This is a genomic window from Pseudomonas sp. 10-1B, assembly GCF_000935045.1.
Lineage (GTDB): Bacteria > Pseudomonadota > Gammaproteobacteria > Pseudomonadales > Pseudomonadaceae > Aquipseudomonas.
The window spans coordinates 1-56,199 of record NZ_JYKS01000035.1; the positions used below are offsets into that span (position 1 = coordinate 1).

The following is a 56,199-nucleotide window of genomic DNA, read 5'->3' on the forward strand; positions in this document are numbered from 1 at the left end:
TTGGATGGGTATCAGGGCTGACAGGTGCATGCCTTGGGTTTTCCAGCGCCTGTGAGATCGAGCGCCGCCCGCGCGGCGCATCGCCGGCAAGCCGGCTCCCACATCTGTTTCGGGCCAGTCTCTCCTGTGAATTCACCTCTGCACGCCTTGTTTGTTCCCTTCGATATTGAAGGTGTCGCCTCTGCCTTTCATCAATATCCAGCCATGCACCAAGGGTGCGCGCGCCTAAGGTGCAGGAGTAACTGGCCCGAAACAGATGTAGGAGCCGGCTTGCCGGCGATGCGCCGCGCGGGCGGCGCTCGATCTCACAGGCGCTGGAAAACCCAAGGCATGCACCTGTCAGCCCTGATACCCATCCAAGGCATGCACCTGTCAGCCCTGATACCCATCCAAGGCATGCACCTGTCAGCCCTGATACCCATCCAAGGCATGCACCTGTCAGCCCTGATACCCATCCAAAGCATGCACCTGTCAGCCCTGATACCAACCCAAGGCATGCACCTGCCGCCTCTGATGCGAACCCAAGGCATACCCACCAGCCCCCACCAACTCCCTGACCTCCGGCAGATGAGCCCCCGGCGCTCCTATGGTAGAGTGGCGGCCTTTTTCCGAAGGGGCGTTTACTGTGTGGGAATTGGTCAAGTCCGGTGGTTGGATGATGCTGCCGATCATTCTGAGCTCCATCGCTGCCATGGCTATCGTCGTCGAGCGCCTGTGGACCCTGCGTGCCAGCCGCGTCACCCCGCCGCACCTGCTGGGCCAGGTGTGGATGTGGATCAAGGACAAACAACTCACCAGTGACAAGCTCAAGGCCCTGCGCGCCGATTCGCCACTGGGCGAAATTCTCGCTGCGGGCCTGGCCAACTCGCGCCATGGCCGCGAAATCATGAAAGAGTGCATCGAGGAGGCCGCTTCGCGCGTCATCCACGAGCTGGAGCGCTACATCAGCACCCTCGGCACCATCGCCGCCATGGCCCCGCTGCTGGGCCTGCTGGGCACCGTGCTGGGCATGATCGACATCTTCAGCGCTTTCATGGGCTCGCAGATGACCGCCAATGCCGCGGTGCTGGCCGGTGGTATCTCCAAGGCCCTGGTTACCACGGCGGCCGGTCTGATGGTCGGTATCCCGGCGGTGTTCTTCCACCGTTTCCTGCAGCGCCGCATCGATGAGCTGGTGGTGGGCATGGAACAGGAGGCGATCAAACTGGTGGAAGTGATCCAGGGCGACCGTGAAGTGGAAGTGGCCGGAGGCAAGGCGTGAAGTTCCGGCGCAATCGCCAGCGGGAGAACGTCGACATCAACCTGGCGTCACTGATAGACGTGGTGTTCGTCCTGCTGCTGTTCTTCGTGGTCACCACCACCTTCACCCGCGAGACCCAGCTGCGTGTCGAGCTGCCCGAGGCCGTCAGCGCCGAGCATGCGCCGGCCGACCAGGGCAAACTGGTGGAAATCACCATCAGCGCCGAAGGCGTGTACTCGGTGAACAACCACCTACTGCCCAAGAGCGACCTGGCCACCTTGAGCGAAGCGATCGAGCGTGAATCGGGTGGCGACAACAAGCTGCCGCTGGCCATCAGCGCCGACGGCAAGACCCCGCACCAGGCTGTGGTCACCGCGATGGATGCCGCCGGCAAGCTCGGTTTCAGCCAATTGCGCATGACCACCGTCGAGGCGGCTCAGGGAACGCCTTGATGGCCTTTGCCGACCGCCTGCTCGCTGCCTGGTACGCCGGGCACCCGGCGCTGGCGCTGCTGCGTCCGCTGGAGGCCTTGTACCGCTGCGTGGTCACGCGCAAGCGGGCCCGTTTTCTCAGTGGCGAAAGTGCCAGCTACCGGGCGCCGGTGCCGGTCATCGTGGTGGGCAACATCACCGTGGGCGGCACCGGCAAGACGCCGATGATTCTCTGGCTGATCGAGCACTGCCGTCAGCAGGGGCTGAAAGTAGGCGTGGTCAGCCGTGGTTATGGTGCCAAGCCGCCGCAGTTGCCCTGGCGCGTGCAGCCCGACCAGCGCGCCGAACAGGCCGGTGACGAGCCGCTGTTGATCGTGCAGCGCACCGGCGTGCCGCTGATGATCGACCCCGACCGCTCCCGCGCGGTACAGGCGCTGCTGGCCAGTGAGCCACTCGACCTGATCCTGTGTGACGACGGCATGCAGCACTACCGCCTGGCCCGTGACCTGGAGCTGGTGCTGATCGACGCCGCCCGTGGCCTGGGTAACGGGCGCTGCCTGCCCGCCGGCCCCTTGCGAGAGCCCACCGAGCGCCTGCAAGAAGCTGATGCCGTTCTGTTCAATGGTGCTGATGGCGACCGCGCGGACGGGTTTGGCTTTCGCCTGCAACCGTCTGCGCTGGTCAACCTGCGCAGCGGCGAGCGCCGCGCACTCGACCATTTCCCCGCCGGCCAGCATCTGCACGCGGTAGCCGGCATCGGCAACCCGCAACGTTTCTTCAATACCCTGCTGGGGCTAAACTGGCAGCCGCTGCCGCACCCCTTTGCCGACCATGCACAATTCAGCGCCCAGAGCCTGGCCTTCAGCCCGCCACTGCCGCTGGTCATGACCGAGAAGGACGCAGTGAAATGCCGGTCGTTCGCCGCCGATGACTGGTGGTACCTGGCCGTGGAAGCACAGCCCACGCCGGCATTCAGCGCCTGGTTCGACAGCCAGCTGCAACGCTTGCTGTGCAAGCCCTGAGCCCGTTTTCATTTCTGGCCATCTGGCCTAAAGGAAGCCTTCAATGGACACCAAACTGCTCGATATCCTGGCCTGCCCGATCACCAAGGGCCCGCTCAAGCTTAGTGCCGACAAGACCGAGCTGATCAGCAAGGGCGCCGGCCTGGCCTACCCGATTCGCGACGGTATCCCGGTCATGCTGGAAAGCGAGGCGCGCACCCTGACCGATGACGAGCGCCTGGACAAATGAGCCTGAACTTCACCGTGGTGATCCCTGCCCGCCTGCGCTCCACGCGCTTGCCTGGCAAGCCGCTGCTGGCCATTGCCGGCAAGCCGATGGTGCAGCATGTGTGGGAACAGGCGCGCAAGAGCGCTGCCAGCCGCGTGGTCATCGCCACTGACGACGCCAGCATCTTCGAGGCTTGCCAGGCATTTGGCGCCGAAGTGCTGATGACCCGTGTCGACCATGAGTCGGGCACCGACCGCCTGGCCGAAGTAGCCGCGCAACTGGGCCTGGCTGCCGATGCCATCGTGGTCAACGTGCAAGGTGACGAGCCGCTGATCCCGCCGGTGATCATCGACCAGGTGGCGGCCAACCTGGCTGCGCATCCCGAAGCCGGTATCGCCACCCTGGCCGAGCCGATCCACGAGCCGGAAACCGTGTTCAACCCCAACGCGGTCAAGGTGGTCAGCGACAAGAACGGCCTGGCCCTGACCTTCAGCCGAGCGCCGTTGCCCTGGGCCCGCGATGCTTTTGCCAAGGACCGCAACGTGCTGCCGGAGGGCGTGCCGTATCGCCGCCACATCGGCATGTACGCCTACCGCGTCGGCTTCCTCCAGGACTTTGTCAGCTGGGGCCCTTGCTGGCTCGAACAGAGCGAAGCGCTGGAGCAGTTGCGTGCCCTGTGGCACGGCGTGCGCATTCACGTCGAGGACGCCATCGAGGCGCCTGCCGTAGGTGTGGATACCCCTGAAGATCTGGAGCGCGTACGGCGCTTGCTGGAGGCCTGATGCGCGTCCTGTTCGTGTGCCTGGGCAACATCTGCCGCTCGCCCACTGCCGAAGGCGTGCTGCGCCATCAATTGCAGGCCGCCGGGCTTGCCGACAGGGTGCAGGTGGCCTCTGCTGGCACCGGCGACTGGCACGTCGGCAAGGCACCTGACAGCCGTACCTGCAAGGCCGCACTGGCGCGCGGTTACGACCTGTCGCAGCAGCGCGCGCAACAGGTCACGGCGGCGCATTTTGCCGAGTACGACCTGATTCTGGCCATGGACGAGAGCAACCTCAGCCACCTGCGTGCCCTGCGCCCGCACACGGCAATGGGCGAGCTCGACCTATTCCTGCGCCGTTACGGAGCGGCGCTGGACGAAGTGCCAGACCCGTACTACGGCGGCGCCGACGGCTTCGAGCAAGTGCTCGACCTGGTCGAGGCGGCGTGCCAGGCGCTGGTGCTGGAAATCAAGGGGCGGTCATGACAGGGCAGTGGCAGGAGCAGGTATCGCTCAAGCCTTACAACACCTTCGGCATCGACGTGAAGGCGCGGTATTTCAGCCAGGCGCATGATGACGAGCAGGTACGCCAGGCACTGACGCAGGCGCACCAGCGCGGCCTGCCGGTGCTGGTGATCGGTGGCGGCAGCAACCTGCTGTTGACCGGCGATATCGACGCGCTGGTGCTGCACATGGCCAGCCGTGGCCGTCGCGTGCTAAGCGACGATGGCGAGCGCATCGTGGTCGAGGCCGAGGCCGGTGAGCCTTGGCACCCGTTCGTGCAGTGGACGCTGGCGCAGGGCTATTGCGGGCTGGAGAACCTCAGCCTGATCCCCGGCACCGTGGGCGCCGCGCCAATGCAGAACGTGGGGGCCTATGGGGTCGAGATCAAGGACGTGTTCGTTGGCCTGACCGCGCTGGATCGCGAAACTGGCGAGCTGCAGGACTTCGATCTGGCGGAATGTGCCTTCGGTTATCGCGACAGCCTGTTCAAGCGTAACCCTGGGCGCTGGTTGATCCTGCGCGTTCGGTTCGCCTTGAGTCGTACTTTGCAGGCCCACCTGGACTACGGCCCGGTGCGCCAACGCCTGGCGCAGCAGGGTGTGGCTACGCCGACTGCGCAGGCGATCAGTGATGCGATCTGCAGCATTCGGCGCGAGAAGCTGCCGGACCCGGCAGAGCTGGGTAATGCTGGGAGCTTCTTCAAGAACCCGGTGGTATCGGCGCAACTGGTTGAGCGTATTCGTGCGCAGTACCCAGGCGTGGTGGCTTATCCCCAGGCTGATGGCCAGGTGAAGCTGGCGGCGGGCTGGTTGATCGAGCAGGCGGGCTGGAAGGGTTATCGCGAAGGTGATGCCGGGGTGCATCGTTTGCAGTCGCTGGTGCTGGTCAACTATGGCCAGGCGAGCGGGGGGCAGATGCATGCGCTGGCGCGACGGATCCAGGCCGATATCCTTGAGCGGTTCGGGGTTGAGCTGGAGATGGAGCCTAACCTGTATTGACTCGTTGCCTGTGCCGGCCTTTTCGCGGCTAAAGCCGCTCCCACAGGTATAGCGTGAGCCCGAAACCTGCACAGTACTGTGGGAGCGGCGGTGCGGCGATCCGATTCACCCGCGAAGAATCCAGCGCGGTGGATGGCACCGGCTTTGCCGGTGTTCGCGGGCATGCCCGCTCCCACAGGTATAGCGTTAGCCCGAAACCTGCACAGTACCTGTGGGAGCGGGCGCGCCCGCGAAGAATCCAACGGGGTGGATGGCACCGGCTCTGCCGGTGTTCGCGGCGCGGTGAGTGGAACTTTGCGTCGCGAGAGTGGGCTCCTACAGGAGGCGCGCCGCCGCTGACATGAAGTGATAGGCCAAGAAAAAGCCCCGCCAGTGCGAACTGGCGGGGCTTTTCATTCAGCCTTGGTTATCAACCGTGATGAGGCTTTTGCTCATCGGCGGTTTCCAGGGCTGGCTCTCCGGCGGCTGCAGCAGCTTCCTGCGCGGCTTTGGCAGCAGCCTCGGCCTCACGTTTGCGGCGGCGAACTTCACGCGGGTCATTCGGCGCACGGCCGTTGGCCAGCATGACCGTGGCAGGCTCTACCACGGCTGGGGCCGCGACCGGCGCAGGCTCGACAACCACAGGTGCAGGCTCGGCCACTACTTCTGGCTGGGCTTCGGCAACCGGGGCAGGCTGTTCGGCAGCCGGCGCGGCCTCGACCACAGTCGGGGCCTGCTCGATTTCACCGGCTTCGACAGCCGGCGCTTCTACCGGAGCTTCGGCAGCCACGGTCGGCTCGACAACAGGCGCTTCTTCGACGATCGGTTGTGGCGCGACTTCGACCACTGGCTCGGCAGTTGCCTCGACCACGGCCACAGGCTCGCTGACCAGCTGCTCGACCACTGGGGCCACGGCCACTTCTTCAACCTTGGCGACAGCTTCGACTTGCTCGACCTTTTCAGCCTGCTCAACCGGCTGGGCGGCTTCGCTGTTGTCGGTTGCTGCAGCGGCAACGACTTCAGCGGTGGCGCGCTCGGCCTGTTGGTTGGCCTGGGCCTCGGCATCGCTGCTGATGTTGCTGGTCGCGACAGCGGCAGTCACGGCCAGGCCGGCGGCCAGTTCGGCACCCAGCTCGGTGGCCTGGTGCTGTTGTGGCTGCTCTTCGCTGCCTTCTTCTTCGCCACCGTCGATCAGCTCGCCATTGGCATTGCGCTGACGTTCACGACGGTTGCTGCGACGACGCTGGCCACGGGAACGGCGGCGCGGGCGCTCGCCATCGGTGCCTTCCTGCTCGTCCTGCAGCAGTTCTTCGTTCGGCAGTTGCTCTTCGGCCAGCTCGGCAGCCTGCTCGGCCGCTTCTTCGGCGGCGCGTGGCTGGCGCTCTTCGCGTGGTGGGCGAGGGGCGCGTTCCTCACGTGGGGCACGCTCTTCGCGAGGGGCGCGTTCTTCACGCGGTGCACGCTCTTCGCGAGGGGCGCGTTCTTCGCGTGGTGCACGCTCTTCACGAGGGGCGCGTTCTTCGCGTGGTGCACGCTCTTCACGAGGGGCGCGCTCTTCACGCGGTGCACGCTCTTCACGTGGCGCGCGTTCTTCGCGGGCTACACGTTCTTCACGTGGCTGGCGCTCTTCGCGTTCGGCCGGTGGGGTAGCGTCCAGCGGTTCGCGCAGTTCGCGTACGCGCTCTTCGCCACGGTTGCCGCGGCGGTCTTCGCGTGGCTGGCGTGGTGCACGTTCTTCCCGCGGTGCCCGCTCTTCGCGTGGGGCGCGTTCTTCACGTGGTGCACGTTCTTCGCGTGGCTGGCGCTCTTCGCGTGGCGCGCGCTCGGCACGCTCTTCACGCGGCTTGCGCTCTTCGTCGCGGCGGCCGTTGCGGTTGCGGCTTTGCTGGCGGCCGTTGCGGCGTTCTTCGTTGCGCGGGCTGCGCTCGGCGGCTGGCTTCTCGGCGGCGGTGACGACCGGCGCGGCGACAGGCTCTTCCTTGCCGGCGAACAGGCTGACCAGCGATTTCACCAGGCCCTTGAACAGGCTTGGTTCCGGAGCGCTCGGGGCAGGGGCGACCGGGGCGGCAGGCTCTTCAGTGGCGGCAGGTACCGGTGCGTTGGCGCGGGCCGGGGCAGTCTTGACCGCGGCTTCCTGGCGCACCAGGGTGCGAGTGGCGGTCGGCTGCGGCGCCTCTTCGGTTTCGGCGGCGGCGATCTCGTAGCTGGACTGGTTGCTCAGCACTTCCGGGTTGTCGTCGCGCAGGCGCTGGACTTCGAAGTGCGGGGTTTCCAGGTGATCGTTCGGCAGGATGATGATGCGGGCACGGGTACGCAGTTCGATTTTGGTGATCGAGTTGCGCTTCTCGTTGAGCAGGAACGCGGCCACCGGGATCGGCACCTGGGCACGCACTTCGGCGGTGCGGTCCTTCAGGGCTTCTTCTTCGATCAGGCGCAGGATGGCCAGCGACAGCGACTCGACGTCACGGATGATGCCGGTGCCGGAGCAGCGTGGGCAGACGATGCCGCTGCTTTCGCCCAGCGACGGGCGCAGGCGCTGACGGGACATTTCCAGCAGGCCGAAGCGCGAGATGCGGCCAACCTGCACGCGGGCGCGGTCGGCTTCCAGGCATTCACGCACGCGTTCTTCCACGGCGCGCTGGTTCTTCGCCGGGGTCATGTCGATGAAGTCGATGACGATCAGGCCGCCGATGTCACGCAGGCGCAGCTGGCGGGCGATTTCCTCGGCCGCTTCCAGGTTGGTCTGCAGGGCGGTTTCTTCGATGTCGCTGCCTTTGGTGGCGCGCGCCGAGTTGATGTCGATGGACACCAGGGCCTCGGTCGGGTCGATCACGATCGAGCCGCCGGACGGCAGGTCGACCACGCGCTGGAAGGCGGTCTCGATCTGGCTTTCGATCTGGAAGCGGTTGAACAGCGGTACGCTGTCTTCGTACAGCTTGACCTTGCTGGCGTACTGCGGCATCACCTGGCGGATGAAGGTCAGGGCTTCTTCCTGGGCGTCGATGCTGTCGATCAGCACTTCGCCGATGTCCTGGCGCAGATAATCGCGAATAGCGCGGATGATGACGTTGCTTTCCTGGTAGATCAGGAAGGGCGCGGTGCGGTCCAGGGACGCTTCCTTGATGGCGGTCCACAGCTGCAGCAGGTAGTCGAGGTCCCACTGCATTTCTTCGCTGCTGCGGCCAAGGCCCGCAGTGCGCACGATCAGGCCCATGTCGCCCGGTACGGTCAGGCCGTTCAGGGCTTCGCGCAGTTCGTTGCGCTCTTCGCCTTCGATGCGGCGGGAGATGCCACCGGCACGCGGGTTGTTGGGCATCAGCACCAGGTAGCGGCCGGCCAGGCTGATGAAGGTGGTGAGGGCGGCGCCTTTGTTGCCGCGCTCTTCCTTCTCGACCTGGACGATGACTTCCTGGCCTTCGCTGAGCACTTCCTTGATGTTGACCCGCCCTTCGGGGGTTTTCTTGAAGTATTCGCGGGAGATTTCTTTCAGCGGCAGAAAGCCGTGACGTTCGGAACCGAAGTCGACGAAGGCGGCTTCGAGGCTGGGTTCGATGCGGGTGATCTTGCCTTTGTAGATGTTGGCCTTTTTCTGCTCGCGCGCACCGGACTCGATGTCCAAGTCGTAGAGACGTTGGCCGTCCACCAGGGCTACACGCAACTCTTCAGGTTGAGTCGCGTTAATCAGCATTCTTTTCATGTTGTACCGTCGGTTTCCGGGCTGCCGGAAACGGCGTTCGGCACACACGACGTCTCATGGTCGGTGCCAAGGTGCGCAAAGGGTGGCCGGGCCACCCCCGTGTCGAGCGACGTTCGGCACCAGCCGGTTGCCCAGCCTGCCGTTGTCGCGACGACGCGTCCTGTTTGCTGCGGTGCCAACAAGGCCCCGGTGGCTTCGAATTGGAATCCGAATCAACCAAGCGGGCCTTGTGCACTCAGTCAGGAGGAGGAATCAACCGTCAGCCGTGGACACCCAGGGGGCATCTGTTCAGGACCTTATCCGCTCGCCAGCCGTTCAGTGGGCTGGTGGCCGGACGCGGTGCTACACGGTCCGAGGGCTGTGCATCTCCACCCTGCACGTATCCCTGATAATTCGGGTGCTGCCGCGCGCTGAATCCGCAACGGGTTGCATTTTTCGCCAGCGCAGGTTCTGCGCTGGCGCCATTCATGTCCAAGGCAGGTATTTCCGAAGCATTCGCCGGGCGTTGCGTGGAAGCGACGGGCGGGCAGAGGTGCTGCGAAAAGAATCGGGTAAGCAGGTGAAACACCGCACTTGTCGTTTTTTTCGGTCTTCTCTACACAGCGCTGGTGGCGATTCCAGGCAATTCGGTAAACTGGCGAAAACCCCGTAGGACGGCCTCGCGTCCTGGAGAATTGCGTTGGTCAGGGGCCGGCTCGAAGCCTGGTGCCGCTGGCCTGCCGCTTTTGGCGGCGTTCGCGACTATAGCAGCAATGATTAAGTGCTTCAATTCCATAAAAAATTGTTATGATTCCCGCCATGACGACCAATACCCCTCCGACTTCCGGCGTTCAGCTGATCGAAGTCGCGCCGGAGCTTGCCGGCCAACGCATCGACAATTTCCTTATCACGGCCCTCAAGGGCGTGCCCAAGACCCTGGTCTACCGCATCCTGCGCAAGGGTGAGGTGCGGGTGAACAAGGGCCGGGTCAAGCCGGAATACAAGATCCAGGCCGGCGACATCGTGCGGGTACCGCCTGTGCGCCTGCCGGAACGTGACGAGCCAGCACCGGTGGCCCAGGGCCTGCTGCAACGCCTGGAAGCGGCCATTGTCTACGAAGACAAGGCGCTGATCGTGATGAACAAGCCGGCTGGCATCGCCGTGCATGGTGGCAGTGGCCTGAGCTTTGGCGTGATCGAGGCGTTGCGCCAGTTGCGCCCGGACGCCAAGGAGCTGGAGCTGGTGCACCGCCTGGACCGCGACACTTCCGGCCTGTTGATGATCGCCAAGAAGCGCAGCATGCTGCGCCACCTGCATGCCGCCCTGCGCGGTGATGGTGTCGACAAGCGCTACATGGCGCTGGTGCGTGGCCACTGGCCAACCTCGAAGAAGCAGGTCAACGCGCCGTTGCTCAAGAGCAATCTGCGCTCTGGTGAGCGCATGGTCGAAGTGAACGACGAGGGCAAGGAGGCGCTGACCCTGTTCCGCGTGCTGCGCCGTTTCGGCGAGTTCGCCACCATTGTCGAGGCGCGCCCGATCACCGGCCGTACCCACCAGATCCGCGTGCACGCCCTGCATGCCGGGCACATGATCGCCGGCGACAGCAAGTACGGTGACGAGGACTTCAGTCGCGAAATTCGTGAGCTGGGCGGCAAGCGCCTGTTCCTGCATGCCTACGCGCTGAGCGTGCCGCTGCCGGATGGTGGCGAACTGAAGCTCGAAGCGCCTGTGGATGAGGTTTGGGCGAAAACCGTTGAGCGTTTGAGTGCGTCGTGATCTATGAAAAAAGGCTATGAGCTACTGATCTTCGACTGGGACGGTACCCTGGCCGATTCCATCGGACGCATCGTCGAGGCCATGAATGCCGCTGCCGAGCGTGCTGGTGAGGCGCAAAGCAGCAATGATGCGGTCAAGGGCATCATTGGCCTGGCCTTGGGCGAAGCGATTCATACCTTGTATCCGCACTTGGCGCCTGCGCAGGTCGAAAGCTTCCGCCAGCACTATGCCGATATCTACATGGCGCTGGATCAGCAGCCCTCGCCATTGTTCGATGGCGTGGTCGAGTCGTTGGATGCTTTCCGTGCCGAGGGTTACCGCCTGGCGGTGGCCACTGGCAAGGCACGTCGCGGGCTGGACCGGGTGCTCAAGGCCAATGGCTGGGAGCAGTTCTTTGACATCACCCGCGCGGCCGACGAGACCCGTGGCAAGCCGCACCCGCTGATGCTCGAGGAAATCCTCGGTCATTGTGGCGTCGAACCGGGGCGTGCGCTGATGGTCGGAGATTCGGCATTCGACCTGCAGATGGCCAGCAATGCTGGCATGCATTCGGTGGCCGTGGGCTATGGTGCCATGTCGCTGCAGGCGCTGGCCGAGTTTGGCCCGCAGGTATGCATCGATCACTTTTCCCAGCTGCGCAAGTGGCTGGGTGGTTGCGCAATTTCACTTCCAAGGTAGGTAAGCATGGCAGACGAATGGAAAGCCCCCGAGGCTGAGGAGCGCGAAGAGCACGAGGAGCGCAAGAGCTGGAAGCTGCTGGAGAAGACCCTGCTGGCGGGCGTCCAGGAGCAGAGGCGGGCGCGGCGCTGGGGGATTTTCTTCAAGCTGCTGACCTTCGTCTACCTGTTCGGCATCCTGGCGCTGTTCACTCCGCTGATGGACATGGACAAGGCGGCGTCCCGCAGTGCCAGCCATACCGCGCTGGTCGAAGTGCGCGGGGTGATTGCCGACCAGGAGAGCGCCAGTGCCGACAATATCGTCAAGAGCCTGCGCGAGGCGTTCAAGGACAGCAAGACCAAGGCCGTGGTGATGCGCATCAACAGCCCGGGTGGCAGCCCGGTGCAGGCCGGCTATGTGTATGACGAAATCCGCCGTCTGCGCGCCGAGTACCCGACCATCAAGCTGTATGCGGTAATCGCTGATCTTGGTGCTTCCGGTGCCTATTACATTGCCAGTGCGGCGGACGAGATCTATGCCGACAAGGCCAGCCTGGTGGGCTCCATTGGTGTGACGGCGGCCGGTTATGGCTTTGTCGGCACCATGGAGAAACTGGGCGTGGAGCGCCGCTCGTACACCTCGGGCGAGCACAAGGCTTTCCTCGACCCGTTCTCGCCAGAAAAGCCGGAAGAGACGCGGTTCTGGCAGGGCGTGCTGGACACCACCCACAACCAGTTCATCGCCATGGTCAAGCAGGGGCGCGGCGAGCGCCTGAAGGACAAGGAGCATCCGGAGTTGTTCAGCGGGCTGGTCTGGTCGGGCGAGCAGGCCAAGGAGCTGGGGTTGGTGGATGGGCTGGGCAGTGCCAGCTACGTGGCGCGTGAGATCGTTGGCGAACAGGCGCTGGTGGATTTCACTGTGCAGGAATCACCGCTCGATCGCTTCTCCAAGCGTGTGGGCGCTAGCGTGGCTGAGCACCTGGCGATGTGGATGGGGTTCCAGGGGCTGCAGTTGCGCTGATTGCCTGATCTGGCCCTATCGCCGGCAAGCCAGCTCCCACAAGTACTGCGCAGATCTCAAGCTTTGCGCAGTCTCTGTGGGAGCAACTGTCTTGTATTGCCTGGACTGGCCTCATCGCCGGCAAGCCGGCTCCCACAGGGTCCGCACAGGGCCTGAGGCGAATGCGGTCGAGGTGGGGGCTCCCACAAGTACTGCGCAGATCTCAAGCTTTGCGCAGTCTCTGTGGGAGCAACTGTCTTGTATTGCCTGGACTGGCCTCATCGCCGGCAAGCCGGCTCCCACAGGGTCCGCACAGGGCCTGAGGCGAATGCGGTCGAGGTGGGAGCTCCCACAAGTACTGCGCAGATCTCAAGCTTTGCGCAGCCTCTGTGGGAGCAACTGTCTTGTATTGCCTGGGCTGGCCTCATCGCCGGCAAGCCGGCTCCCACAGGGTCCGCACAGGGCCTGAGCGAATGCGGTCGAGGTGGGAGCTGGCTTGCCGGCGATGGGCCGCAAGGCGGCCCCAAAATCTCAAGGGATGACCACGCCTTCCTTGGTCAGCATATCTACCAGCCGAATCAACGGCAGCCCGATCAGGCTGGTCGCATCGCACCCATGCGTGCTCTGGAACAAGCTCACCCCCAGCCCCTCCGCCTTGAAGCTGCCGGCGCAGTCCAGCGGCTGTTCCGCTGTTACATAGCGCTCCACCCGCTCCCGGTCCAGTTCGCGCAACGTCACGGTAAACGGCACGCAATCCACCTGGCACTGCCCGGTCGCGCTGTTCAGTAATGCCAGCCCGGTCAGAAAGCTCACCTGCTGCCCGCTGCACTCCAGCAGTTGCTCGCAGGCCCGTTCGAACGTATGCGGCTTGCCCAGCACCTGCTCGCCCAGTACGGCAACCTGGTCCGAGCCGATGATCAAGTGCCCGGGGTGGCTGCCTGCCAGTGCCTCGGCCTTTTGCCTGGCCAGCCGCCGCACCAGCTCCACGGCCGGCTCATCAGCCAGGCGCTGCTCGTCTATGTCGGGGCTTGCCCAGGTGAAGGGCAGGCGCAGGCGGGCGAGCAGTTCGCGGCGATAGGTAGAGCTGGAAGCCAGTAACAGAGGAAGCATGGTAGACTCCTGAATCAGTTGAACAAATTCTATCACGCACGATGCCGCCGAATTTCCTTTGACAGGGGCGGGGGGCATCCCTAGAATGCTGCGCCTATGTTGAATGACCCGATTCCACCTCACGTTGACCCGCGCAAATTAGCCGATCGTGGCGTAACCCTTAACGGTTCGCTGCAACTCGCTGATTTGGAAAGACTCTGCGACCCGCTTTCCGACAATGTCGGTACGGTGCAGGCGAAGTTCGATTTTGAACGAGATGAACAGCACGTGGTGGTTATCCACAGCGAGCTGGACGTCGAGGTCAAGATGGTTTGCCAGCGTTGTCTTGAGCTGGTCACCCTGCCGATCCACAGCGAATGTACTTACGCGGTGGTGAAGGAGGGTGCGAATACCCAGTCGTTGCCGAAAGGCTATGACGTGCTGGAACTGGGCGAAGATCCTTTGGATCTGCAGGCATTGGTCGAGGAAGAGCTTCTGCTCGCCTTGCCAATCGTGCCTGCTCACCATCCGGAAGAATGCCAGCAGCCGGCGGGCGCAGACGAGCCCGAATCGAGCAAGGACGAGGTATCGCGGTCCAACCCGTTCAGTGTTTTGGCGCAGTTAAAGCGTGACCCAAACGTTTAGGAGTTAATCAATTATGGCTGTTCAGCAGAACAAAAAATCCCGCTCTGCCCGTGACATGCGCCGTTCGCACGACGCTCTGTCGGAAAACGCGCTGTCGGTAGAGAAAACCACCGGTGAAGTTCACCTGCGCCACCACGTTTCGCCAGAGGGCGTATACCGTGGTCGCAAAGTGGTCGACAAGGGCGCTGACGAGTAATCCTTGTCCGCTCAGATCATCGCGATCGACGCAATGGGCGGGGACTTCGGTCCCCGCAGCATTGTCCAGGCTAGCATTGCCTGCCTATCGGCTACCCCCTCGCTGCACCTGACCCTCGTCGGTCAACCCTCCCTCCTTGAAGATCTCGTCAGTGGCCTTGCGGCTGCGGATCGTGCGCGTCTGCAGATTGTCGCCGCCAGTGAAGTGATCGACATGGACGAGCGGCCATCCCAGGCGTTGCGCGGCAAGCCAGACTCGTCGATGCGCATCGCCCTCGAACTGGTGCGCGACGGCAAGGCCCAGGCCTGTGTCAGTGCCGGCAATACCGGGGCGCTGATGGCACTGTCGCGTTTCGTGCTCAAGACCCTGCCGGGTATCGACCGGCCCGCCATGGTGGCGGCGATCCCGACCCAGGCTGGCTACTGTCAGTTGCTCGACCTGGGGGCCAATGTCGACTGCAGTGCCGAGAACCTCTACCAGTTCGCCGTGATGGGTTCGGTGGCCGCCCAGGCGCTGGGCGTGCATCGGCCGCGCGTGGCGCTGCTGAACATCGGTACCGAGGACATCAAGGGCAATCAGCAGGTCAAGCTGGCGGCCAGCCTGTTGCAGAACGCTCGTGGGCTCAATTACGTGGGCTTCGTCGAAGGTGACGGGCTGTACCGTGGTGAGGCCGACGTGGTTGTGTGCGACGGTTTCGTCGGCAATATCCTGCTCAAGTCCAGCGAAGGGCTGGCGACGATGATCGGTGCGCGCATCGAGCAGTTGTTCAAGGGTGGCTTGTTGTCGCGGGCGGTCGGGGCCTTGGCCATGCCGTTGCTCAAGCGCCTGCAGGCCGACCTGGCGCCGGCGCGGCACAATGGGGCGAGTTTCCTGGGTTTGCAGGGTATCGTCATCAAGAGCCATGGCTCGGCGGGGGTGCAGGGGTTCCAGAGTGCCATCCAGCGGGCGTTGATCGAGATTCAGGAAAACCTGCCGCAGCGCTTGCATGGGCGCCTGGAGGACCTGCTGCTATAGCCTGTGCCGGCCTCTTCGCGGGTAAACCCGCTCCTACAAGGGTTGCGGAAGGTTCCAGGCCAAGGTTGGTACGGTCGTTGTAGGAGCGGGTTTACCCGCGAAAGGGCCGCTACCGAAGAAACAAAGACCTTAGGCATATCGCTGATGAAGTGCTTAAATGTGACCGCTTAGGTTCCGTCTTCATCCAAGCTTTCAGATTCCGCGCCAGGCCCAAGGCCTGGCGCACCCCATTCGACGACAAGATCATAAGGGCTTGTTCAATGTCTGCATCTCTCGCATTCGTCTTTCCCGGTCAAGGTTCCCAGTCGCTGGGCATGCTCGCCGAGCTCGGCGCCGAGAAGCCAGTGATCATCGAAACCTTCAAGGAAGCTTCCGCAGCCCTGGGTTACGACCTGTGGAAGCTGGTCCAGGAAGGCCCGGAAGAACAACTCAACCAGACCGACAAGACCCAGCCGGCCATCCTCACCGCGTCCATCGCGCTGTGGCGTCTGTGGCTGGAAGAGGGCGGCGCGCAGCCGGCCTTCGTTTCCGGTCACAGCCTGGGTGAATACAGCGCCTTGGTCGCTGCTGGCAGCCTGTCGCTGAAAGACGCCGTTCGCCTGGTCGAGCGTCGCGGTCAGTTGATGCAGGAGGCCGTGCCTGCCGGTCACGGCGGCATGGCCGCCATTCTCGGCCTGGATGACGCTGTAGTCGTGGAAATTTGCGCCGAAGCGGCCGAAGACCAAGTGGTCAGCGCCGTGAACTTCAACTCGCCAGGCCAAGTGGTCATCGCCGGTAACAAGGCTGCGGTAGACCGCGCCATCGAGCTTTGCAAGGCCAAAGGTGCCAAGCGTGCGCTGCCGCTGGCGGTCAGCGTGCCGTCGCACTGTGCCCTGATGAAGCCGGCTGCCGAGCGTTTCGCTGATGATATCAATGCCATCGATTGGAAGGCCCCGCAGATTCCGGTAGTGCAGAACGTCACTGCCGCTATCGCCGCCGACCTCGATGCGCTGAAAAAAGACCTGCTGGCCCAGTTGTACCAGCCGGTGCGCTGGGTAGAGTGCGTACAGACCCTGGCGGCCAATGGCGCGGTCAACCTGGTCGAGTGCGGCCCGGGCAAGGTCCTGGCCGGCTTGAACAAGCGTTGCGCCGACGGCGTGACCACCTACAACCTCAATACCCCTGACGCCGTTGCCGCCACTCGTGCGGCACTGGCCTGATTTGGAGAAGCTTGCATGAGCCTGCAAGGTAAAGTTGCACTGGTCACTGGTGCCAGCCGTGGCATTGGCCAGGCCATCGCCCTCGAGCTGGGCCGCCAGGGCGCGACCGTGATCGGCACCGCCACTTCGGCTTCCGGTGCCGAGCGCATCGCCGCCACCCTGAAAGAGCACGGCATCGCCGGTACCGGCATGGAACTGAACGTGACCAGCGCCGAGTCCGTTGAAACTGTGCTGGCCGCCATCGGCGAGCAGTTCGGTGCACCGGCCATCCTGGTCAACAACGCCGGTATCACCCGCGACAACCTCATGCTGCGCATGAAGGATGACGAGTGGTTCGACGTGATCGATACCAACCTGAACAGCCTCTACCGTCTGTCCAAGGGCGTGCTGCGTGGCATGACCAAGGCGCGTTGGGGTCGTATCATCAGCATCGGCTCGGTCGTCGGTGCCATGGGTAACGCCGGCCAGGCCAACTATGCGGCCGCCAAGGCTGGCCTGGAAGGTTTCAGCCGCGCCTTGGCGCGTGAAGTGGGCTCGCGCGGCATCACCGTCAACTCGGTGACCCCGGGCTTCATCGACACCGACATGACCCGCGAGCTGCCAGAAGCGCAGCGTGAAGCCCTGCAGACCCAGATTCCGCTGGGCCGCCTGGGCCAGGCCGACGAGATCGCCAAGGTGGTTTCGTTCCTGGCATCCGACGGCGCAGGCTACGTAACCGGCGCTACCGTGCCGGTCAACGGCGGGATGTACATGTAATACCGCAACTCAATGTGACGGATTTCGTAAAAAAAGAGTCATACTGCGAGCCTAAAATCCGTTATAAAGCTGCAACCAGATTCCAGGCAGCGGGTAGGGTGACTAGCCTGAAGGTGCGTTTAGCTTGAAAAGCGAACGTCTTTCTATAAAATTAGCCACCGGCCAGCTGCCTGACATATGTCCATTAGGAGTGAAAACTAGGTATGAGCACCATCGAAGAACGCGTCAAGAAAATCGTCGCCGAGCAACTGGGCGTCAAGGAAGAGGAAGTGACTGTCGAGAAGTCCTTCGTCGATGACCTGGGTGCCGATTCGCTTGACACCGTTGAGCTGGTGATGGCTCTGGAAGAGGAATTCGAGACCGAAATCCCTGACGAAGAAGCCGAGAAGATCACTACCGTTCAAGCTGCTATCGACTACGTCAAAGCCCACCAGGCCTAAGACGCTGTAGTCGACGCTTCTTGTCGGGAAAAACCGCACTGCCTTTGCCGGCGTGCGGTTTTTTCTTTGCAAGTGTCCAGCTTGGTTTGTCGGGGTGTCGATTCCCGGGCATCGAGAGCTTGTTGCCATTTCATTCCGTTGCGTTGAATGCAATGGCAAGAAACTCTGTCATTAGAAAAGGAGAGTACTGTGTCGCGTAGACGCGTCGTGGTCACCGGTATGGGTATGCTGTCGCCACTGGGTACCGATGTACCAAGCACCTGGCAGGGCATTCTGGCTGGCCGCAGTGGCATTGGTTCGATCGAACACACGGACCTGTCTGCCTACTCCACCCGTTTTGGCGGCTCGGTGAAAGGCTTCGAGGTCGAGCAATACCTGTCGGCCAAAGAGGCCCGCAAGCTTGACCTGTTCATCCAGTACGGCCTGGCGGCCGGTTTCCAGGCGGTGCGTAATGCCGGCCTGGAGGTCACCGACGCCAACCGCGAGCGTATTGGCGTGGCCATGGGCTCGGGTATCGGCGGCCTGACCAACATCGAGGAAACCAGCCGCACGCTGCACGATTCGGGGCCGCGTCGCATTTCGCCGTTCTTCGTGCCGGGCTCGATCATCAACATGATCTCCGGGTTCCTGTCGATTCACCTGGGCCTGCAGGGGCCGAACTACGCCATCGCCACCGCCTGCACCACCGGCACCCACTGCATCGGCATGGCCGCGCGCAACATCGCCTACGGTGAAGCCGACGTGATGATCGCCGGTGGCGCCGAAATGGCTGCCTGCGGCCTGGGCATGGGCGGCTTCGGTGCCTCGCGCGCGCTGTCCACCCGCAATGACGAGCCAAGCCGGGCCAGCCGCCCGTGGGACAAAGGCCGTGATGGCTTCGTGCTGTCCGACGGTGCCGGTGCCCTGGTGCTCGAAGAGCTGGAGCACGCCAAGGCCCGTGGCGCGACCATCTATGCCGAGCTGGTCGGCTTCGGCATGAGTGGCGACGCCTACCACATGACCTCGCCACCCGACACCGGCGAAGGTGCTGCCCGCTGCATGACCAACGCCCTGCGTGATGCTGGCATTCAGCCAGAAGAGGTCAGCTACATCAACGCCCATGGCACCTCGACCCCGGCGGGCGACGTGGCCGAAGTGGCCGCGATCAAGCGCGTGTTCGGCGACCATGCCTACAAGCTGGCAGTCAGTTCGACCAAGTCGATGACCGGCCACCTGCTGGGCGCTGCCGGTGCCGTGGAAGCGATCTTCAGCGTGCTGGCGATCAACAGCCAGATGGCACCGCCTACCATCAACCTGGACGAGCCGGACGAAGGCTGCGACCTTGACTTCGTGCCGCATCAGGCGCGCAGCATGCCGATCGACGTGGTGCTGTCCAACTCGTTCGGCTTCGGCGGCACCAACGGCTCGCTGGTGTTCCGCCGGTTCGCCGGTTGATGCACAGCTGGATCGATGGCCAGCCGGCGGCTGCAGTCAATCTGCAGAACCGCGGCCTGGCCTACGGCGATGGCCTGTTCGAAACCATCGCCGTGCGCGGCGGCCGCCCCAGCTTGCTGGACGGCCACCTCGCCCGTCTGGCGCTGGGCTGCCAGCGCCTGGCGATCAGCGCCGACCTGGCGCTGGTGCGCGACGAGCTTCAGCGCTATGCCAGCCAGCTCGGTGATGGCGTCGCCAAACTCATCCTTACCCGTGGCGACAGCCAGCGCGGCTATGCGCCGGTTGCCGGTGCCGCGCCGCGGCGTATCCTGCAGGGCAGCCCGTTACCCAGCTATCCTGTCGAGCATGCCGAGCAGGGCGTGCGCTTGTTCCCGTGCCAGACCCGGCTTGGGGAGCAACCCTTGCTGGCCGGGCTCAAGCACCTCAACCGCCTGGAGCAGGTGCTGGCCCGTGCCGAATGGCAGGACAGCGAACATGCCGAAGGCCTGATGCGTGACGGGCAGGGCAGGGTGATCGAAGGGGTGTACAGCAATCTGTTCCTGGTGCGCGACGGCGTGCTGCTCACTGCCGATCTCAGCCGCTGCGGCGTTGCCGGGGTGATGCGTGGTGCGCTGCTGGACCAGGTACAGCTGCTGGGTATCCCGGTGCAAGTCCGCGACCTGTCGTTCGCCGAGCTGGAGCAGGCAGATGAAGTATTTGTTTGCAATAGCGTCTACGGTGTCTGGCCCGTGCGTGGCATTGCCGCGCTAAACTGGTCGCCTGGCCCGCTCACCCGTAGACTGCAGGCCGTTGCCCGTACGTTACTGGAAACCTGAATTCGTGAGACGTAAATTCCTGCTGCTGCTGGAAATGGGTTTGATCCTCGCCGGCCTGGCCTTGGGCTGGTCGGCATGGAAGATCAACTCGGTTCTGGAGCAGCCTTTGCACGTGACGCAGGAACGCCTGCTCGACGTGCCCAATGGTACCAACCCCAACCGCATGTTCTACCGCATGCAAAACGAAGGGTTGCTCGACGATGCTGTCTGGTTGCGTTTGTACTGGCGCTTCAACATGGCCGGTACCCCCCTGCATACCGGCGAGTACCGCCTCACCCCTGGCATGACCGTCGAGCAGCTGTTCGATGCCTGGCGCCGTGCCGATGTGGTGCAGTACAACCTGACCCTGGTCGAAGGCTGGACCTTCCGCCAGGTGCGCTCGGCCGTGGCCAAGCATGAAAAGATCAAGCACACCTTGGACGGCTTGTCGGATTCCGAAGTGATGGACAAGCTCGGCCATACCGGCGTGTTCCCCGAAGGGCGTTTCTTCCCGGACACCTACCGCTTCGTGCGCGGCATGAGCGACGTCGAGTTGCTGCAGCAGGCCTACATGCGCCTGGACGAAGTGCTGGCCAAGGAATGGGCGCAGCGTACTACCGACCTGCCGTACCGCGACCCGTACCAGGCGCTGATCATGGCGTCGCTGGTGGAGAAGGAAACCGGTATCCCCCAGGAGCGCGGGCAAATTGCCGGCGTCTTCGTGCGGCGCCTGCGCCTGGGCATGATGCTGCAGACCGACCCGACCGTGATCTATGGCATGGGGGAGCGCTACAACGGCAAGATCACCCGGGCCGACCTGCGCGAACCGACACCCTACAACACCTACACCATGACCGGCCTGCCGCCGACGCCGATCGCCATGGTCGGTCGCGAGGCGATTCACGCGGCGCTCAACCCGTCCAATGGCACCAGCCTGTACTTCGTCGCCCGTGGCGATGGCAGCCATGTGTTCTCCGATGATCTTGACGATCACAACTCGGCGGTGCGCGAGTTTCAGCTCAAGCGCCGTGCGGACTACCGCTCCAGCCCCGCGCCACAGCCTGAGTCGCAACCGGGTGTCGATGAGGCTACGCCGCCCGAAGCGCCCGTAGAGGACGCGCCGGCTGTGCCGCAAGCGCCCGAGGAGCCGCCCGTGCAGGACGACCCTGCCGACGGTGCGCAAGCGGCCGAACGGCCGACGCCTGACGATCAATATTAAGGACTGCCTGTGAGCGGCTTGTTTATTACTTTGGAAGGCCCTGAAGGGGCCGGCAAGAGCACCAACCGCGACTATCTGGCCGCACGTCTGCGCGAGCAGGGCCTGGATGTGGTGCTGACCCGTGAGCCCGGCGGTACGCCGCTGGCGGAAAAGGTCCGCGAGCTGCTGCTGGCCCCCAGCGACGAAGCCATGGCGGCCGACACCGAGCTGCTGCTGGTGTTCGCTGCCCGTGCCCAGCACCTGGCGCAGGTGATCTGCCCGGCACTGGCCCGTGGGGTCGTGGTGTTGTGCGATCGCTTCACCGATGCCACCTATGCCTATCAGGGCGGAGGGCGTGGTTTGCCTGTAGAGCGTATCGCCAGCCTGGAGCAATTCGTTCAGGGCGACTTGCGCCCGGACCTGACCCTGGTCTTCGACCTGCCGGTCGAAGTGGGCCTGGCCCGCGCTGCCGCCCGTGGCCGCCTGGACCGTTTCGAGCAGGAAGGCCAGGCGTTCTTCGAAGCGGTGCGCCAGGCTTACCTGCAGCGCGCCCAGCGCGAGCCGCAGCGCTACCGCCTGCTCGATGCCGCACAACCCCTGGAGGCCGTGCAGCGGGCCATCGATGCGCTGCTGCCGGGGATCCTGGAGCGTTGCCGTGGCTGAGGCCTACCCCTGGCAGCAGGCCCTTTGGCAGCAACTGGCCGGCCGCAACCAGCATGCCCACGCCTACCTGCTGCACGGGCCACAGGGTATCGGCAAGCGAGCCCTGGCCGAGCGCCTGATGGCCCGCCTGCTGTGTCAGCAGCCCCAGGGCCTGGAGGCCTGTGGTGGGTGCAAATCCTGCCTGTTGCTCAAGGCCGGCAGCCACCCAGACAACTTCGTGCTCGAGCCCGAGGAGGCCGACAAGCCGATCAAGGTCGACCAGGTGCGCGAGTTGGTGGCCTTCGTGGTGCAGACGGCACAGCTGGGCGGGCGCAAGGTGGTGCTGATCGAGCCGGTGGAGGCGATGAACGTCAACGCGTCCAACGCGCTGCTCAAGAGCCTTGAAGAGCCCTCTGGCGATACCGTGTTGCTGTTGGTCACGCATCAGCCCAGCCGCCTGTTGCCGACCATCAAGAGCCGTTGCCAGCAGGTCGCCTGCCCGCAGCCCAGCCTGGCCCAGAGCCAGGCCTGGCTGGCCGGCGCGCTGCCTGACAGCGACGAGGGCGAGCGCGACGAGCTGCTGAGCCTGGCCGCCGGTTCGCCGTTGATGGCGGTCAGCCTGCAGGCACAAGGCGTGCGCGAACAGCGCGCGCTGGTCACCGACGGGGTGAAGAAGCTGCTCAAGCAGCAGCAATCGCCCAGCCAGCTGGCCGATGCCTGGAACGGTGTGCCATTGTTGCTGCTGTTCGACTGGTTCTGCGATTGGGCGCACCTGATCTTGCGCTATCAATTGACCCAGGACGAGGAGGGGCTAGGCTTGGCCGATATGCGCAAGGTGGTGCAGTACCTGGCGCAGAAGAGCCGCCAGGCCAAGGTGCTGGAGGTTCAGGCATGGATCCTGGAGCAGCGCCAGAAGGTATTGGGCAAGGCCAACCTCAACCGCACCCTGCTGCTTGAATCGCTGCTGGCCCACTGGCTGCAATTGCCGGGTGCCCGCTGATTTTAAATTTTTCATGTGTGTCGTTATCCCATGCTCGTAGATTCCCATTGCCACCTCGACCGTCTTGACCTGAGCGCCCACCAGGGCTCCCTCGATGCTGCCCTGCAGGTGGCGCGTGAGCGCGGGGTCGGGCATTTTCTGTGCATTGGCGTCAGTGCCGAGAACGCCGGCGCGGTGAAGGCGCTGAGCGAGCGATACGCCGATGTCGATTGCTCGGTGGGCGTGCATCCGCTGGACCTGGCACCGGGCGAAACCCCGGCGCTGGAATGGTTGCTGCGCGAACTGGCCCACCCGCATGTGGTGGCGATTGGCGAAACCGGGCTGGATTACCACTACGAGCCGGAAGCTGCCGAGCTGCAGCAGGCCTCGTTCCGCCTGCACCTGGAGGCCTCGCGGCAGACTGGCAAGCCGGTGATCGTGCACACCCGGGCGGCGCGCGCCGATACCCTGGCGCTGTTGCGCGAAGCGAATCTGCCGCAGGCTGGCGTGTTGCACTGCTTCACCGAGGATTGGGATATGGCCAAGGCGGCGCTGGACCTGGGGTATTACATTTCGCTGTCCGGCATCGTTACCTTCCGCAATGCCGATGCGCTGCGCGACGTGGCGCGGCAAGTGCCGGTCGACCGGTTGCTGGTGGAGACGGATTCGCCGTATCTGGCGCCGATACCGCACCGGGGCAAGCCGAACTTGCCGCAGTATGTGCGTGAGGTGGCGGAGTATGTGGCTTCGTTGCGGGGGGCCAGTTATGAGCAGTTGGCGGAGCAGACTACTGCCAACTTCAAGCGGTTGTTCCCGTTGGCGCGGGTGGCCTGATTCGTAGGGGTTGGGTCTGTGTGAGGGCTGCCAGGGGCATGTCACAACATTTTCAGCGCCTGTGAGATCGAGCGCCGCCCGCGCGGCGCATCGCGACGCAAGGCCGCTCCCACATTTGTTTCGGGCCAGTCACTCCTGTGAGGCCACCGCTGCCCACCTTGTTTGTTCTCTTTGATATCCAGGTGAGCTGGTCTGTTTCTCACCCATCTCCAGCCATGCACCTAAGGGCGCGCGCGCCTATGGCACAGGAGTAATTGGCCCGAAACAAATGTGGGAGCGGCCTTGCGTCGCGATGCGCCGCGCGGGCGGCGCTCGATCTCACAGGCACTGCAATACCTGAGGCATGCACCTGGCACCCCCATGCAATACCCTCGAAACCCCCATCGCCGCCGCCAATAGCGCCCCCCCTTGAAGCAAGCAAAAAAAACCCGGGTTCTGGGGGGGGGAATCCGGGTTAAGACCATTAGGAGTAAAACAAAGGTACGCGGTCCCTGAGCACCTTTATCGGCGCGCCACTTGGGGGGGATGCGCCGCGCCAACACTTCAAGTATTGGTCAGGTTTGGCGCAGTGCCAGTGCCTGCTGGTCGTTTTTTAAACAGATTTGGAATACGTCGACGTTTCATTCCTCCCGCAACGCATGGCCGTAGGCATCGTGAAACACAGACATGCTGGATGATCCGTGCAATTTCCCGCAAGTTAGGCATAATAAACCGCTTCGATTGTCATCCAGTCCTTCCCATGCAGAAAGAACCTCGTAAGGTCCGTGAGTTTCGCCGCCGCGAACAGGAAATCCTCGACACTGCGCTCAAACTGTTTCTCGAACAGGGTGAAGACAGCGTCACCGTCGAGATGATCGCCGACGCCGTGGGCATCGGCAAAGGCACGATCTACAAGCACTTCAAGTCCAAGGCGGAGATCTACCTGCGCCTGATGCTCGATTACGAGCGTGACCTGAACGCGCTGTTGCACTCGGCCGATGTCGACCGTGACAAGGAAGCCCTGTCGCGCGCCTACTTCGAGTTCCGCATGCGCGACCCGCAGCGTTACCGGCTGTTCGACCGCCTGGAAGAAAAGGTGGTCAAGGGCAACCAGGTGCCGGAAATGGTCGAGCAACTGCACAGCATCCGTGCGTCCAACTTCGATCGTCTGACCCAGCTGATCAAGGGGCGTATCAGCGAAGGCAAGCTCGAAGACGTGCCACCGTATTTCCACTACTGCGCTGCCTGGGCATTGGTGCACGGCGCCGTGGCGCTGTACCACTCGCCGTTCTGGAGCAATGTGCTGGAGGACCAGGAGGGCTTCTTCCAGTTCCTGATGGACATTGGCGTGCGCATGGGCAACAAGCGCAAGCGCGATCCGGAACCCTCGAACTGAGATAGCACAGGCTTTTCCTGCAGCCTGCCAGTCAGCGTAATTGGGGCCGCTTCGCGGCCCATCGCCGGCAAGCCAGCTCCCACATGTACAGCGCAAAGCTTGAGATCTGCGCGGTACCTGTAGGAGCTGGCTTGCCTGCGATGGGCTGCACAGCAGCCCCATGACTGATAAGCCTGTTCCTCACAAAAGCAATGCGCTACAGGCATCGGCAATGTGTATAGGGCTTGCAAAAACCTGATTTATGAGTCAGGTTTTGCCAGTCCTCATCATCCATGCCGGAGTCATTCATGATCGTCGATCGTCAAGGCAGGCGTTTTCGCAACCTGCGCGTCAGCCTGACGGCTGCCTGCAATTACGCCTGCACCTACTGCGTACCCGACGGCAAGCGCCTGGTGGCAGCGCAGGACGAACTGTCGGCGGATGCCCTGGCGCGTGGCGTGGCCTACCTGATCGACGCCGCTGGCATCGAGCGTTTGCGCATCACCGGGGGGGAACCGCTGATCAGCCCGCGTCTGGATGCTTTCCTTGCCGCCGTTGCCAAGCTCGAACTCGACGATATCTCGCTGACCACCAATGGCCAGTTGCTGTCGCGCAAGTTGCCGCAACTGCAAGCTGCCGGCATTCGCCGTCTGAATGTTTCCCTCGACACCCTCGAACCCATGGCCTTTCGCCGTATCGCCCGGGGTGGCGACCTGGCCAGCGTGCTGGCGGGTATGGAGCAGGCCAGCGCGCTGGGCATGCGGGTAAAGGTGAACATGGTGCCGATGCGCGGGCAGAACCTCGACCAGGTGCTGCCGATGCTGGATTACTGCCTTGCGCGTGGCTTCGAGCTGCGCTTTATCGAACTCATGCGCATGGGCCACCTGGCCCGCGACCACAACGCCTTCCTGCAGCAGTTCGTCGGCCTCGATCAACTGCTCGCGCTGATTGGCGGCAAGCACGCCTATATCCAGGTCGATGCACCGCTGGATGCCACCGCCTTGCGTTATCACATTCCCGGCAAGGGCCATTTCGGCGTTATCGCCAACGAGAGCGTCCCGTTTTGCCGCACCTGCTCGCGGCTGCGCCTGTCTTCCACTGGCTGGCTGCATGGCTGCCTGTCGTCGGGCAATCGCCACTTCGTCGGCGATCTGCTGGAAAAGCCGCGCCATCTAGCGCTCCCGGCCTTGCAACGGTTACTGGTCAAGGCCTTGGCCGACAAGCAGGATCTGGCGTTTTCCGGCGGCGTGACAGTGATGAAGGTGATCGGTGGCTGAAGCTGGCGCAAAAGCTGCATCCGCCGGCTATTCGCCGGTTTTTCGTCGCCGGCCACTGGAGGAAAAATGCGTAGCCTGGTCTTGCTGCTGGCGCTGATGGCGCTGGGCGGCTGCATGAATGTCAGCGATATGGGCGAGGGTGTCCGCTATCACATGAGCGATGCTGGTCTGTTGGACCACAGCGATACCCGTCGCACCCTGTCGATCCGCTTGCAGCCCGACTCGTTCATCTTCATCGGCCAGGGCGCGTTCGTGCCACCGGGCAAGGGGCCAGTGCCACGGCAGAACGTGGTGGCTGAGCAGGCCTTCAAGAGCTTTGTCGAGTATTTCCCGTTGGTGCGCCGTGCCCAAGGCCCGCTTGGCCTGGAAGAGGCCATCGCGCAAGCGCGTTCGGTAGGTGCCGACTATGTGCTGTACACCCGCTTTGCCCGTACCGACGACCGTATCGGCAATGGCGACGAGTGGTATGACGAGCAGGCGGTCGATCGCCTGGGCTGGGACAGCGGCGTGGTGCAGATGATGCTGATCGAAACCAACACTCGCTACCTGATCGATACCGTGCGCATCAAGAGCCGTGGCGGTTTGTTGACGTTCCACGACAACACGCCGGGAGATTTGCTTGCTGCGCCGATGCGCGAGTACGCTCGTAGCCTTCTGGGCATGAGCAGATGAGGCAAGCGTGATGAGCGATTCCGGCAAGGCCAATGACCTTCTGGCACAGATCCCCAAGGCCAAGGGCCTGCCGCCGGTGCATCTGTGGAACCCGGATTTCTGTGGTGACATCGACATGCGCATCGCCCGCGATGGCACTTGGTACTACCTGGGCACGCCGATCGGGCGCAAGCCGATGGTGCGGCTGTTCTCCACGATCATTCGGCGTGATGGTGATGACTACTTCCTGGTTACCCCGGTCGAGAAGGTCGGGATCCGGGTCGACGATGCGCCGTTCGTGGCCGTGACACTGGAGGTGCTGGACGAGGGCGAGCAACAGCTGCTGCGCTTTACCAGCAATGTCGAGGACCAGGTCGATGCCGGGCCGGCCAACCCGCTGCGGGTGGTGATCGACCCGGTGACTCAGGAGCCATCGCCGTATGTGCTGATGCGCAGCAATCTCGAGGCGCTGATTCATCGCAATGTGTTTTACCAATTGGTAGAGCTGGCCGTGCCGCGTGAGATCGAGGGGGAGGAATGGCTTGGGGTGTGGAGCCAGGGTGAGTTTTACCCGATTGGGCGTAGTAGCTGATTGCTTTGCTGTCAGTGCCGGCCTCTTCGCGGGCTTGCCCGCTCCCACAGGACTGCCACAGGGCTGAACATTGTGGGTTACCTGTGGGAGCGGGCAAGCCCGCGAAGAGGCGGGCACAGGCAAAATCGGCCCCCTGTTTTTACCTCGAATTGGCCATTTGTCTTCGACCAATCAGGGCCTAACCTGCTGGCAATTGCCATCCAGGAGAAGCCCGCATGAAACCCCTATCCATCATCCTCTTCGCCCTGCTCGCCGCCCAAACTCCGGCCTGGGCCCACGGCGATGTCGCTGACCAGGTCAAGGTGCTGCAGCAGCAACAACCTTCGAACGCCCCCGGCAAAACCGCCGTCATGCTCACCGTCAGCTACGCCCCCGGCGAAGCATCGCCCGCGCACCAGCACCCAGGCGCGGTCATGGCCTACGTACTGGAAGGGGCAGTGGTATCGAAGCTGAACGACGAGCCGGAGAAAACCTACAAGGCCGGTGAATACTGGTACGAAGCGCCAGGTACCGTGCATGGCGTGTCGCGAAATGCCAGCAAGACCCAGCCAGCCAAGCTGCTGGTCTGGAGCCTGGTGGACGAGGGCAGGCCGGTGACCGAGCCGCTGGGCCAATAAACTGTGCCAATAAACCCACTGCAACGAAAAAGCCCCCGGTTGCTTGCGCACCCGGGGGCTTTCTCAGTGTTTGGCTCCGCGACCTGGACTCGAACCAGGGACCCAATGATTAACAGTCATTTGCTCTACCGACTGAGCTATCGCGGAATCTGCGCGTATCTTACCGCTTGCCAGGGGGAAGTCAAGCCACCCCCTGACAAATCAAGCAGTTACAGCACTGCGACAATAGCCTTGGTGACCACGTGGATGTTGCTTTGGTTCAGCGCGGCAACGGCGATGCGGCCGGTGTCCAGGGCGTAGATGCCGAAGTCGTTCTTCAGGCGGGCAACCTGCTCAGCGGTCAGGCCCGAGTAGGAGAACATGCCGACCTGGCGGCCAACGAAGCTGAAGTCACGGTTGGCGCCGTACTGGGCCAGCAGCTCGACCATTTGCTTGCGCATGCCGTGGATGCGCTCGCGCATTTCGGCCAGCTCGGTTTCCCACATCTGGCGCAGTTCGGTGCTGTTCAGCACGGTGGCAACGATGGTTGCGCCGTGGGTTGGCGGGTTGGAGTAGGTGGTGCGGATCACACGCTTTACCTGCGACAGCACGCGGGTGCTCTCGTCCTTGGAAGCGGTGACGATCGACAGCGCGCCAACGCGCTCGCCGTACAGCGAGAATGACTTGGAGAACGAGCTGGAAACGAAGAACTCCAGGCCCGACTCAGCGAACAGGCGCACGGCGAAGGCGTCTTCGGCGATGCCGTCGCCAAAGCCTTGGTAGGCCATGTCGAGGAACGGTACATGGCCCTTGGCCTTGACCACTTCCAGGACGTTTTTCCAGTCGTCCAGGCTCAGGTCGACGCCGGTCGGGTTGTGGCAGCAGGCGTGCAGTACCACGATCGAGCCGGATGGCAGGTTGTTCAGGTCTTCGAGCATGCCGGCGCGGTTGACGTCGTTGCTCGGCGCGTCGTAGTAGCGGTAGTTCTGCACCGGGAAACCGGCCGATTCGAACAGCGCGCGGTGGTTTTCCCAGCTTGGGTCGCTGATGGCAACCACGGCGTTCGGCGACACACGCTTGAGGAAGTCGGCACCGATCTTCAGTGCGCCAGTACCGCCGACGGCCTGCACGGTGACCACGCGGCCAGCGGCCAGCAGTGGCGACTCGGCGCCGAACAGCAGCTTTTGCACGGCCTGGTCGTAGGTGGCGATGCCGTCGATCGGCAGGTAGCCGCGCGAGGCGTGCTGGGCGGCACGCTGGGTCTCGGCTTCGATCACGGCACGCAGCAGCGGAATGCGGCCTTCCTCATTGCAGTACACACCTACGCCCAGGTTGACCTTGTCGGTACGTGGGTCGGCGTTGAATGCTTCGTTGAGGCCCAGAATAGGGTCGCGGGGTGCCAGCTCGACAGCGGAAAACAGGCTCATTGTTACCTTGGCTCTGATTGGAGTGTGATAGGACGTACACGCTCCAGCCGAATGCACTGAAGCGGTGCACAAACGGGGAGTCAGTATAGTGATACCGATCGGTCACCGCGACAGCCTGGCGCCGCTTTTCCGGCTATTTGCGCAAATATTTTTCGACCATTGGTCTAATTACCGGGTCCACCGTTACACGCGTTCACAGCTACGCCTTGAAAGCGCCCCCGGGCGGGCGCATTTGGGTATAGACTACTGGCTAAATTTACAGTTGCTGCAACACCGCGAGGTCCGACATGTCCGAGTTCCAGCTCGTCACCCGTTTCCAGCCGGCCGGCGACCAGCCCGAGGCCATTCGCCAGATGGTCGAAGGTATCGAGGCGGGGCTGTCGCACCAGACGCTGCTCGGCGTGACTGGCTCGGGCAAGACCTTCAGCATCGCCAACGTCATCCAGCAGGTGCAGCGCCCGACACTGGTGCTGGCGCCGAACAAGACCCTGGCCGCGCAGCTGTACGGCGAATTCAAGGCGTTCTTCCCCAACAACGCGGTGGAGTACTTCGTTTCCTACTACGACTACTACCAGCCTGAAGCCTACGTGCCGTCGTCGGATACCTTCATCGAGAAGGACGCCTCGATCAACGATCACATCGAGCAGATGCGCCTGTCGGCGACCAAGGCACTGCTGGAGCGGCGCGACGCGATCATCGTCACCACCGTGTCGTGCATCTACGGCCTGGGCAGCCCCGAGACCTACCTGAAGATGGTCCTGCACGTCGACCGTGGCGACAAGCTCGACCAACGTGCGCTGCTGCGCCGCCTGGCCGACCTGCAGTACACCCGTAACGAGATGGACTTTGCCCGCGCCACCTTCCGTGTGCGCGGCGACGTGATCGACATTTTCCCGGCCGAATCGGACCTCGAGGCCATCCGCATCGAACTGTTCGATGACGAGGTGGAGAACATCGCCGCGTTCGACCCGCTCACCGGTGAGGTCTTTCGCAAGCTGCCGCGCTTCACCTTCTACCCCAAGAGCCACTACGTCACCCCGCGGGAAACCCTTCTGGAGGCGGTGGAGGGCATCAAGGAAGAGCTCAAGGAGCGCCTGGAGTACCTGCACAAGGCCAACAAGCTGGTGGAGGCACAGCGCCTGGAGCAGCGCACCCGCTTCGACCTGGAGATGATCCTGGAGCTGGGCTACTGCAATGGCATCGAGAACTACTCGCGCTACCTGTCCGGGCGCCCGGCCGGGGCGCCGCCGCCCACCCTGTACGACTACCTGCCACCCGATGCACTGCTGGTGATCGACGAATCCCACGTCAGCGTTCCGCAGGTCGGGGCCATGTACAAGGGCGACCGCTCGCGCAAGGAAACCCTGGTCGAGTATGGCTTCCGCTTGCCCTCGGCGCTGGACAACCGGCCCATGCGCTTCGACGAATGGGAGGATGTCAGCCCGCAGACCATCTTCGTTTCCGCCACCCCGGGGCCTTACGAGGCCGAGCACGCTGGGCGCGTGGTGGAGCAGGTGGTGCGCCCGACCGGCCTGGTCGACCCGCAGGTCGAGGTACGCCCGGCACTGACCCAGGTCGACGACCTGCTGTCGGAAATCGGCAAGCGCGTGGCGCAGGGCGAGCGAGTGCTGGCCACCACGCTGACCAAACGCATGGCCGAGGACCTTACCGACTACCTGGCCGACCACGACGTGCGAGTGCGTTACCTGCACTCGGACATCGACACCGTGGAGCGGGTGGAGATCATTCGCGACCTGCGCCTGGGTACCTTCGACGTGCTGGTGGGTATCAACTTGTTGCGTGAAGGCCTGGACATGCCCGAGGTATCGCTGGTGGCGATCCTCGATGCCGACAAGGAAGGCTTCCTGCGTTCCGAGCGTTCATTGATCCAGACCATTGGCCGTGCCGCGCGTAACCTCAATGGTCGGGCGATTCTGTACGCCGACAATGTCACCGGCTCCATGCAGCGGGCCATCGACGAAACCGAGCGCCGTCGCGAGAAGCAGATCGCTTTCAACCAGGCACACGGCATCGTGCCCAAGGGCGTGGTCAAGGACATTACCGACATCCTCGAAGGCGCCACCGTGCCCGGTGCGCGCAGCAAGAAGCGCAAGGGCATGGCCAAGGCGGCGGAGGAGAGCGCCCGCTACGAGGCCGAGCTGCGCACGCCAGGCGAAATCACCAAGCGCATCAAGCAGTTGGAAGAGAAGATGATGCAGTTCGCCCGTGACCTGGAGTTCGAGGCGGCGGCGCAGTTGCGCGACGAGATTGCCCAGTTGCGCGAGCGGTTGATTACCAGCTGAAGTCTGACGCCGGTCCTGTGGGAGCGGGCGCGCCCGCGAACACCGGCAAAGCCGGTGCCATTCACCGCGTCGCCTGTTTCGCGGGCGCGCCCGCTCCCACACAGGCCGCGTCGCGCTTACGAATTGAGTTCTCTGCGCGACAGCGCAGCCCCTAGGGCAGTGTGATCTCCCACAGGGCCCGCGCAGCCTCTGAATAAGCTCAATGGGCCTCCCCAGCCTTCAACCCCTCCGGCAGCTTGCGGGTCAACAACACTGCCACCATGCTCACCGCTAAACCAATCCCGACAAAGTGGAAGGCATCGTTGTACGCCATGATCAGCGCCTGCTGGTGGGTGATCTCGCTCAACTTGCCCAGCGCCGCATTGTCATTCCCCAGCCGCTCCGCCAGTTGTGCCAGCCGCTCCGCCACCTGCGGGTTGCTCGGCACCACCGACTCCCTCAGGTAATCGAAATACACCTTGGTCCGTGCATCCAGCAGGGTGGCCAGCAACGCGATACCGATGGCCCCACCCAGATTACGCAGGATATTGAACAGGCTCGACGCCGACCCCGCATCCTGCGGTTGGATGAACGCCGTGGCAATCAGCGAAATGGTCACCATGATCATCGGCTGGCCGAGGGCACGGATGATCTGGATATGGTTGAACTGCGGCCCGGCAAAGTCCGGGTTGAGCACCCCCGAGCCGAAACTGGCGGCACCGAACAGGCAGAAACCTAGTGCGCACAGCACCTTGGGCGACACTACCTTCATCAGCTGTGGCACCAGCGGAATCAGGAACAACTGTGGAACGCCCATCCACATGATCACCTCGCCGATCTGCAAGGCGTTGTAGCCCTGCACCTGCGCCAGGTACAGCGGCAACAGGTAGATCGACCCGTACAGCCCCACCCCCATGCCCAGGCTGGCGATGCTCGACAGGCCGAAGTTGCGGTTACCGAGGATGCGCAGGTTGATCAGTGGGTGTGGCTTGGAAAACTGCAGGATGACGAAGGTGATCAGGCTGACCAGGGCAATGCTGCCCAGGCCGACGATCAGGTGCGATTCCAGCCAGTCCTTGCGGTGGCCTTCTTCAAGAAACACCTGCAGGCAGCCCAGCCCCAGGCCGAGGGTGACAATCCCCGCGTAATCGGTGCTTTTCAGCAGCTCCCAATGCGCTTCTTTCTTCTCCAGGCCGTACAGCAGGCCGGCGATCATCACCAGGCCGGGCGGGATGTTGATGTAGAAGATGTACTCCCAGCCCCAGTTCTCGGTCAGCCAGCCACCCAGGGTCGGTCCGATGGACGGCGCGAAGGTGGCGGTCATGGCGAACATGGCCATGCCCTTGGCGCGGTGGTGCTCGGGCAGCTTGATCAGGGTCAGGGTGAAGGCCAGCGGGATCAGTGCACCGCCGGTAAAGCCCTGCAGGGCGCGGAACAGGATCATGCTTTCCAGGTTCCAGGCCATCGAGCACAGCAGCGACGACAGCAGGAAACCGCCGGATACCCACACCGCCAGGCGCCGCGCCGAAAGCAACTGCACCAGCCAGGCGGTCAGCGGAATCATGATGATTTCCGCCACCAGGTACGAGGTGGAAATCCATGAACCTTCTTCCAGGGTGGCCGACAGCGCGCCCTGGATGTCCTTCAGTGACGAGTTGGTGATCTGGATGTCCAGCACCGCCATGAAGGCGCCGAGCATCACGCTCATCACCGCGATCCAGTCACGCCGGGTCGGCTCCGCGGTGGGCCGCAGCAGTTGGTCACCGGCCATTGTCGCCTTCGTCTTCGCTGCGCAGGTCGACGGTGGCGGTGACCGACATGCCGGGGCGGATACGCCCGTGCAGCGGGTTGTCGGCACGGAAGGTGAGTTTTACCGGGATGCGTTGCACCACCTTGGTGAAGTTGCCGGTGGCGTTGTCGGGCGGCAGCAGGCTGAACTGCGCACCCGAGGCGGCGAACAGGCTGTCGACCCGGCCTTCGATGGGGGTGTCCGGGTAGCTGTCGAACAACAGCTCGGCGCGCTGGCCGGGCTGCATGCGGCCGATCTGGGTTTCCTTGAAGTTGGCCTGCACCCAGATGTCTTCGTCCGGCACGATCGACAGCAGGTAGGCGCCGGCCTGCACCACTTGGCCATTACGCGCGTTGCGCTGGCCGATGGTGCCGCTGATGGGGGCGCGAATCTCGCAGCGGGTCAGGTTCAGTTCGGCCTGGGCCAGGTCGGCCCGGGCATTGGCGATTTGCGCATCGAGGCGCTTGAGGTCGGCGTTCAGGGCGTTGACCTGCTGGCGCTGGCTTTGCAGGTCGGCGCGAGCCTTGTCGACCTGGGAACCGGCGACATGGCTGTCCGCCGATAGGGTGGTGACCCGTTCTTCCGAGACGAAGCCTGGCTTGCGCAGCTTTTCGGCGCGGCTCAGGTCCAGGCGCGAGCGCTCGAAGGTGGCCTGGCTGGCCGCCACCTGGGCCTGGCCGGCGGCGATCAGGCTGCCTTGCTGGGTCAGACGGCTTTGTGCCTGTGCGTATTCGGCTTCGCGAGTGGCCAAGGCCGCGCGGGCGCGCTCGGCCGCCAGCTCGAAGTCGGCGACTTCCAGGCGCACCAGCAGGTCGCCTTGGTTGACGTGCTGGTTGTCTTCGACCGGCACCGTGTCGATGCGTGCGCCGAGCTGGCTGGAGATACGGGTGATCTCGCCCTGTACGTAGGCGTTGTCGGTGCTTTCGTAGAAGCGGCCCTTGAAGTACCAGTGGGCCAGGAAGGCGAGGGCGATGATGGCCACCAGAGTGAAGAAGATCGCCAGGCGGCGTTTGAGTTGGGCAGGCATGAGGACTATCGTTCCAGAAATGTAAGCAAATTTAACAGTGACAGACGGCTCCTTCACAAGTGACGTTCGCGCCATTGCTGGAGCCCAGTGCCTGCTCCCTGCTAACATCCCGCCTTTGTTTCATCTTTCGTTCGAGACCCTCCATGACCACCGTACGCACGCGTATCGCGCCATCGCCTACCGGCGACCCCCATGTCGGCACTGCCTACATCGCTCTGTTCAACTACTGCTTTGCCAAGCAGCACGGCGGTGAGTTCATCCTGCGCATCGAAGACACCGACCAGTTGCGCTCCACGCGCGAGTCGGAGCAGCAGATCTTCGACGCCCTGCGTTGGCTCGGCATCGAGTGGAACGAAGGCCCGGACGTCGGCGGCCCGCACGGCCCGTACCGGCAAAGCGAGCGTGGCGAGATCTACGCCAGGTACGCCAAGCAACTGGTTGACGCCGGCCATGCCTTCTACTGCTTCTGCACCGCCGAAGAGCTGGAGCAGATGCGCGCCGAGCAGCAGGCCCGTGGCGAAACCCCGCGCTACGACGGCCGCGCACTGCTGCTGAGTGCCGAGGAAGTGCAGCGCCGCCTGGACGCCGGCGAGCCACACGTGATCCGCATGAAAGTGCCGAGCGAAGGCGTGTGCGTGGTGCCGGACATGCTGCGTGGCGATGTCGAGATCCCGTGGGACCGCATGGACATGCAAGTGCTGATGAAGAACGACGGCCTGCCGACGTACTTCCTGGCCAACGTGGTCGATGACCACCTGATGGGCATCACCCACGTCCTGCGTGGCGAAGAGTGGCTGCCGTCGGCGCCCAAGCTGATCAAGCTGTACGAATACTTCGGCTGGGAGCAGCCCAAGCTGTGCTACATGCCGCTGCTGCGTAACCCGGACAAGTCCAAGCTGTCCAAGCGCAAGAACCCGACCTCGGTGACCTTCTACGAGCGCATGGGCTTCATGCCCGAGGCGATGCTCAACTACCTGGGCCGCATGGGCTGGTCGATGCCGGACGAGCGCGAGAAGTTCTCCCTGGCCGAGATGGTCGAGCACTTCGACCTGTCGCGTATCTCGCTGGGTGGGCCGATCTTCGACATCGAGAAGCTGTCCTGGCTCAACGGCCAGTGGCTGCGCGAGCTGCCGGTCGAGGAGTTCGCCGCGCGCCTGCAGAAGTGGGCGTTCAACAGCGACTACATGATGAAGATCGCCCCGCACGTCCAGGGCCGGGTCGAAACCTTCAGCCAGGTTGCCCCGCTGGGCGGGTTCTTCTTCGAAGGCGCGCTGAAGCTGGACGCCAAGCTGTTCGAAAGCAAGAAGCTGTCGGCCGACCAGGTGCGCCAGGTGATTCAGTTGATCCTGTGGAAGCTCGAAAGCCTGCGCCAGTGGGAAAAAGAGCGCATCACCGCTTGCATCCAGGCTGTGGTCGAGGCGCTGGAGTTGAAGCTGCGTGACGCCATGCCGCTGATGTTCGCTGCCATCACTGGCCAGGCCAGCTCGGTGTCGGTGCTCGATGCCATGGAAATCCTCGGCCCCGACCTGACCCGCTACCGCTTGCGCCAGGCCTTGGACCTGCTGGGTGGTGTGTCGAAGAAAGAAAACAAAGAGTGGGAAAAGCTGCTGGCCACTATCGCCTGACGGCGTTCTGAAGGCCGCTGCGGAATCCTGTGGGAGCACTGTCTAAAAAGCCTGCGCAATCTTTGTGGGAGCGGGCACGCCCGCGAACACCGGCAAAGCCGGTGCCATCCACCGCGTCGTCTGTTTCGCGGGCACGCCCGCTCCTACAGGCCCACAGACCATTCCCACAGGGCGAAGTGGCTTGATTCTGCGGGGCAGGGCGGTAAGTGATTGTTATCTGTGAAAAAATTTTTGAATATTTTCAAAATTTCGTTTGACAGCCCTGCAATCCGATCTTAATATGCGCCCCGTCCACAGCGATGAACGAAAACGAAACGCCAGGCACCCAGCCAGCGCTTCGGTTCAAAGCGACATTGTGGGGCTATAGCTCAGCTGGGAGAGCGCCTGCATGGCATGCAGGAGGTCAGCGGTTCGATCCCGCTTAGCTCCACCAAATTCCGCTTAGCAGCCAAGGCTGATAAGCAAGACCGGGTCCAGCAACCGGGTCTTGAAGGTAAGAAGGTTCGTCCCCTTCGTCTAGTGGCCTAGGACACCGCCCTTTCACGGCGGTAACAGGGGTTCGAGTCCCCTAGGGGACGCCAGTTTCACACAAGCGATGTTTCAGTGTCGCTGGGCCGCGAGGCTAGAAATCCGGGGCTATAGCTCAGCTGGGAGAGCGCCTGCATGGCATGCAGGAGGTCAGCGGTTCGATCCCGCTTAGCTCCACCAATTTTGCCGCGGTTCGCGCAAGCGGATCGGCACGAAGGTTACGTCCCCTTCGTCTAGTGGCCTAGGACACCGCCCTTTCACGGCGGTAACAGGGGTTCGAGTCCCCTAGGGGACGCCACTTTTTCCTGCGTTTTGCAGGGCTTAAAGAGGCTCGTCGATTACTGATGAGCCTTTTGTTTTCGGGGCTATAGCTCAGCTGGGAGAGCGCCTGCATGGCATGCAGGAGGTCAGCGGTTCGATCCCGCTTAGCTCCACCATTTCTGCCAGGGTTCACACAAGTGAATCTTCGCGAAGGTTACGTCCCCTTCGTCTAGTGGCCTAGGACACCGCCCTTTCACGGCGGTAACAGGGGTTCGAGTCCCCTAGGGGACGCCACGTTTACCCGCGTTTTGCGGGACTTTAAAGGCTCATTCGCTTATTGAATGGGCCTTTTGTTTTTCTCCCCTCCAAAAAAATTCGCGACCGACGAGCGGCTGCAGATTCTGCTTGCTTAAAAATATTATGAGAATAATATTTCGATCATAATATTTGCCCGGTGAGTGATCTAATGAGCGACAGGAAGAGCAGAACCCGCGAACGCATCCTGGAAGCTGCACGAAGTGCGTTGATCCAGCACGGCCCGGCTGAGCCGAGCGTCAGCCAGGTCATGGGGGCGGCAGGCCTGACCGTCGGCGGCTTCTATGCCCACTTCGACAGCAAGGATGAGTTGATGCTCGAAGCGTTCCGCCAACTGCTGGGTGAGCGCCGCGCCTTGTTCGCGCAGATCGACCCCAACCTCGACGGTGCCGGGCGGCGGGCATTGGCCAGTGCCTTTTACCTTTCGCGCAAGCACCGTGATGCCGAAGTACATGCCTGCCCGCTGCCCAACTCGCTGGGCGAGATGCAGCGCCTGCCGGAGGCCTTCCGCGAGGTGCTGGCCGAGCACATCGAGTTGATGACCGCTGCCATGGTCGACCGCCCCGAGGACGCCGACAAGGCCCTGGCTGACCTGGCCCTGATGGTCGGTGGCCTGGCCCTGGCTCGTGCCCTGGGCACCAGCGAACTGTCTGACCGCATTCTGCGTGCCGCCAAATCGGCGGTGCTTTGACCCTGGAGCATGGCGATGACTACCCTGAGCTGGATTCGTGGTGTCAATGGCACCCTGGGCCGCCTGGCCCCCGAGCACGTCGCGGGCAGGATGCGCCGTGCCTTCATGACCCCACGCAACTTGCCGCCCCGGGATTGGGAACTGCCCGCCCTGGCCAGCGCCGAGCGCATTACCCTGCGCTTCGGCTTGTCGGCCTTGCGCTGGGGCCAGGGGCCGACCGTGCTGCTGATGCACGGCTGGGAAGGGCGGCCGACCCAGTTTGCCGCCTTGATCGACAGCTTGGTCCAGGCCGGGCACACGGTCGTGTCGCTGGAAGGACCGGGGCATGGCCGTTCGCCTGGCGAACAGGCGAATGTGGTGCTGTTTGCCCGGGCGCTGCTGGAGGCCGCCGCTGAACTGCCACCGCTACGCGCGGTAATTGGCCATTCCATGGGCGGTGCCAGTGTGCTGCTGGCCTTGCAGATGGGCTTGCGCACGGAGGCGGCGGTGAGCATTGCTGCCCCGGCGCGGTTGCTTGGCGTGCTGCGTGGCTTCGCCCATCGCCTGGGGCTGCCGGCGCGGGCGCGGGCGGCGTTCATTCGCCAGGTGGAGCGGGATGTGGGCATGCAGATCGCGCGGCTGGATGTGACCGGTTACCAGTTGGAGGTGCCGGGGTTGGTGGTGCATGCAGCCGATGATGCCCTGGTGGCCGCCGACGAAGCCCAGGTCATCCACAAGGCCTGGTTCGACAGCCGGCTGTTGCTGCTGGAGGAGGGCGGACACCAGCGGGTGCTGGCTGACCCGTGCGTGAGTGAAGCGGTGCTCGAATTGCTGGCCCGGGCTGCTGCGCCAGAGCGGCAAAGCGCCTGAATGACAGGCCCGACGCGGTCGTTGTGGGAGCGGCCTTGTGTCGCGATGGGCTGCGCAGCAGCCCCGGCCATCCATGCTGGGGCTCAGATCCTGGGGCCGCTACGCGCCCCATCGCGACACAAGGCCGCTCCCACAACGACCGCGTCAGGCCATCAACGATAATCGTGTCAACCACAGAAGGGCTGGACATTCCCCCGCAGGTCGCTGCTAAATCCACTTTTGCGCCAAGGAAGCGAACATGAGCTGGGACCTGGCAACACCCTTCGTCATCGACCTGCGCGTCGGCAGCGAGGACATCGATGGCCTCGGCCATGCCAACAACGCGGTCTACGTCACTTGGCTGGAGCGCTGCGCCTGGCGCCATTCCCAGCGCCTGGGCCTGGACCTGGCCGAATACCGCCGGCTGGACCGCGCCATGGCCGTGGTGCGCCACGAAATCGACTACCTGGCCGCCGCCTACGAGGACGATGAACTGCAACTGGCCACCTGGATCATCGACTGGGACCAGCGCCTGCGCATGACCCGGCGCTTCCAGCTCAAGCGCCCGCGTGACGGCGTGACCCTGCTGCGTGCCCAGACCACCTTTGCCTGCATCGAGCTGTCCAGCGGCAAACCCCGGCGCATGCCGGCCGAATTCCTCGATGGTTACGGCCCGGCGCTGATCGGCGCCTGAAACACCGGCAATCTTTGTTAGACTGCCGGCTTTTTCCGCCGAGACCCCGACATGCAAATTGCCCTGGCCCCCATGGAGGGGCTGGTCGACAACATTCTGCGCGACGTGCTGACCCGCGTGGGCGGTATCGACTGGTGCGTCACCGAGTTCATTCGCGTGTGCGACCGCCTGCTACCGCCTTCTTCGTTCGACAAGCTGGCGCCCGAGCTGCGCCAGGGGGCGCGTACGGCTGCCGGGGTGCCCATGCGCGTGCAACTGCTGGGCTCGGACCCGGTGTGCCTAGCGGAAAACGCCGCGCTGGCCTGCGAGCTGGGGGCGCCGGTGATCGACCTGAACTTCGGTTGCCCGGCCAAGACCGTGAACAAGTCGCGCGGTGGTGCGGTGCTGCTCAAGGAGCCGGAATTGTTGCACGCCATTGTGCGTGAAGTACGCCGCGCGGTGCCGGCGGATATCCCGGTAACGGCGAAGATGCGCCTGGGCTTCGACAGCCCCGATGGCGCGCTGGAGTGCGCTACGGCGTTGGCCGAAGGCGGTTCGGCGCATTTGGTGGTGCATGCGCGGACCAAGGTCGAGGGCTACAAGCCGCCGGCGCACTGGGAGTGGGTGGCGCGGGTGCAGGATGTGGTCAAGGTGCCGGTGTTCGCCAATGGCGAGATCTGGACCGTGGACGACTGGCGGCGTTGCCGTGAGGTCAGTGGTGCTGAAGACATCATGCTGGGGCGCGGCTTGGTTTCGCGCCCTGACCTGGGCCTGCAGATTGCCGCGGCGCGTGACGGGCGCGAGTACCAGCCAATGAGCTGGGATGATCTGCTGCCATTGCTGCGCGAGTTCTGGCGCCAGGCCCAGGCCAAGCTGTCGCCGCGCTATGCGCCGGGGCGGATGAAGCAGTGGCTGGCGATGCTGACCCGCAGTTACCCCGAGGCGGTGGTGCTGTTCGCCGAGTTGCGCCGGGAGGATGATTGCGCGCGCATCAGCCGGTTGCTTGGGGTTGAGGTGGCTGCCTTCGAGGCTTGTGTTGCCTGATCTGGCCCTTTCGCGGGCAAGCCCGCTCCTACACCGGTTGCGCAACCGGCACAACTCTTTGTAGGAGCGGGCTTGCCCGCGAAGAGGCCATCAAACCCAATGCAAGAATCCAGATTTTTCTGCTTGCCCCCTTGAAAGCATTTCCCTCGGCCATATCTCTTGAGTACGCGATGCCGAAGTCGGGTCGCGTAATGACTTACTTGCTGAATTTCAGGAGTTCATGACCATGACCACTGCTTTCTCTCTCGCTCCACTGTTCCGCCATTCCGTTGGTTTCGACCGTTTCAACGACCTGTTCGAGTCCGCGGCGCGTAACGAGGCCGGTAGCAGCTACCCGCCCTACAACGTGGAAAAACATGGCGATGACCACTACCGCATCGTGGTTGCCGCAGCCGGTTTCCAGGAGCAGGACCTCGACCTGCAAGTCGAAAAAGGCGTCCTGACCGTGACCGGTGGCAAGCGCGACAATGGCGCCGCTGAAGTGACTTACCTGCACCAGGGGATCGCGCAACGCGCCTTCAAGCTGTCGTTCCGCCTGGCCGACCATATCGAAGTCAAGGCCGCCGGCCTGGCCAATGGCCTGCTCAGCATCGACCTGCTGCGCATCGTGCCTGAAGAAGCCAAGGCCAAGCGCATCCCGATCAATGGCGACAAGCCAGCGCTGAACTGATCGCGCAGATGTGAATAAGGGCACCTTCGGGTGCCCTTTTTTGCGGCCGCTTGCACAGTCAGGTGCTGCACAGGGCTTGGGGCCTATGCGGTCGAGGTGGGAGCGGCCTTGTGTCGCGAAAGGGCTGCGCAGCAGCCCCGGCGATTTGAGCTGGAGCAGAGATCCTGGGGCCGCTGCGCGACCCTTTCGCGACACAAGGCCGCTCCCACAACCGCGTCAAGTTTGCGGTTAATAATCCGCCGGCGCCTCCAGCAACATCTGCCGAAACTCCGGCAACGGTAACGGCCGGCTGTGCAGATACCCTTGGTACAGGTGGCAGCCCAACCGTTCGAGGAATTCCAGCTGCTCGCTCAGTTCCACCCCTTCGGCGATCACCGCCAGGTCCAGGCTGCGGGCCATGGCGACGATGGCACGGACGATTTCCGCGTCGTTGGGGTCTACCGGTGCATCGCGCACGAAGGTCTGGTCGATCTTCAGTGCATCCACCGGCAGGCGCTTGAGATAGGTTAGCGAGGAGTAGCCGGTGCCGAAGTCATCCATGGCAAAACTCACCCCGTAGCGCTTCAGCTCGCGCATCTTGCTGATGGTGTCTTCCAGGTTCTGGATGACGATGCCTTCAGTGATCTCCAGTTTCAGCATCTGCCGCGGCAGGCGGTAGTCATCCAGGCTGCGCAGCACCCGCCCGACAAAGTCGTTCTGGCGGAACTGCCGGGGGCTGATGTTCACGCACAGGCTGAAATCATCGGCGTCGATCAACCCGTCGGTCAGCATGCGTGCGCACGCATCGCAGGCTTCGTCGAGGATCCAGCTGCCAACTTCAAGGATCAGGCCGCTTTCTTCCAGCACCTGAATGAACTGCCCAGGCGGCTGCTGACCCAGTTGCGGGTGGTGCCAGCGCAGCAGCACTTCGGCGCCGACGATGCGGTTGTCACGGGCATCCACCTGGGGCTGGAAGTGCAGTGCCAGTTCGCCGCGGGCCAGGGCCAGGCGCAGGTCGTTTTCCATGCGCAGGCGCTCGCTGGCGGCCTTTTGCATGGTGGTGTGGAACAGCTGGGTGGTGTTGCGCCCGGAGTCCTTGGCCCGGTACAGGGCGATATCGGCACGCTTGAGCAAATCGGCCGGAGTCGCACCATGGTCAGGGATCAGCGCCACGCCGATGCTGGGCGTCACTTGCAGGCGCTGGCCATCCAGCGACATCGGCTCGGCCAGCAGTTCGCGCAGGGTATCGGCCAGCTCGCGGACCTTTTCTTCGACCTGCTCGCGGCTGCCCTCCAGGCCGCTGAGCAGGACCACGAATTCGTCACCCCCCAGGCGCGCCACGGTGTCTTCCAGGCGCACGCTGGCTTCCAGGCGCGCAGTGATGATCTTCAGCACCGTGTCGCCCACCGGGTGGCCCAGCGAGTCGTTGATGTGCTTGAAGTGGTCGAGGTCGAGGAACAGCAGGGCGCCGCGCAGGTTGTGGCGCTTGAGCAGGGCAATCTGCTGGCTCAGGCGGTCCATCAGCAGGGCGCGGTTGGGCAGGTTGGTCAGCGGGTCGTGATAGGCCAGGTGGCGAATCTGCGCCTGGGCGTTCTTCAGTTGGCTGACATCACGGGCAGTCAGCAGCAGGCACTCCACTTCGTTGAGGGTGATCGGCTCCACCGACACTTCCACGGTAAGGATATCGCCACGCTTGTTGCGCCCGAGCATCTCCCGGTGGTGCACCCGGCCGCGTTCGCGCAGCTCGGCCAGCAGCGCAGCGCGCTGCTTGTCGTCGGCCCAGATGCCGATCTCGTAGACCGTGTGGCCGAGTACTTCGACGGCGCTGTAGCCGGTCAGGCGGCAGAAGCCGTCGTTGATTTCCAGATAGCGGCCGCTGTGGCGTTCGGTGATGGTGATGGCGTCGGGGCTGGAGTGGAAGGCCTTGGCGAACTTTTCCTCGCTGGACTTGAGCGCCGCCTCGGCCCGCTGCTGCTGGGTGATGTCGCGCAGGGTGGTGACACTGCACGGCTGGTCGTCGACAGTGATCAGGCGGCTGGAAATCACGCAGGTCAAGGGCGCGCCGTTGCGGTGGTTGACCACTACCGCGACGTTGCTCAGGGCCTGTTCGCGGATCACCCGCTCGATGCGTTGCGCACGCTCGATGGACTCGGCCCACAGGCCGATTTCCTCGGCGGTGCGGCCGATCACCTGGTCGGTGTTCCAGCCGAAGGTCTGGGTGAACGCCGGGTTGATCTCGATGAACTGGCCGCTGTCCTGGCGGGTGACACAGATCGGGTCGGGGCTGACCTGGAACAGGCTGGCGAACTTCTCTTCCGAGGCGCTCAGGCGCTGTTCGCGCTCCACCTGGTCGGTGATGTCGAGCAAGGTGCCGGCCATGCGCAGCGGGTTGCCCTGCTCGTCGCGGTACAGCCGTGCGCGGCTTTCGATGTAGCGGGAGATGCCGTTTTCCAGCTGCACCCGGTAGGTGATCTGGTAGTTGCCGGCGGGCCCTTCGCGCAGGCTGCGATAGGCCTGGCGCATCACATTGCGCTCTTGCTCCGGTACCCCCTCGAAAAACGCGTCGAACGATTCGTGAAAAGGGATGGGCGGCAGGCCGTGCAACTGCGCGGCGCGGGCCGAGCCGTAGAGCATGCCGCTGGGAATATGCCAGTCCCAGGTACCCAGCTGCGCCGAGTCCAGGGCCAGGTCCAGGCGCTCCTGGCTGTCCTTCAGGGCCAGCTCGGCGCGCTTGCGTTCGGTGGTGTCGACGAAGGTACTGATGAGGAAGGTCACGCCCTCCAGCTCGATGCCCTGGGTGCAGAGAATGCCGTCATGCACTTTGCCGCTGGTGGCGCGGAACTGCACCTCCATGATCAGCGGGCCGCTGTTGGCACGGGTCGATTCGAGCACTTGGTGGCGCTGTTCGGGATTTACCCACAGGCCCAGCTCCAGGCTGGTCTTGCCGATCACCTGGCTGCCGGGCCAGCCGAACGTGTCTTCGAAATGCTGGTTGACCTCGAAGATCATGCCGTCGTGGCGACGGGTCAGCAAAATGGCGTTGGGGCTGAGGTGGAACAGGGTGGCGAAGCGCTTTTCCGAGTTGATCAGCGCCGTTTCCCGCTCGCGCTGGCGGGTGATCTCGCGGATCACCCCGATCATCTGCGGCCGGCCATGCAGGTCGTGGGTCAGGCTGCCGTTGATCTCCAGCCAGTGCAGGCTGCCATCCGGCCAGCGGATACGGTGGCGCATGGCCTGTTCCACCGGCTCGCCGTTGAACACCGCCTGGAACACCTGGCGCGTGCGTGCGCGGTCTTCCTCGGGCAGCAGGTCGAGGTAGTCGATATCGGCGGGTAGCGGGCGCTGCGGGTCGAAGCCGAACAAGGCCTGGGTACCCCGTGACCAACTGACCCGGCCGCTTTCGATATCCCAGAGCCAGGCACCCAGGCGCGCGCCGTTGAGCGCGGCCAGCAGTTGCGGGGCGTTTTGCCAGGCCTGTTCCGATTCCTGGGGATCGGCCGCAGGTATGCGCGGCAGGCGCAAAAAGCGGTTTGCTGATTTGGGCATCGGTACCAGACCTTTGGCGTATGACGCGTCCATGGGGTGGAAGTGCCGGGCTGACGGCCGGTCAGGCGGGCCCTGCGTGGCTGTCGAGCAGGGCCATGAATGCCCTGGCCGCGTTCGATAGCGTACGCTCCGTGTGCAGAATGTAGCCTAGCTGGCGCGACAGCTGTATGCCGGGCAAGGCGATGGGTGCAACCTGTTCGTCGAGCATGGTGCGCGGCAGCACGCTCCAGGCCAGGCCGATGGACACCATCATCTTGATGGTTTCCATGTAGTTGGTGCTCATGGCGATGTTCGGCGTCAGGCCCTGGCTTTCGAACAGGCGCTGGACAATGTGGTGGGTAAAGGTGTTGCCGCCGGGGAACACCGCCGGGTGGCGGGCGACGTCGGCCAGGCTGACCGCATGGTCGTTGGCCAGTGGGTGCTCGGGGGCGGCCACGAAGTCCAGGGCGTCGTCCCACACCGGCACGGCCTTGACTAGGTGGTGTGGCTCGGGCGCCAGGGTGATCACGGCGATCTCGGCGCGACCATGCAGAATCTCGTCGTAGGCTTGTTCTGAATCCAGAAACTGAATATCCAGCGCCACGGCCGGGTACTGCCGGGTAAAGGCCCGCAAAAGCGGGGGCAGGCGGTGCAGGCCGATGTGATGGCTGGTGGCCAGGGTCAGGCGACCGCTCACTTCCCCGGACAAATTGGTCAGCGCGCGCCGGGTATCATCGAGGACGTTGAGTATCTGATATGCCCGTGGCAGCAGGGCGCGCCCGGCTTCGGTCAGGGTCACCTCGCGGCCCAGGCGGTCGAACAGGCGCACATCCAGTTGCTGCTCCAACCCGGCGATGCGTTTGCTGATGGCCGGCTGAGTCAGGAACAGGCGTTCGGCAGCCCCGGAAAAACTGCCGGATTCGGCGATGGCGATGAAGGCGCTAAGGTTGGCCAGATCCACAGGGTAGAATTCCTTTTGGTTATCCAAAGGATAAAAATTATGAATTTGAGTTATTCAATCTAACCCCATAGCATCGTCCGTACAAGCCAAGGGGTCTTTGGCATAGAAAGACGCTGATGAGGAACAGTCTGATGGCTGGCAAAACGCTCTACGACAAACTCTGGGAAGCCCATGAGGTCAAGCGCCGCGATGACGGCTCTTCCTTGATCTACATCGATCGCCACATCATCCATGAAGTGACGTCGCCCCAGGCCTTCGAAGGCCTGCGCCTGGCCAACCGCAAGCCTTGGCGCATCGACGCCAACATCGCCACGCCGGACCACAACGTGCCGACCACGCCAGAACGCAAGGGCGGTATCGAGGCCATCGTCGACCAGGTGTCGCGCTTGCAGGTGCAGACCCTCGACGAGAACTGTGACGAATATGGCATCGTCGAATTCAAGATGAATGACGAGCGCCAGGGCATCGTCCACGTCATCAGCCCGGAGCAGGGTGCCACCTTGCCCGGCATGACCGTGGTCTGCGGCGACTCGCACACCTCCACCCACGGCGCCTTCGGTGCCTTGGCCCATGGCATCGGCACCTCCGAGGTCGAGCACGTGCTCGCCACCCAGTGCCTGGTCGCCAAGAAGATGAAGAACATGCTGGTGCGCGTGGAAGGCCAACTGCCGGCCGGCGTTACCGCCAAGGACATCGTCCTGGCCGTGATCGGCAAGATCGGCACCGCCGGTGGCAATGGCCATGCCATGGAATTCGCCGGCAGTGCCATCCGCGAGTTGTCGATGGAAGGCCGCATGACCATCTGCAACATGTCCATCGAAGCCGGTGCCCGCGTGGGCCTGGTGGCCACCGACGCCACCACCATTGCCTACGTCGAAGGCCGCCCCTACGCGCCGAAAGGCGAACAATGGGAGCGTGCTGTCGAAGCGTGGAAAGACCTGGTTTCCGATGACGATGCCGTCTTCGACACCGTGGTTGAACTGGATGCCAGCCAGATCAAGCCGCAGGTCAGCTGGGGTACCTCGCCCGAAATGGTCCTGGCCGTCGACCAACATGTACCGGACCCGGCCGCCGAAACCGACCTGGTCAAGCGTGGCTCGATCGAACGCGCTTTGAAATACATGGGCCTGACCGCCAACCAGGCGATTACCGATATCAAGCTGGACCGAGTGTTCATTGGCTCGTGCACCAACTCGCGTATCGAAGACCTGCGCGCCGCGGCGGAGATCGCCAAGGGCCGCAAGGTGGCCGCTTCCGTCAAGCAAGCCATCGTCGTGCCAGGTTCGGGCCTTGTGAAAGCCCAGGCCGAGCGTGAAGGCCTGGACAAGATCTTCCTCGAAGCCGGTTTCGAATGGCGTGAGCCAGGTTGCTCGATGTGCCTGGCGATGAACCCGGATCGCCTGGAGAGCGGCGAGCACTGCGCGTCCACCTCCAACCGCAACTTCGAAGGCCGCCAGGGCGCCGGTGGCCGTACCCACCTGGTCAGCCCGGCCATGGCCGCCGCGGCCGCGGTGACCGGCCACTTCATCGATGTCCGCGAGTTGATCCAAGGGAGCGCAGCATGAAAGCCTTTACCCAGCACACTGGCCTCGTCGCGCCATTGGACCGTGCCAACGTCGACACCGACCAGATCATCCCCAAGCAGTTCCTGAAGTCGATCAAGCGCACCGGTTTCGGCCCCAACCTGTTCGATGAGTGGCGTTACCTGGACGTGGGCCAGCCCTACCAGGACAACAGCAAGCGCCCGTTGAACGAAGACTTCGTGCTCAACCACGCGCGTTACCAGGGTGCCAGCGTGTTGCTGGCGCGGGAGAACTTCGGTTGCGGCTCCAGCCGTGAGCATGCCCCGTGGGCGCTGGACGAGTACGGCTTCCGCAGCGTGATCGCGCCGAGCTTTGCCGACATTTTCTTCAATAACAGCTTCAAGAATGGCTTGCTGCCGATCATCCTCAGCGACGAGGAAGTCGATGAGCTGTTCAAGCAGGTCGAAGCCAACCCGGGTTACCAGCTGACCATCGACTTGCAAGCGCAAGCGGTGACCCGCCCGGATGGCAAAGTGCTGCACTTCGAGATCGATGCGTTCCGCAAGCATTGCCTGCTCAACGGCCTGGACGATATCGGCCTGACCCTGCAGGACAGCGATGCGATCAAGGCCTTCGAAGGCAAGCACCGCGCCGGGCAGCCTTGGCTGTTCCGTGATGCCTGAAGTCTGTAGGTGACAGTGCCGGCCTCTTCGCGGGCTCGCCCGCTCCCACAAGGGTTACGCGATCGTTGTAGGAGCGGGCTTGCCCGCGAATAGGCCAGCACAGGCAACAAAAAACCAAAAGGATTGACCCATGACCAGCACCCAGCACACCGACGTGGTCCAGCGCCAGTTCGGCGAACAGGCCAGCGCCTACCTCAGCAGCGCCGTACACGCCCAGGGCAGTGAATTCGCCCTGCTGCAGGCCGCGCTGGCGGGGCAGGGCGATGCCCGCGTGCTGGACCTGGGCTGCGGTGCCGGGCATGTCAGCTTCCACGTCGCCCCGCTGGTCGCCGAAGTGGTCGCCTACGACCTGTCGCAAGCGATGCTCGACGTGGTCGCCAGCGCCGCCGCCGAGCGCGGTCTGGCCAATATCACTACCGAACGCGGCGCCGCCGAACGGCTGCCGTTCGCCGATGCCTCGTTCGATTTCGTCTTCAGCCGCTACTCGGCGCACCACTGGAGCGACCTGGGCCTGGCCCTGCGCGAGGTGCGCCGGGTGCTCAAGCCAGGTGGCGTGGCGGCCTTCGTCGACGTCATGTCGCCGGGCAGCCCGTTGCTCGACACCTACCTGCAAACGGTCGAGGTGCTGCGCGACACCAGCCACGTGCGCGACTACTCCGCCGCCGAATGGCAGCGCCAGGTCAGCGAGGCCGGCCTGCATGTGCGCAGCCATACCCGCCAGCCGCTGCGCCTGGAGTTCACCAGCTGGGTCGAGCGCATGCGTACGCCCGAGCCGATGCGCGTGGCCATCCGCCAATTGCAGCAAGCCATGGGCGAAGAAGTACGGCAGTATTACCAGATCGAAGCCGATGGCTCGTTCAGCACCGATGTGCTGGTGTTGTGGGCCGAGCGTTAAGAATTTTTCGGTGTGGCCCGCTTGGTCGCGCCGCGTGAATGGATAGAGGAAAGCATGAGCAAGCAGATTCTGATTCTCCCAGGTGACGGTATCGGCCCGGAAATCATGGCCGAGGCGGTCAAGGTGCTGGAGCTGGCCAACGACAAGTTCCAGCTGGGCTTCAGCCTGGAGCACGACGTGATCGGTGGCGCGGCCATCGACAAGCACGGTGTGCCGCTGGCCGACGAGACCCTGGAGCGTGCGCGCAAGGCCGATGCTGTGCTGCTGGGCGCCGTGGGCGGGCCGAAGTGGGACAAGATCGAGCGCGACATCCGTCCGGAGCGCGGCCTGCTGAAAATCCGTTCGCAACTGGGCTTGTTCGCCAACCTGCGCCCGGCCATCCTCTACCCGCAACTGGCCGATGCCTCGTCGTTGAAGCCGGAAATCGTCTCGGGCCTGGACATCCTCATCGTCCGTGAACTGACCGGCGGCATCTACTTCGGTGCCCCGCGTGGCCAGCGCGAGTTGCAAGGTGGCGAGCGCCAGGCCTACGACACCCTGCCGTACAGCGAAAGCGAAGTGCGCCGCATTGCCCGTGTCGGCTTCGACATGGCCCGCGTGCGTGGCAAGAAGCTGTGCTCGGTGGACAAGGCCAACGTCCTGGCCTCCAGCCAGCTGTGGCGTGAAGTGGTCGAAGACGTGGCCAAGGACTACCCGGACGTGGAACTGAGCCACATGTACGTCGACAACGCCGCCATGCAGCTGGTGCGTGCACCCAAGCAGTTCGACGTGGTGGTGACCGACAACATGTTCGGTGACATTCTGTCGGATGAAGCTTCCATGCTGACCGGTTCCATCGGCATGCTGCCTTCGGCGTCGCTGGATGCCGACAACAAGGGCATGTACGAGCCGTGCCACGGCTCGGCGCCGGACATCGCTGGCCTTGGCATCGCCAACCCGCTGGCGACCATCCTGTCGGTGTCGATGATGCTGCGTTACAGCTTCAATCAGTCGGCTGCCGCCGAAGCGATCGAGAAGGCCGTGAGCCTGGTCCTGGACCAGGGCCTGCGCACCGGCGACATCTTCTCGGAAGGCTGCCGCAAAGTTGGTACGCAGGAAATGGGCGACGCAGTAGTCGCAGCGCTGCGGAATCTGTAATCTCTCTGGCCCGCCAGCCAAAATTCCCGCTGGCGGCCCACTTTTAGCAAAGGTGTAGTTGCGATGAAACGTGTAGGTCTGATCGGTTGGCGCGGTATGGTCGGTTCCGTGCTCATGCAGCGGATGCTGGAGGAGCAGGATTTCGACCTTATCGAGCCGGTGTTCTTCACCACCTCCAATGTCGGTGGCCAGGGCCCGAACGTGGGCAAGGATACAGCTCCGCTCAAGGACGCTTATTCGATTGAAGAGCTCAAGACCCTCGACGTGATCCTGACCTGTCAGGGCGGCGACTACACCAACGAGGTATTCCCCAAGCTGCGCGAAGCCGGCTGGCAGGGCTACTGGATCGATGCGGCCTCGTCCCTGCGCATGCAGGATGACGCGGTGATCATCCTCGACCCGGTCAACCGCAAGGTCATCGATCAGCAGCTGGACGCCGGTACCAAGAACTACATCGGTGGCAACTGCACCGTCAGCCTGATGCTGATGGGCCTGGGCGGCCTGTTCGAAGCCGGCCTGGTCGAGTGGATGAGCGCCATGACCTACCAGGCGGCCTCGGGTGCCGGCGCGCAGAACATGCGCGAGCTGATCAAGCAGATGGGCGCTACCCACGCGGCAGTGGCCGATGACCTGGCCAACCCGGCCAGCGCCATCCTCGACATCGACCGCAAGGTTGCCGAGACCATGCGCAGCGAAGCGTTCCCGACCGAGAACTTCGGTGTGCCGCTGGCTGGCAGCCTGATCCCGTGGATCGACAAGGAACTGCCGAACGGCCAGAGCCGCGAAGAGTGGAAGGCCCAGGCCGAGACCAACAAGATCCTCGGCCGCTTCAAGAGCCCGATCCCGGTCGACGGCATCTGCGTGCGCATCGGCGCCATGCGTTGCCACAGCCAGGCGCTGACCATCAAGCTGAACAAGGACGTGCCACTGGCCGACATCGAAGGCATGATCAGCCAGCACAACCCTTGGGTGAAGCTGGTGCCGAACCAGCGTGAAATCAGCATGCAGGAGCTGAGCCCGACCAAGGTCACCGGCACTCTGAACATTCCGGTTGGCCGCCTGCGCAAGCTGAACATGGGCTCGCAGTACCTGGGCGCGTTCACCGTGGGTGACCAGCTGCTGTGGGGCGCCGCCGAACCGCTGCGCCGCATGCTGCGGATTCTGCTGGAGCGTTGATCGTTCCGCTTTGAGCGAAAACCCGCGCTGGCGACAGCGCGGGTTTTTTGTGGCCGTGAACATTCATCGGCATTTGCGCAACCCCTGTGGGAGCGGCCTTGTGTCGCGAAAGGGCCGCAACGCGGCCCCAACAATTCATGCGCTGACGCCGACATCCTGGGGCTGCTTCGCAGCCCTTTCGCGACACAAGGCCGCTCCCACAGGGATCGCGCCAGTCTTTAAATGTTGAGCAAGACAGTTCTTCCACAAGGGATTGTGCAGGGGCAGCAAGCGGCGTTGGCCTCTGCGGGGCAATGCGAGTAAAGTGCCGCTCCCGTTTCGTCTGAGGCAGCCCGCAGCATGAACCCTACATTCGATATCGCCGTCGTCGGCGCCACCGGCAGCGTCGGTGAAACCCTGGTACAGGTGCTCGAAGAACTGGCGTTCCCGGTCGCCACCCTGCACCTGCTGGCCAGCATGGAATCGGCCGGCAGCAGCGTGATGTTCGCCGGCAAGAAGCTCAAGGTGCGTGAAGTCGACAGCTTCGACTTCGCCCAGGTCAAGCTGGCCTTCTTCGCCGCTGGCGCCGCGGTCAGCCGCAGCTTTGCCGGCAAGGCGCTGCAGGCCGGCTGCACGGTCATCGACCTGTCTGGCGGCCTGGACGACGCCCTGGCCCTGGTACCGGAGGCCAACGCCGAACGCCTGGCCGGCCTGGCCCTGCCTGCGCGCATTGTCAGCCCGTGCTCGGCCGCGGTTGCCCTGGCTGTCGCGCTGGCGCCGCTCAAGGGCCTGCTGGACATCGAACGGGTGCAGGTGATGGCCGCGCTGGCGGTATCCGCGCAAGGCCGCGAAGCGGTAAGCGAGCTGGCCCGGCAGACCGCCGAGCTGCTCAATGCCCGGCCGCTGGAACCGCGCTTCTTCGACCGCCAGGTGGCGTTCAACGTGCTGGCCCAGGTCGGTGCCGCCGATGAGCAGGGCCATACATCTCTGGAGCGTCGCCTGGTCAGCGAGCTGCGTGTGCTGCTGGGCCTGCCTGAACTGAAGATTTCCGTGAGCTGCGTTCAAGTCCCGGTGTTTTTCGGCGATAGCTTCAGTGTGGCCGTGCAGAGCCGTCGCCCGGTGGACCTGGCGGCCGTCAACCAAGCCCTCGATGCGGCCGACAGCGTTGAACGGGTGGAAGGTGATGATTATCCGACCCCGGTAGGTGACGCAGTCGGCCAAGACGTGGTCTATGTTGGTCGTGTACGTCACGGTGTTGATGAAGACCAGCAGCTCAACCTCTGGCTGACCACCGACAACGTGCGCAAGGGCGCCGCGCTCAATGCCGTGCAAGTGGCGCAATTGTTGATTAAACACATGCCGTAAAAGATACTGGCGAGCACTCTGTCCTGCTCTGCATGCAGGTTTCGGGACGATTCACACAAGGGAAGAGGTCATGCTTCGAATTCGCAAACTGGTTCTGGCCATGGCTGCAGCATCGGCGCTGTCGTCGGGCATGGCGAATGCCCTGGGTTTGGGGGAGCTGACCCTCAAATCGGCACAGAATCAGCCGCTGGACGCCGAGATCGAACTGCTCGACGTGCGCGACCTCACCGCCGCCGAAGTGGCGCCAAGCCTGGCGCCGCCGGAAGAGTTCAGCAAGGCCGGGGTGGCGTTGCCGACGTACCTCGAAGACCTGACCTTCACGCCGGTGATCAACCCCAACGGCAGGAGCGTGCTGCGGGTTACCTCCAGCCAGCCGCTACCGGGGCCGGTGGTCAAGTTCCTGGTCCAGGTGATGTGGCCACAGGGCCGCCTGCTGCGTGACTACAGCGTGCTGCTCGACCAAACCAAGGCCCAGGGCGACAAGGCGGCTGCAGGCAATGTCGCGCCGGCGCAGACCGGTGCCGGCAGCTACACCACCCAGCGTCGCGACACCTTGTGGCAGATTGCTGCGCGCAACACCCAGGGTGGTTCGATCCAGCAGACCATGATCGCGATTCAGGCGCTGAACCCGGACGCCTTCATCGGCAATAACATCAACCAGCTGAAGGTGGGCCAGGTATTGCGCCTGCCCGACCAGCAGCAGGTCCAGAACATTCCTCAGGGCGAGGCGAACAGCGAGGTGGCCGAGCAGTATGCCGCCTGGCGTGAAGGCCGCCGCCTGGGCCCGCGTGCCCGCCAGCTGGACGCCACCCGTCGCGGCGCCGCCGATGCAGCCCCGGCACGTGTCGGCCAGGGCGACAACCTGCGCCTGGTCAGCCCGGGCAGCCAGGCTGGTGCCGGCCAGGCCAAGGCACTCAACGACAAGCTGGCCGTGGCCCAGGAAAGCCTGGATACCAGCCGCCGCGACAACGAAGAACTCAGAAGCCGCATGACCGACCTGCAGAGCCAGCTGGACAAGCTGCAGCGTCTGATCGAGCTGAAGAACGACCAGTTGGCCCGCCTTGAAGCCCAAGGTGCTGCCGCCCCGGCACCTGCCGCCGCCGCCCCGGCCAATCCTGCGGTGAATGCCCAACCGGTGGTCACGCCAGCGCCGGCTGCCGTCGATACCGCACCCAAGCCAGTGCCAGCCGCTGCGCCAGCCAGTCAGCCGCGTAGTGCGCTCGACGGGATCCTCGGCAACCCTTGGTTGCTGGGGTTGATCGCCGGCTCCGCCATCCTGGTGCTGGCGTTGCTGCTGTTGCTGCTGGCGCGCAAGCGCAAGGCCCAGCAAGAAGCCGAGAAGCATCTGCGCATGGCGCGGGCGCTGGAAGAAGAGCAGGGCGCAGGCTTCGATACCGATAGCGCAAGCCTCGATGGTGTCGATGTCTCGGCGCCGAGCGTGACCCTGTCGCCGGCCGTGGTCGCGGCCTCGGCCGCCGCTGCCGTCGCCGCGGAAAAACCGCTGGCGCCAGTCACCGAGCCTGCGCTCGAGCCGCAAGCCGACCCGCACGCCGCGTTGCTGGCGGAAGTCGAGCAATGCCTGGCCGAAGGCCGCCTGAACCGCGCTGCCGACCTGTTGGAGCCCGCCGTGGCGGCCGCGCCGCAGCGTGACGACCTGCGCCTGAAACTGATGGACGTGTACGCCCGCCAGGGTGACCAGAGTGCGTTCGTCGAGCAGGAGCGCAAGCTGCCGGCCAGCGAACAGAACAGCGCGCAAGTCGCCGGGCTGAAGGAACGTTACCCGGCCATGCTTGGCCTGGCCGCTGCCGGCCTGGGTGCGGCGGCGCTGGCTGCCGAGATGGATGAGCAGTACGTGCAGGAACTGCTGAAGGATCAGCCCGAGGCGCCGGTGGTTGCCGACGTGGTACCTGAGGCAGTGGCGGAGCTTGAGCCGGAAGTGGCAGTGGCGCCCGAGGTTGTCGCGCAAGCGCAACCTGAGGCAGAGGTCGAGCCTGATCTCGAACTCGATGCCTTCGACCTGAGCCTGGGTGAAGACCTGCCCGAGGAAGACCCGCTGGCGGCGCCGCTGCTGGACGAGCCAGTAGCGCAAGAGCCCGTGCTGGACGAGCCGGTATTGGACCAGCCGGTGCTGGAAGAAACCCAGCCAGAAGAACCGTTTGCCGTGGATGCCGAGCTGCAAGCCGACGCCGACGCCGATTTCGAGGCCATGCTGGCCCAGGCCGAGCCGCAGCCCGCTGTCGACCTGTCCGATTTCGACCTTGATGTCAGCGAGCCGGTTGCCCCAGCGGCGCCGGCAGCGGAGCAAGAGGCGCCATTGGATGTCGCCGCCGAACTGGCTGCCTTCGACAGCGTGCCAGAGTTCGACCCGCTCTCCGAGTTCGACCTGCCGTCGGACTTCGACCTGTCGCTGTCGCTGGAAGACGATTCACCGGCGGCCAAGAGCTTTGCTTCGGAGCTGGACGACGTCAATGCCGAGCTGGACAAGCTGTCGCAGAGCCTCGAATCGCCGTCGCTGGAGCCACACTTCACGGCTGAAGACGCGCTTGCTCAGCCAGAGCCCGAGCCGCTGGACGACCTGGATTTCGACTTCTTCTCCGGCAGTGACGAAGTGGCCACCAAGCTCGACCTGGCGCGTGCCTATATCGACATGGGCGACCACCAGGGCGCGCGCGACATCCTCGATGAAGTGGTCAAGGATGGCGACGACAGCCAACGCCAGGAGGCCGAGGACATGCTTTCCCGCCTGGTTTGAGGTTGCCGGCACCGGCCTCTTCGCGGGTAAACCCGCTCCCACAGGGTGGGAGCAACTGTCTTGTATTGCCTGGGCTGGCCTCATCGCCGGCAAGCCGGCTCCCACAGGTGCTGTGCAGGTTTCGGGCTCGCGCTGTACCTGTGGGAGCGGGTTTACCCGCGAAGAGGCCCTCGAGCGCTATACACATCCAATGGCAGCCCTACATGGCTGCCGTTGTCGTTATAATCCCCGCCATTTCGTACACCCCACAGGTTTCATGCTCTTGGACATCATCGACAGCGCCGCCGCCGAAGCCGCGGCCGAAGGCTACTCCCGCATCGCCCTGGGCGTTGAATACAAGGGCGCGCGTTACCGCGGCTGGCAGCGCCAGGCCAGCGGTGTGCCCAGTGTCCAGCAGGCCCTCGAGCAGGCGCTGTCCAAGGTGGCCAACGAGCCCATTTCAGTGATCTGCGCCGGGCGCACCGACGCCGGCGTTCATGGCTGCGGGCAGGTCGTGCATTTCGACACCCGCGCCGTGCGCGACGAGCGCGCCTGGACCATGGGCACCAACTTCAACCTGCCCCACGACATCAGCGTGGTCTGGTCACGGCCGATGCCGGCGGATTTCCATGCCCGCTTCAAGGCCTGCGCCCGGCGTTACCGCTATGTCATCTACAACGACCCCATCCGCCCGGCGCACCTGGCCGAGGAAGTGACCTGGAACCACCGACCGCTGGACGTCGAACGCATGGCCGAAGCCGCGCAGTTCCTGCTCGGTACCCACGATTTCAGCGCCTTCCGTGCCAGCCAGTGCCAGGCCAAGTCGCCAATCAAGCACATTTACCACCTGCGCGTTACCCGCCATGGCCAGATGATCGTGCTGGACGTGCGCGCCACGGCCTTCCTGCACCACATGGTGCGCAACATTGCCGGCGTATTGATGTCCATTGGTGCTGGCGAGCGCCCTGTCACCTGGGCGCGCGAGGTGCTGGAAGGGCGCAACCGCCGCGAGGGCGGGGTCACGGCGCACCCGTACGGGCTTTACCTGGTGCAGGTGGAGTACCCCGAGGCGTTCGCCTTGCCCAAGCGTTACATCGGCCCACACTTTTTGACCGGTTACGAGGCGTTGGCCGACTGACGGACGA

At 63.8% G+C, this 56,199-nt stretch carries 49 protein-coding genes and 7 tRNA genes; 48 read left to right on the plus strand and 8 right to left on the minus strand.

What is annotated here, in order from left to right; all coding sequences use genetic code 11:
• Positions 1 to 625: 625 nt before the first annotated feature.
• Genes TZ03_RS19090 through murB form a run of 7 tightly spaced genes read left to right on the plus strand, consistent with a single transcriptional unit; the run spans position 626 to position 5,163 of the window.
• Positions 626 to 1,261: a MotA/TolQ/ExbB proton channel family protein gene (locus tag TZ03_RS19090; protein ID WP_051099753.1), complete on the plus strand. Its 636-nt coding sequence runs from the start codon at positions 626 to 628 to the stop codon at positions 1,259 to 1,261.
• Positions 1,258 to 1,692 (plus strand): ExbD/TolR family protein, encoded by a 435-nt coding sequence (locus tag TZ03_RS19095; RefSeq protein WP_051099754.1) that lies wholly within the window; start codon positions 1,258 to 1,260, stop codon positions 1,690 to 1,692. The genes TZ03_RS19090 and TZ03_RS19095 overlap by 4 nt, the downstream gene beginning before the upstream one ends.
• Positions 1,692 to 2,693 carry a tetraacyldisaccharide 4'-kinase gene (lpxK, locus tag TZ03_RS19100; RefSeq protein ID WP_051099755.1) on the plus strand — a complete coding sequence of 334 codons (1,002 nt, stop codon included), beginning with the start codon at positions 1,692 to 1,694 and terminating at the stop codon, positions 2,691 to 2,693. Before TZ03_RS19095 ends, lpxK begins: the two co-directional genes overlap by 1 nt.
• 43 nt (positions 2,694 to 2,736) lie before the next feature.
• Entirely contained in the window at positions 2,737 to 2,922 is a 186-nt protein-coding gene (locus tag TZ03_RS19105; protein WP_003247142.1) for a Trm112 family protein, read from the plus strand.
• The gene (kdsB, locus tag TZ03_RS19110; protein WP_051099756.1) at positions 2,919 to 3,683 is read left to right on the plus strand and encodes a 3-deoxy-manno-octulosonate cytidylyltransferase; all 765 of its coding nucleotides are present in this window, start codon (positions 2,919 to 2,921) and stop codon (positions 3,681 to 3,683) included. The genes TZ03_RS19105 and kdsB overlap by 4 nt, the downstream gene beginning before the upstream one ends.
• A complete protein-coding gene (locus tag TZ03_RS19115) occupies positions 3,683 to 4,147 on the plus strand; it encodes a low molecular weight protein-tyrosine-phosphatase (protein WP_051099757.1) in 465 nt (154 codons plus the stop codon). The genes kdsB and TZ03_RS19115 overlap by 1 nt, the downstream gene beginning before the upstream one ends.
• Entirely contained in the window at positions 4,144 to 5,163 is a 1,020-nt protein-coding gene (murB, locus tag TZ03_RS19120; protein WP_051099758.1) for a UDP-N-acetylmuramate dehydrogenase, read from the plus strand. Before TZ03_RS19115 ends, murB begins: the two co-directional genes overlap by 4 nt.
• 409 nt (positions 5,164 to 5,572) lie before the next feature.
• On the opposite strand, the gene rne is transcribed toward murB, so the two are convergent.
• A complete protein-coding gene (rne, locus tag TZ03_RS19125; RefSeq protein ID WP_177328488.1) occupies positions 5,573 to 8,839 on the minus strand; it encodes a ribonuclease E in 3,267 nt (1,088 codons plus the stop codon).
• A 798-nt stretch (positions 8,840 to 9,637) separates the two neighbouring features.
• Between rne and rluC the strand changes: the two genes are divergently transcribed.
• Genes rluC through TZ03_RS19140 form a run of 3 tightly spaced genes read left to right on the plus strand, consistent with a single transcriptional unit; the run spans position 9,638 to position 12,271 of the window.
• The gene (rluC, locus tag TZ03_RS19130) at positions 9,638 to 10,594 is read left to right on the plus strand and encodes a 23S rRNA pseudouridine(955/2504/2580) synthase RluC (protein WP_051099846.1); all 957 of its coding nucleotides are present in this window, start codon (positions 9,638 to 9,640) and stop codon (positions 10,592 to 10,594) included.
• Between the two features lie 3 nt (positions 10,595 to 10,597).
• Positions 10,598 to 11,272, plus strand: coding sequence for an HAD family hydrolase (locus TZ03_RS19135; RefSeq protein ID WP_051099760.1), 675 nt, complete (start codon positions 10,598 to 10,600; stop codon positions 11,270 to 11,272).
• Between the two features lie 6 nt (positions 11,273 to 11,278).
• On the plus strand, positions 11,279 to 12,271 hold the full coding sequence (locus TZ03_RS19140) for a S49 family peptidase (RefSeq protein WP_051099761.1): 993 nt from the start codon (positions 11,279 to 11,281) through the stop codon (positions 12,269 to 12,271).
• 510 nt (positions 12,272 to 12,781) lie between these two features.
• On the opposite strand, the gene TZ03_RS19145 is transcribed toward TZ03_RS19140, so the two are convergent.
• Positions 12,782 to 13,360, minus strand: a complete 579-nt coding sequence (locus TZ03_RS19145; RefSeq protein ID WP_051099762.1) for a Maf family protein — start codon at positions 13,358 to 13,360, stop codon at positions 12,782 to 12,784.
• Positions 13,361 to 13,456: 96 nt separating this feature from the next.
• Between TZ03_RS19145 and TZ03_RS29015 the strand changes: the two genes are divergently transcribed.
• The 17 genes from TZ03_RS29015 to TZ03_RS19230 all read left to right on the plus strand — a co-directional run bounded on the left by TZ03_RS29015 (position 13,457) and on the right by TZ03_RS19230 (position 27,961).
• Positions 13,457 to 13,984: a YceD family protein gene (locus tag TZ03_RS29015; protein ID WP_010952934.1), complete on the plus strand. Its 528-nt coding sequence runs from the start codon at positions 13,457 to 13,459 to the stop codon at positions 13,982 to 13,984.
• 13 nt (positions 13,985 to 13,997) lie between these two features.
• Positions 13,998 to 14,180, plus strand: a complete 183-nt coding sequence (gene rpmF, locus TZ03_RS19155) for a 50S ribosomal protein L32 (RefSeq protein WP_003247154.1) — start codon at positions 13,998 to 14,000, stop codon at positions 14,178 to 14,180.
• A gap of 3 nt (positions 14,181 to 14,183) precedes the next feature.
• Positions 14,184 to 15,194, plus strand: a complete 1,011-nt coding sequence (plsX, locus tag TZ03_RS19160) for a phosphate acyltransferase PlsX (protein ID WP_082056668.1) — start codon at positions 14,184 to 14,186, stop codon at positions 15,192 to 15,194.
• 260 nt (positions 15,195 to 15,454) lie between these two features.
• On the plus strand, positions 15,455 to 16,393 hold the full coding sequence (gene fabD / locus TZ03_RS19165; protein ID WP_082056669.1) for an ACP S-malonyltransferase: 939 nt from the start codon (positions 15,455 to 15,457) through the stop codon (positions 16,391 to 16,393).
• A 15-nt stretch (positions 16,394 to 16,408) separates the two neighbouring features.
• Positions 16,409 to 17,149: a 3-oxoacyl-ACP reductase FabG gene (gene fabG / locus TZ03_RS19170; RefSeq protein ID WP_051099765.1), complete on the plus strand. Its 741-nt coding sequence runs from the start codon at positions 16,409 to 16,411 to the stop codon at positions 17,147 to 17,149.
• Between the two features lie 203 nt (positions 17,150 to 17,352).
• Positions 17,353 to 17,589 carry an acyl carrier protein gene (gene acpP / locus TZ03_RS19175; RefSeq protein ID WP_010952937.1) on the plus strand — a complete coding sequence of 79 codons (237 nt, stop codon included), beginning with the start codon at positions 17,353 to 17,355 and terminating at the stop codon, positions 17,587 to 17,589.
• Between the two features lie 189 nt (positions 17,590 to 17,778).
• Entirely contained in the window at positions 17,779 to 19,023 is a 1,245-nt protein-coding gene (fabF, locus tag TZ03_RS19180; protein ID WP_051099766.1) for a beta-ketoacyl-ACP synthase II, read from the plus strand.
• On the plus strand, positions 19,023 to 19,838 hold the full coding sequence (gene pabC / locus TZ03_RS19185; RefSeq protein WP_051099767.1) for an aminodeoxychorismate lyase: 816 nt from the start codon (positions 19,023 to 19,025) through the stop codon (positions 19,836 to 19,838). The genes fabF and pabC overlap by 1 nt, the downstream gene beginning before the upstream one ends.
• Before the next feature lie 4 nt (positions 19,839 to 19,842).
• Positions 19,843 to 21,036 carry an endolytic transglycosylase MltG gene (gene mltG, locus TZ03_RS19190; protein WP_051099768.1) on the plus strand — a complete coding sequence of 398 codons (1,194 nt, stop codon included), beginning with the start codon at positions 19,843 to 19,845 and terminating at the stop codon, positions 21,034 to 21,036.
• A gap of 9 nt (positions 21,037 to 21,045) precedes the next feature.
• Positions 21,046 to 21,678, plus strand: a complete 633-nt coding sequence (gene tmk, locus TZ03_RS19195) for a dTMP kinase (RefSeq protein ID WP_051099769.1) — start codon at positions 21,046 to 21,048, stop codon at positions 21,676 to 21,678.
• Positions 21,671 to 22,657, plus strand: a complete 987-nt coding sequence (locus TZ03_RS19200) for a DNA polymerase III subunit delta' (RefSeq protein WP_051099770.1) — start codon at positions 21,671 to 21,673, stop codon at positions 22,655 to 22,657. The genes tmk and TZ03_RS19200 overlap by 8 nt, the downstream gene beginning before the upstream one ends.
• A gap of 30 nt (positions 22,658 to 22,687) precedes the next feature.
• The gene (locus TZ03_RS19205) at positions 22,688 to 23,470 is read left to right on the plus strand and encodes a TatD family hydrolase (RefSeq protein WP_051099771.1); all 783 of its coding nucleotides are present in this window, start codon (positions 22,688 to 22,690) and stop codon (positions 23,468 to 23,470) included.
• Positions 23,471 to 24,209: 739 nt separating this feature from the next.
• The gene (locus TZ03_RS19210) at positions 24,210 to 24,845 is read left to right on the plus strand and encodes a TetR/AcrR family transcriptional regulator (protein ID WP_003260720.1); all 636 of its coding nucleotides are present in this window, start codon (positions 24,210 to 24,212) and stop codon (positions 24,843 to 24,845) included.
• Between the two features lie 287 nt (positions 24,846 to 25,132).
• The gene (locus tag TZ03_RS19215; protein ID WP_051099772.1) at positions 25,133 to 26,101 is read left to right on the plus strand and encodes a GTP 3',8-cyclase MoaA; all 969 of its coding nucleotides are present in this window, start codon (positions 25,133 to 25,135) and stop codon (positions 26,099 to 26,101) included.
• A gap of 66 nt (positions 26,102 to 26,167) precedes the next feature.
• Positions 26,168 to 26,773 carry a DUF4823 domain-containing protein gene (locus TZ03_RS19220; protein ID WP_051099773.1) on the plus strand — a complete coding sequence of 202 codons (606 nt, stop codon included), beginning with the start codon at positions 26,168 to 26,170 and terminating at the stop codon, positions 26,771 to 26,773.
• Between the two features lie 10 nt (positions 26,774 to 26,783).
• The gene (locus TZ03_RS19225) at positions 26,784 to 27,344 is read left to right on the plus strand and encodes a DUF1285 domain-containing protein (protein ID WP_051099774.1); all 561 of its coding nucleotides are present in this window, start codon (positions 26,784 to 26,786) and stop codon (positions 27,342 to 27,344) included.
• A 215-nt stretch (positions 27,345 to 27,559) separates the two neighbouring features.
• Complete coding sequence (locus tag TZ03_RS19230) at positions 27,560 to 27,961, plus strand: cupin domain-containing protein (protein ID WP_051099775.1); 402 nt, start codon at positions 27,560 to 27,562, stop codon at positions 27,959 to 27,961.
• A gap of 71 nt (positions 27,962 to 28,032) precedes the next feature.
• Here the strand turns inward: TZ03_RS19230 and TZ03_RS19235 are convergent.
• Together TZ03_RS19235 and TZ03_RS19240 are read right to left on the minus strand one after the other, a co-directional pair.
• Positions 28,033 to 28,108: transfer RNA gene (locus TZ03_RS19235), tRNA-Asn, on the minus strand.
• Between the two features lie 62 nt (positions 28,109 to 28,170).
• Entirely contained in the window at positions 28,171 to 29,367 is a 1,197-nt protein-coding gene (locus tag TZ03_RS19240; protein WP_051099776.1) for an amino acid aminotransferase, read from the minus strand.
• Between the two features lie 287 nt (positions 29,368 to 29,654).
• On the opposite strand from TZ03_RS19240, the gene uvrB reads away from it, so the two are divergent.
• Positions 29,655 to 31,670, plus strand: a complete 2,016-nt coding sequence (gene uvrB / locus TZ03_RS19245) for an excinuclease ABC subunit UvrB (RefSeq protein WP_051099777.1) — start codon at positions 29,655 to 29,657, stop codon at positions 31,668 to 31,670.
• A gap of 199 nt (positions 31,671 to 31,869) precedes the next feature.
• On the opposite strand, the gene TZ03_RS19250 is transcribed toward uvrB, so the two are convergent.
• Complete coding sequence (locus tag TZ03_RS19250; RefSeq protein ID WP_177328490.1) at positions 31,870 to 33,360, minus strand: MDR family MFS transporter; 1,491 nt, start codon at positions 33,358 to 33,360, stop codon at positions 31,870 to 31,872.
• Positions 33,361 to 33,409: 49 nt separating this feature from the next.
• A complete protein-coding gene (locus tag TZ03_RS19255) occupies positions 33,410 to 34,465 on the minus strand; it encodes an HlyD family secretion protein (protein WP_051099779.1) in 1,056 nt (351 codons plus the stop codon).
• Positions 34,466 to 34,608: 143 nt separating this feature from the next.
• Here TZ03_RS19255 and gltX point away from each other — a divergent pair, with 143 nt between their 5' ends.
• From gltX to TZ03_RS19315, 12 genes are all read left to right on the plus strand, one after another.
• On the plus strand, positions 34,609 to 36,090 hold the full coding sequence (gltX, locus tag TZ03_RS19260; RefSeq protein ID WP_051099780.1) for a glutamate--tRNA ligase: 1,482 nt from the start codon (positions 34,609 to 34,611) through the stop codon (positions 36,088 to 36,090).
• 357 nt (positions 36,091 to 36,447) lie between these two features.
• A tRNA-Ala gene (locus tag TZ03_RS19265) sits at positions 36,448 to 36,523 on the plus strand.
• A gap of 72 nt (positions 36,524 to 36,595) precedes the next feature.
• Positions 36,596 to 36,671 (plus strand) — tRNA-Glu (locus TZ03_RS19270).
• A gap of 51 nt (positions 36,672 to 36,722) precedes the next feature.
• A tRNA-Ala gene (locus TZ03_RS19275) sits at positions 36,723 to 36,798 on the plus strand.
• A gap of 42 nt (positions 36,799 to 36,840) precedes the next feature.
• Positions 36,841 to 36,916: transfer RNA gene (locus tag TZ03_RS19280), tRNA-Glu, on the plus strand.
• Between the two features lie 63 nt (positions 36,917 to 36,979).
• A tRNA-Ala gene (locus TZ03_RS19285) sits at positions 36,980 to 37,055 on the plus strand.
• 42 nt (positions 37,056 to 37,097) lie between these two features.
• A tRNA-Glu gene (locus tag TZ03_RS19290) sits at positions 37,098 to 37,173 on the plus strand.
• A gap of 172 nt (positions 37,174 to 37,345) precedes the next feature.
• The gene (locus TZ03_RS19295; protein ID WP_051099781.1) at positions 37,346 to 37,885 is read left to right on the plus strand and encodes a TetR/AcrR family transcriptional regulator; all 540 of its coding nucleotides are present in this window, start codon (positions 37,346 to 37,348) and stop codon (positions 37,883 to 37,885) included.
• Positions 37,886 to 37,900: 15 nt separating this feature from the next.
• Positions 37,901 to 38,734, plus strand: coding sequence for an alpha/beta fold hydrolase (locus tag TZ03_RS19300; RefSeq protein WP_051099782.1), 834 nt, complete (start codon positions 37,901 to 37,903; stop codon positions 38,732 to 38,734).
• 238 nt (positions 38,735 to 38,972) lie between these two features.
• Positions 38,973 to 39,407 carry an acyl-CoA thioesterase gene (locus tag TZ03_RS19305; protein ID WP_046617041.1) on the plus strand — a complete coding sequence of 145 codons (435 nt, stop codon included), beginning with the start codon at positions 38,973 to 38,975 and terminating at the stop codon, positions 39,405 to 39,407.
• Between the two features lie 51 nt (positions 39,408 to 39,458).
• Complete coding sequence (locus tag TZ03_RS19310; protein ID WP_051099783.1) at positions 39,459 to 40,430, plus strand: tRNA dihydrouridine synthase; 972 nt, start codon at positions 39,459 to 39,461, stop codon at positions 40,428 to 40,430.
• A gap of 226 nt (positions 40,431 to 40,656) precedes the next feature.
• The gene (locus tag TZ03_RS19315) at positions 40,657 to 41,100 is read left to right on the plus strand and encodes an Hsp20 family protein (RefSeq protein WP_051099848.1); all 444 of its coding nucleotides are present in this window, start codon (positions 40,657 to 40,659) and stop codon (positions 41,098 to 41,100) included.
• A 228-nt stretch (positions 41,101 to 41,328) separates the two neighbouring features.
• On the opposite strand, the gene TZ03_RS19320 is transcribed toward TZ03_RS19315, so the two are convergent.
• The gene (locus TZ03_RS19320) at positions 41,329 to 44,625 is read right to left on the minus strand and encodes a PAS domain S-box protein (RefSeq protein WP_051099784.1); all 3,297 of its coding nucleotides are present in this window, start codon (positions 44,623 to 44,625) and stop codon (positions 41,329 to 41,331) included.
• Positions 44,626 to 44,686: 61 nt separating this feature from the next.
• Positions 44,687 to 45,565: a LysR family transcriptional regulator gene (locus tag TZ03_RS19325; RefSeq protein ID WP_051099785.1), complete on the minus strand. Its 879-nt coding sequence runs from the start codon at positions 45,563 to 45,565 to the stop codon at positions 44,687 to 44,689.
• 131 nt (positions 45,566 to 45,696) lie between these two features.
• On the opposite strand from TZ03_RS19325, the gene leuC reads away from it, so the two are divergent.
• The 8 genes from leuC to truA all read left to right on the plus strand — a co-directional run bounded on the left by leuC (position 45,697) and on the right by truA (position 56,192).
• A complete protein-coding gene (leuC, locus tag TZ03_RS19330) occupies positions 45,697 to 47,130 on the plus strand; it encodes a 3-isopropylmalate dehydratase large subunit (RefSeq protein ID WP_051099786.1) in 1,434 nt (477 codons plus the stop codon).
• Complete coding sequence (gene leuD, locus TZ03_RS19335) at positions 47,127 to 47,771, plus strand: 3-isopropylmalate dehydratase small subunit (protein ID WP_051099787.1); 645 nt, start codon at positions 47,127 to 47,129, stop codon at positions 47,769 to 47,771. Before leuC ends, leuD begins: the two co-directional genes overlap by 4 nt.
• A 130-nt stretch (positions 47,772 to 47,901) precedes the next feature.
• A complete protein-coding gene (locus TZ03_RS19340) occupies positions 47,902 to 48,666 on the plus strand; it encodes a class I SAM-dependent methyltransferase (protein WP_051099788.1) in 765 nt (254 codons plus the stop codon).
• A 54-nt stretch (positions 48,667 to 48,720) separates the two neighbouring features.
• Positions 48,721 to 49,803, plus strand: coding sequence for a 3-isopropylmalate dehydrogenase (gene leuB, locus TZ03_RS19345; RefSeq protein ID WP_051099789.1), 1,083 nt, complete (start codon positions 48,721 to 48,723; stop codon positions 49,801 to 49,803).
• 63 nt (positions 49,804 to 49,866) lie between these two features.
• Positions 49,867 to 50,979 carry an aspartate-semialdehyde dehydrogenase gene (asd, locus tag TZ03_RS19350; RefSeq protein ID WP_003260268.1) on the plus strand — a complete coding sequence of 371 codons (1,113 nt, stop codon included), beginning with the start codon at positions 49,867 to 49,869 and terminating at the stop codon, positions 50,977 to 50,979.
• 339 nt (positions 50,980 to 51,318) lie between these two features.
• A complete protein-coding gene (locus TZ03_RS19355; protein ID WP_051099790.1) occupies positions 51,319 to 52,323 on the plus strand; it encodes an aspartate-semialdehyde dehydrogenase in 1,005 nt (334 codons plus the stop codon).
• Between the two features lie 70 nt (positions 52,324 to 52,393).
• A complete protein-coding gene (locus TZ03_RS19360; RefSeq protein ID WP_051099791.1) occupies positions 52,394 to 55,075 on the plus strand; it encodes a FimV/HubP family polar landmark protein in 2,682 nt (893 codons plus the stop codon).
• A gap of 256 nt (positions 55,076 to 55,331) precedes the next feature.
• Positions 55,332 to 56,192, plus strand: coding sequence for a tRNA pseudouridine(38-40) synthase TruA (gene truA / locus TZ03_RS19365; RefSeq protein WP_051099792.1), 861 nt, complete (start codon positions 55,332 to 55,334; stop codon positions 56,190 to 56,192).
• The last annotated feature ends 7 nt before the right edge of the window (positions 56,193 to 56,199 follow it).

What these genes read in the sequence shown, in the direction of transcription:
- lpxK (WP_051099755.1), top strand. Translation starts at nt 1,692, where the DNA reads ATGGCCTTTGCCGACCGCCTGCTCGCTGCCTGGTACGCCGGGCACCCG.
- TZ03_RS19105 (WP_003247142.1), top strand. Translation starts at nt 2,737, where the DNA reads ATGGACACCAAACTGCTCGATATCCTGGCCTGCCCGATCACCAAGGGC.
- kdsB (WP_051099756.1), top strand. Translation starts at nt 2,919, where the DNA reads ATGAGCCTGAACTTCACCGTGGTGATCCCTGCCCGCCTGCGCTCCACG.
- TZ03_RS19115 (WP_051099757.1), top strand. Translation starts at nt 3,683, where the DNA reads ATGCGCGTCCTGTTCGTGTGCCTGGGCAACATCTGCCGCTCGCCCACT.
- murB (WP_051099758.1), top strand. Translation starts at nt 4,144, where the DNA reads ATGACAGGGCAGTGGCAGGAGCAGGTATCGCTCAAGCCTTACAACACC.
- rne (WP_177328488.1), bottom strand. Translation starts at nt 8,839, where the DNA reads ATGAAAAGAATGCTGATTAACGCGACTCAACCTGAAGAGTTGCGTGTA.
- rluC (WP_051099846.1), top strand. Translation starts at nt 9,638, where the DNA reads ATGACGACCAATACCCCTCCGACTTCCGGCGTTCAGCTGATCGAAGTC.
- TZ03_RS19135 (WP_051099760.1), top strand. Translation starts at nt 10,598, where the DNA reads ATGAAAAAAGGCTATGAGCTACTGATCTTCGACTGGGACGGTACCCTG.
- TZ03_RS19140 (WP_051099761.1), top strand. Translation starts at nt 11,279, where the DNA reads ATGGCAGACGAATGGAAAGCCCCCGAGGCTGAGGAGCGCGAAGAGCAC.
- TZ03_RS19145 (WP_051099762.1), bottom strand. Translation starts at nt 13,360, where the DNA reads ATGCTTCCTCTGTTACTGGCTTCCAGCTCTACCTATCGCCGCGAACTG.
- TZ03_RS29015 (WP_010952934.1), top strand. Translation starts at nt 13,457, where the DNA reads ATGTTGAATGACCCGATTCCACCTCACGTTGACCCGCGCAAATTAGCC.
- rpmF (WP_003247154.1), top strand. Translation starts at nt 13,998, where the DNA reads ATGGCTGTTCAGCAGAACAAAAAATCCCGCTCTGCCCGTGACATGCGC.
- fabD (WP_082056669.1), top strand. Translation starts at nt 15,455, where the DNA reads ATGTCTGCATCTCTCGCATTCGTCTTTCCCGGTCAAGGTTCCCAGTCG.
- fabG (WP_051099765.1), top strand. Translation starts at nt 16,409, where the DNA reads ATGAGCCTGCAAGGTAAAGTTGCACTGGTCACTGGTGCCAGCCGTGGC.
- acpP (WP_010952937.1), top strand. Translation starts at nt 17,353, where the DNA reads ATGAGCACCATCGAAGAACGCGTCAAGAAAATCGTCGCCGAGCAACTG.
- pabC (WP_051099767.1), top strand. Translation starts at nt 19,023, where the DNA reads ATGCACAGCTGGATCGATGGCCAGCCGGCGGCTGCAGTCAATCTGCAG.
- TZ03_RS19205 (WP_051099771.1), top strand. Translation starts at nt 22,688, where the DNA reads ATGCTCGTAGATTCCCATTGCCACCTCGACCGTCTTGACCTGAGCGCC.
- TZ03_RS19210 (WP_003260720.1), top strand. Translation starts at nt 24,210, where the DNA reads ATGCAGAAAGAACCTCGTAAGGTCCGTGAGTTTCGCCGCCGCGAACAG.
- TZ03_RS19215 (WP_051099772.1), top strand. Translation starts at nt 25,133, where the DNA reads ATGATCGTCGATCGTCAAGGCAGGCGTTTTCGCAACCTGCGCGTCAGC.
- TZ03_RS19220 (WP_051099773.1), top strand. Translation starts at nt 26,168, where the DNA reads ATGCGTAGCCTGGTCTTGCTGCTGGCGCTGATGGCGCTGGGCGGCTGC.
- TZ03_RS19225 (WP_051099774.1), top strand. Translation starts at nt 26,784, where the DNA reads ATGAGCGATTCCGGCAAGGCCAATGACCTTCTGGCACAGATCCCCAAG.
- TZ03_RS19230 (WP_051099775.1), top strand. Translation starts at nt 27,560, where the DNA reads ATGAAACCCCTATCCATCATCCTCTTCGCCCTGCTCGCCGCCCAAACT.
- TZ03_RS19240 (WP_051099776.1), bottom strand. Translation starts at nt 29,367, where the DNA reads ATGAGCCTGTTTTCCGCTGTCGAGCTGGCACCCCGCGACCCTATTCTG.
- uvrB (WP_051099777.1), top strand. Translation starts at nt 29,655, where the DNA reads ATGTCCGAGTTCCAGCTCGTCACCCGTTTCCAGCCGGCCGGCGACCAG.
- TZ03_RS19255 (WP_051099779.1), bottom strand. Translation starts at nt 34,465, where the DNA reads ATGCCTGCCCAACTCAAACGCCGCCTGGCGATCTTCTTCACTCTGGTG.
- gltX (WP_051099780.1), top strand. Translation starts at nt 34,609, where the DNA reads ATGACCACCGTACGCACGCGTATCGCGCCATCGCCTACCGGCGACCCC.
- TZ03_RS19295 (WP_051099781.1), top strand. Translation starts at nt 37,346, where the DNA reads ATGAGCGACAGGAAGAGCAGAACCCGCGAACGCATCCTGGAAGCTGCA.
- TZ03_RS19300 (WP_051099782.1), top strand. Translation starts at nt 37,901, where the DNA reads ATGACTACCCTGAGCTGGATTCGTGGTGTCAATGGCACCCTGGGCCGC.
- TZ03_RS19305 (WP_046617041.1), top strand. Translation starts at nt 38,973, where the DNA reads ATGAGCTGGGACCTGGCAACACCCTTCGTCATCGACCTGCGCGTCGGC.
- TZ03_RS19310 (WP_051099783.1), top strand. Translation starts at nt 39,459, where the DNA reads ATGCAAATTGCCCTGGCCCCCATGGAGGGGCTGGTCGACAACATTCTG.
- TZ03_RS19315 (WP_051099848.1), top strand. Translation starts at nt 40,657, where the DNA reads ATGACCACTGCTTTCTCTCTCGCTCCACTGTTCCGCCATTCCGTTGGT.
- TZ03_RS19320 (WP_051099784.1), bottom strand. Translation starts at nt 44,625, where the DNA reads ATGCCCAAATCAGCAAACCGCTTTTTGCGCCTGCCGCGCATACCTGCG.
- leuC (WP_051099786.1), top strand. Translation starts at nt 45,697, where the DNA reads ATGGCTGGCAAAACGCTCTACGACAAACTCTGGGAAGCCCATGAGGTC.
- leuD (WP_051099787.1), top strand. Translation starts at nt 47,127, where the DNA reads ATGAAAGCCTTTACCCAGCACACTGGCCTCGTCGCGCCATTGGACCGT.
- TZ03_RS19340 (WP_051099788.1), top strand. Translation starts at nt 47,902, where the DNA reads ATGACCAGCACCCAGCACACCGACGTGGTCCAGCGCCAGTTCGGCGAA.
- leuB (WP_051099789.1), top strand. Translation starts at nt 48,721, where the DNA reads ATGAGCAAGCAGATTCTGATTCTCCCAGGTGACGGTATCGGCCCGGAA.
- asd (WP_003260268.1), top strand. Translation starts at nt 49,867, where the DNA reads ATGAAACGTGTAGGTCTGATCGGTTGGCGCGGTATGGTCGGTTCCGTG.
- TZ03_RS19355 (WP_051099790.1), top strand. Translation starts at nt 51,319, where the DNA reads ATGAACCCTACATTCGATATCGCCGTCGTCGGCGCCACCGGCAGCGTC.
- TZ03_RS19360 (WP_051099791.1), top strand. Translation starts at nt 52,394, where the DNA reads ATGCTTCGAATTCGCAAACTGGTTCTGGCCATGGCTGCAGCATCGGCG.
- truA (WP_051099792.1), top strand. Translation starts at nt 55,332, where the DNA reads ATGCTCTTGGACATCATCGACAGCGCCGCCGCCGAAGCCGCGGCCGAA.